Origin of the sequence: Desulfuribacillus stibiiarsenatis (assembly GCF_001742305.1) — a bacterium.
Taxonomy (GTDB): Bacteria; Bacillota; Bacilli; order Desulfuribacillales; family Desulfuribacillaceae; genus Desulfuribacillus_A; species Desulfuribacillus_A stibiiarsenatis.
Genome location: NZ_MJAT01000040.1, coordinates 1 through 57,671 on the forward strand (window position 1 = coordinate 1; position 57,671 = coordinate 57,671).

At 38.7% G+C, this 57,671-nt stretch carries 52 protein-coding genes, 4 tRNA genes and 3 pseudogenes; 49 read left to right on the top strand and 10 right to left on the bottom strand.

Annotated elements, in window-relative coordinates; translation table 11 throughout:
* The first annotated feature begins 43 nt into the window (after positions 1-43).
* The 10 genes from BHU72_RS16580 to BHU72_RS14700 all read left to right on the top strand — a co-directional run bounded on the left by BHU72_RS16580 (position 44) and on the right by BHU72_RS14700 (position 6,185).
* Positions 44-169 carry a spore coat associated protein CotJA gene (locus BHU72_RS16580; RefSeq protein ID WP_367114485.1) on the top strand — a complete coding sequence of 42 codons (126 nt, stop codon included), beginning with the start codon at positions 44-46 and terminating at the stop codon, positions 167-169.
* 699 nt (positions 170-868) lie between these two features.
* Entirely contained in the window at positions 869-1,618 is a 750-nt protein-coding gene (locus BHU72_RS14655; RefSeq protein ID WP_069703376.1) for an NERD domain-containing protein, read from the top strand.
* Between the two features lie 290 nt (positions 1,619-1,908).
* Positions 1,909-2,445: a YfiT family bacillithiol transferase gene (locus BHU72_RS14660; RefSeq protein WP_069703377.1), complete on the top strand. Its 537-nt coding sequence runs from the start codon at positions 1,909-1,911 to the stop codon at positions 2,443-2,445.
* A gap of 338 nt (positions 2,446-2,783) precedes the next feature.
* A complete protein-coding gene (locus BHU72_RS14665; protein WP_069703378.1) occupies positions 2,784-2,981 on the top strand; it encodes a hypothetical protein in 198 nt (65 codons plus the stop codon).
* 172 nt (positions 2,982-3,153) lie between these two features.
* A complete protein-coding gene (locus BHU72_RS14670; RefSeq protein ID WP_069703379.1) occupies positions 3,154-3,621 on the top strand; it encodes a hypothetical protein in 468 nt (155 codons plus the stop codon).
* Positions 3,622-3,773: 152 nt separating this feature from the next.
* Positions 3,774-4,241, top strand: a complete 468-nt coding sequence (locus BHU72_RS14675) for a hypothetical protein (protein ID WP_141709338.1) — start codon at positions 3,774-3,776, stop codon at positions 4,239-4,241.
* 227 nt (positions 4,242-4,468) lie between these two features.
* Positions 4,469-4,804, top strand: coding sequence for a hypothetical protein (locus BHU72_RS14680; protein WP_141709339.1), 336 nt, complete (start codon positions 4,469-4,471; stop codon positions 4,802-4,804).
* A 217-nt stretch (positions 4,805-5,021) separates the two neighbouring features.
* Positions 5,022-5,216, top strand: coding sequence for a PspC domain-containing protein (locus tag BHU72_RS16585; protein ID WP_069703382.1), 195 nt, complete (start codon positions 5,022-5,024; stop codon positions 5,214-5,216).
* Positions 5,217-5,246: 30 nt separating this feature from the next.
* The gene (locus tag BHU72_RS14690) at positions 5,247-5,489 is read left to right on the top strand and encodes a hypothetical protein (protein WP_069703383.1); all 243 of its coding nucleotides are present in this window, start codon (positions 5,247-5,249) and stop codon (positions 5,487-5,489) included.
* Positions 5,490-5,957: 468 nt separating this feature from the next.
* On the top strand, positions 5,958-6,185 hold the full coding sequence (locus tag BHU72_RS14700) for a hypothetical protein (protein WP_069703385.1): 228 nt from the start codon (positions 5,958-5,960) through the stop codon (positions 6,183-6,185).
* A gap of 180 nt (positions 6,186-6,365) precedes the next feature.
* Here BHU72_RS14700 and BHU72_RS16590 read toward each other — a convergent pair.
* Positions 6,366-6,772 (bottom strand): annotated as a pseudogene (locus BHU72_RS16590) (IS1634 family transposase); the annotation flags it as partial.
* 352 nt (positions 6,773-7,124) lie between these two features.
* On the opposite strand from BHU72_RS16590, the gene BHU72_RS14705 reads away from it, so the two are divergent.
* From BHU72_RS14705 to BHU72_RS14755, 14 genes and pseudogenes are all read left to right on the top strand, one after another.
* Positions 7,125-10,190, top strand: coding sequence for a hybrid sensor histidine kinase/response regulator (locus tag BHU72_RS14705; protein WP_069703386.1), 3,066 nt, complete (start codon positions 7,125-7,127; stop codon positions 10,188-10,190).
* Positions 10,187-11,323 carry a response regulator gene (locus BHU72_RS14710; protein ID WP_069703387.1) on the top strand — a complete coding sequence of 379 codons (1,137 nt, stop codon included), beginning with the start codon at positions 10,187-10,189 and terminating at the stop codon, positions 11,321-11,323. The genes BHU72_RS14705 and BHU72_RS14710 overlap by 4 nt, the downstream gene beginning before the upstream one ends.
* Positions 11,324-11,548: 225 nt before the next feature.
* The gene (locus BHU72_RS14715; RefSeq protein ID WP_069703388.1) at positions 11,549-18,982 is read left to right on the top strand and encodes a leucine-rich repeat protein; all 7,434 of its coding nucleotides are present in this window, start codon (positions 11,549-11,551) and stop codon (positions 18,980-18,982) included.
* 436 nt (positions 18,983-19,418) lie between these two features.
* A pseudogene (locus BHU72_RS16595) lies at positions 19,419-19,505 on the top strand (helix-turn-helix transcriptional regulator); the annotation flags it as partial.
* 366 nt (positions 19,506-19,871) lie between these two features.
* Positions 19,872-21,032 carry an HD domain-containing phosphohydrolase gene (locus BHU72_RS16225; RefSeq protein WP_069703389.1) on the top strand — a complete coding sequence of 387 codons (1,161 nt, stop codon included), beginning with the start codon at positions 19,872-19,874 and terminating at the stop codon, positions 21,030-21,032.
* 22 nt (positions 21,033-21,054) lie between these two features.
* Complete coding sequence (locus tag BHU72_RS14725) at positions 21,055-21,915, top strand: HDOD domain-containing protein (RefSeq protein ID WP_069703390.1); 861 nt, start codon at positions 21,055-21,057, stop codon at positions 21,913-21,915.
* Between the two features lie 975 nt (positions 21,916-22,890).
* Positions 22,891-23,328 carry a hypothetical protein gene (locus tag BHU72_RS14730; RefSeq protein WP_069703391.1) on the top strand — a complete coding sequence of 146 codons (438 nt, stop codon included), beginning with the start codon at positions 22,891-22,893 and terminating at the stop codon, positions 23,326-23,328.
* 211 nt (positions 23,329-23,539) lie between these two features.
* Complete coding sequence (locus BHU72_RS15965) at positions 23,540-23,737, top strand: hypothetical protein (RefSeq protein ID WP_176720509.1); 198 nt, start codon at positions 23,540-23,542, stop codon at positions 23,735-23,737.
* A gap of 361 nt (positions 23,738-24,098) precedes the next feature.
* Positions 24,099-24,221 (top strand): hypothetical protein, encoded by a 123-nt coding sequence (locus BHU72_RS16435; protein WP_301553552.1) that lies wholly within the window; start codon positions 24,099-24,101, stop codon positions 24,219-24,221.
* 128 nt (positions 24,222-24,349) lie between these two features.
* The gene (locus BHU72_RS14735) at positions 24,350-25,924 is read left to right on the top strand and encodes an FAD-dependent oxidoreductase (protein ID WP_069703392.1); all 1,575 of its coding nucleotides are present in this window, start codon (positions 24,350-24,352) and stop codon (positions 25,922-25,924) included.
* 396 nt (positions 25,925-26,320) lie between these two features.
* On the top strand, positions 26,321-26,758 hold the full coding sequence (locus tag BHU72_RS14740) for a LytTR family DNA-binding domain-containing protein (RefSeq protein ID WP_069703393.1): 438 nt from the start codon (positions 26,321-26,323) through the stop codon (positions 26,756-26,758).
* Between the two features lie 11 nt (positions 26,759-26,769).
* Positions 26,770-27,189: a hypothetical protein gene (locus BHU72_RS14745; protein WP_069703394.1), complete on the top strand. Its 420-nt coding sequence runs from the start codon at positions 26,770-26,772 to the stop codon at positions 27,187-27,189.
* On the top strand, positions 27,182-28,096 hold the full coding sequence (locus BHU72_RS14750; RefSeq protein WP_069703395.1) for an ABC transporter ATP-binding protein: 915 nt from the start codon (positions 27,182-27,184) through the stop codon (positions 28,094-28,096). Before BHU72_RS14745 ends, BHU72_RS14750 begins: the two co-directional genes overlap by 8 nt.
* Positions 28,096-28,947: an ABC transporter permease gene (locus BHU72_RS14755; RefSeq protein WP_069703396.1), complete on the top strand. Its 852-nt coding sequence runs from the start codon at positions 28,096-28,098 to the stop codon at positions 28,945-28,947. The genes BHU72_RS14750 and BHU72_RS14755 overlap by 1 nt, the downstream gene beginning before the upstream one ends.
* Here BHU72_RS14755 and BHU72_RS14760 read toward each other — a convergent pair.
* From BHU72_RS14760 to BHU72_RS14770, 3 genes are read right to left on the bottom strand one after another with little or no spacing between them, the layout of a single operon-like run.
* Positions 28,944-29,636 (bottom strand): TIGR04282 family arsenosugar biosynthesis glycosyltransferase, encoded by a 693-nt coding sequence (locus BHU72_RS14760; RefSeq protein WP_069703397.1) that lies wholly within the window; start codon positions 29,634-29,636, stop codon positions 28,944-28,946. The two genes, BHU72_RS14755 and BHU72_RS14760, sit on opposite strands and share 4 nt — an antisense overlap.
* A 22-nt stretch (positions 29,637-29,658) precedes the next feature.
* The gene (locus tag BHU72_RS14765; RefSeq protein WP_176720510.1) at positions 29,659-30,336 is read right to left on the bottom strand and encodes a TIGR04283 family arsenosugar biosynthesis glycosyltransferase; all 678 of its coding nucleotides are present in this window, start codon (positions 30,334-30,336) and stop codon (positions 29,659-29,661) included.
* The gene (locus BHU72_RS14770) at positions 30,326-31,195 is read right to left on the bottom strand and encodes a radical SAM protein (RefSeq protein WP_069703399.1); all 870 of its coding nucleotides are present in this window, start codon (positions 31,193-31,195) and stop codon (positions 30,326-30,328) included. The genes BHU72_RS14765 and BHU72_RS14770 overlap by 11 nt, the downstream gene beginning before the upstream one ends.
* A 208-nt stretch (positions 31,196-31,403) precedes the next feature.
* Here BHU72_RS14770 and BHU72_RS14775 point away from each other — a divergent pair, with 208 nt between their 5' ends.
* The 3 genes from BHU72_RS14775 (at position 31,404) to BHU72_RS14785 (ending at position 32,942) form a co-directional block, all read left to right on the top strand.
* Positions 31,404-31,766, top strand: coding sequence for a YccF domain-containing protein (locus tag BHU72_RS14775; protein WP_069703400.1), 363 nt, complete (start codon positions 31,404-31,406; stop codon positions 31,764-31,766).
* A gap of 124 nt (positions 31,767-31,890) precedes the next feature.
* Positions 31,891-32,313, top strand: coding sequence for an ATP-binding protein (locus BHU72_RS14780; RefSeq protein ID WP_069703401.1), 423 nt, complete (start codon positions 31,891-31,893; stop codon positions 32,311-32,313).
* A gap of 119 nt (positions 32,314-32,432) precedes the next feature.
* Positions 32,433-32,942 (top strand): hypothetical protein, encoded by a 510-nt coding sequence (locus tag BHU72_RS14785; RefSeq protein WP_069703402.1) that lies wholly within the window; start codon positions 32,433-32,435, stop codon positions 32,940-32,942.
* Positions 32,943-32,950: 8 nt separating this feature from the next.
* On the opposite strand, the gene BHU72_RS14790 is transcribed toward BHU72_RS14785, so the two are convergent.
* The 3 genes from BHU72_RS14790 to BHU72_RS14800 all read right to left on the bottom strand — a co-directional run bounded on the left by BHU72_RS14790 (position 32,951) and on the right by BHU72_RS14800 (position 35,056).
* Positions 32,951-33,940, bottom strand: a complete 990-nt coding sequence (locus tag BHU72_RS14790) for a patatin-like phospholipase family protein (RefSeq protein ID WP_069703403.1) — start codon at positions 33,938-33,940, stop codon at positions 32,951-32,953.
* Between the two features lie 34 nt (positions 33,941-33,974).
* Positions 33,975-34,454, bottom strand: coding sequence for a DUF6194 family protein (locus BHU72_RS14795; protein ID WP_069703404.1), 480 nt, complete (start codon positions 34,452-34,454; stop codon positions 33,975-33,977).
* Between the two features lie 182 nt (positions 34,455-34,636).
* Positions 34,637-35,056: a VOC family protein gene (locus BHU72_RS14800; protein ID WP_069703405.1), complete on the bottom strand. Its 420-nt coding sequence runs from the start codon at positions 35,054-35,056 to the stop codon at positions 34,637-34,639.
* Positions 35,057-35,200: 144 nt separating this feature from the next.
* On the opposite strand from BHU72_RS14800, the gene BHU72_RS14805 reads away from it, so the two are divergent.
* The 21 genes and pseudogenes from BHU72_RS14805 to BHU72_RS14900 all read left to right on the top strand — a co-directional run bounded on the left by BHU72_RS14805 (position 35,201) and on the right by BHU72_RS14900 (position 53,608).
* Positions 35,201-35,518 (top strand): putative heavy metal-binding protein, encoded by a 318-nt coding sequence (locus BHU72_RS14805; RefSeq protein WP_069703406.1) that lies wholly within the window; start codon positions 35,201-35,203, stop codon positions 35,516-35,518.
* A gap of 256 nt (positions 35,519-35,774) precedes the next feature.
* Entirely contained in the window at positions 35,775-36,302 is a 528-nt protein-coding gene (locus tag BHU72_RS14810) for a DUF2179 domain-containing protein (RefSeq protein ID WP_069703407.1), read from the top strand.
* 100 nt (positions 36,303-36,402) lie between these two features.
* On the top strand, positions 36,403-37,218 hold the full coding sequence (gene racE, locus BHU72_RS14815; protein ID WP_069703408.1) for a glutamate racemase: 816 nt from the start codon (positions 36,403-36,405) through the stop codon (positions 37,216-37,218).
* Position 37,219: 1 nt separating this feature from the next.
* Positions 37,220-38,191: pseudogene (locus BHU72_RS16600) on the top strand (2-hydroxyacyl-CoA dehydratase family protein); the annotation flags it as partial.
* A 126-nt stretch (positions 38,192-38,317) separates the two neighbouring features.
* On the top strand, positions 38,318-39,094 hold the full coding sequence (locus BHU72_RS16605; protein WP_254006246.1) for an acyl-CoA dehydratase activase: 777 nt from the start codon (positions 38,318-38,320) through the stop codon (positions 39,092-39,094).
* A gap of 137 nt (positions 39,095-39,231) precedes the next feature.
* Positions 39,232-40,299 (top strand): GerMN domain-containing protein, encoded by a 1,068-nt coding sequence (locus BHU72_RS14825; RefSeq protein WP_069703410.1) that lies wholly within the window; start codon positions 39,232-39,234, stop codon positions 40,297-40,299.
* Between the two features lie 229 nt (positions 40,300-40,528).
* The gene (gene rph / locus BHU72_RS14830) at positions 40,529-41,323 is read left to right on the top strand and encodes a ribonuclease PH (RefSeq protein ID WP_069703411.1); all 795 of its coding nucleotides are present in this window, start codon (positions 40,529-40,531) and stop codon (positions 41,321-41,323) included.
* Between the two features lie 91 nt (positions 41,324-41,414).
* Positions 41,415-42,005, top strand: coding sequence for an XTP/dITP diphosphatase (locus BHU72_RS14835; RefSeq protein WP_069703412.1), 591 nt, complete (start codon positions 41,415-41,417; stop codon positions 42,003-42,005).
* 42 nt (positions 42,006-42,047) lie between these two features.
* Positions 42,048-42,124: transfer RNA gene (locus tag BHU72_RS14840), tRNA-Pro, on the top strand.
* A gap of 20 nt (positions 42,125-42,144) precedes the next feature.
* A tRNA-Gly gene (locus tag BHU72_RS14845) sits at positions 42,145-42,218 on the top strand.
* Between the two features lie 6 nt (positions 42,219-42,224).
* A tRNA-Arg gene (locus tag BHU72_RS14850) sits at positions 42,225-42,301 on the top strand.
* A gap of 5 nt (positions 42,302-42,306) precedes the next feature.
* Positions 42,307-42,382: transfer RNA gene (locus BHU72_RS14855), tRNA-His, on the top strand.
* Positions 42,383-42,545: 163 nt separating this feature from the next.
* Complete coding sequence (locus tag BHU72_RS14860; RefSeq protein WP_069703413.1) at positions 42,546-43,877, top strand: CAP domain-containing protein; 1,332 nt, start codon at positions 42,546-42,548, stop codon at positions 43,875-43,877.
* Between the two features lie 182 nt (positions 43,878-44,059).
* The gene (tig, locus tag BHU72_RS14865) at positions 44,060-45,358 is read left to right on the top strand and encodes a trigger factor (RefSeq protein ID WP_069703414.1); all 1,299 of its coding nucleotides are present in this window, start codon (positions 44,060-44,062) and stop codon (positions 45,356-45,358) included.
* A 70-nt stretch (positions 45,359-45,428) separates the two neighbouring features.
* Positions 45,429-46,019, top strand: a complete 591-nt coding sequence (clpP, locus tag BHU72_RS14870; RefSeq protein ID WP_069703415.1) for an ATP-dependent Clp endopeptidase proteolytic subunit ClpP — start codon at positions 45,429-45,431, stop codon at positions 46,017-46,019.
* A gap of 15 nt (positions 46,020-46,034) precedes the next feature.
* Positions 46,035-47,300, top strand: a complete 1,266-nt coding sequence (clpX, locus tag BHU72_RS14875) for an ATP-dependent protease ATP-binding subunit ClpX (protein ID WP_069703416.1) — start codon at positions 46,035-46,037, stop codon at positions 47,298-47,300.
* 179 nt (positions 47,301-47,479) lie between these two features.
* The gene (locus BHU72_RS14880; protein ID WP_069703417.1) at positions 47,480-47,671 is read left to right on the top strand and encodes a ferritin-like domain-containing protein; all 192 of its coding nucleotides are present in this window, start codon (positions 47,480-47,482) and stop codon (positions 47,669-47,671) included.
* Positions 47,672-47,887: 216 nt separating this feature from the next.
* Positions 47,888-49,567, top strand: coding sequence for an ATP-dependent protease LonB (gene lonB, locus BHU72_RS14885; RefSeq protein ID WP_301553553.1), 1,680 nt, complete (start codon positions 47,888-47,890; stop codon positions 49,565-49,567).
* Between the two features lie 144 nt (positions 49,568-49,711).
* A complete protein-coding gene (gene lon, locus BHU72_RS14890; protein ID WP_069703419.1) occupies positions 49,712-52,063 on the top strand; it encodes an endopeptidase La in 2,352 nt (783 codons plus the stop codon).
* 1 nt (position 52,064) lies between these two features.
* Positions 52,065-52,670 (top strand): ribosome biogenesis GTP-binding protein YihA/YsxC, encoded by a 606-nt coding sequence (yihA, locus tag BHU72_RS14895; RefSeq protein ID WP_069703420.1) that lies wholly within the window; start codon positions 52,065-52,067, stop codon positions 52,668-52,670.
* A 164-nt stretch (positions 52,671-52,834) separates the two neighbouring features.
* Positions 52,835-53,608: an ABC transporter ATP-binding protein gene (locus tag BHU72_RS14900; protein ID WP_069703421.1), complete on the top strand. Its 774-nt coding sequence runs from the start codon at positions 52,835-52,837 to the stop codon at positions 53,606-53,608.
* A gap of 100 nt (positions 53,609-53,708) precedes the next feature.
* Here BHU72_RS14900 and BHU72_RS14905 read toward each other — a convergent pair whose 3' ends face one another.
* The 3 genes from BHU72_RS14905 to BHU72_RS14915 are packed head-to-tail and all read right to left on the bottom strand — an operon-like array spanning position 53,709 to position 55,745.
* Entirely contained in the window at positions 53,709-54,359 is a 651-nt protein-coding gene (locus tag BHU72_RS14905; protein WP_176720511.1) for an LrgB family protein, read from the bottom strand.
* 13 nt (positions 54,360-54,372) lie between these two features.
* A complete protein-coding gene (locus tag BHU72_RS14910) occupies positions 54,373-54,801 on the bottom strand; it encodes a CidA/LrgA family protein (protein ID WP_069703423.1) in 429 nt (142 codons plus the stop codon).
* 2 nt (positions 54,802-54,803) lie between these two features.
* The gene (locus BHU72_RS14915; RefSeq protein WP_069703424.1) at positions 54,804-55,745 is read right to left on the bottom strand and encodes a DMT family transporter; all 942 of its coding nucleotides are present in this window, start codon (positions 55,743-55,745) and stop codon (positions 54,804-54,806) included.
* 201 nt (positions 55,746-55,946) lie between these two features.
* On the opposite strand from BHU72_RS14915, the gene acsA reads away from it, so the two are divergent.
* The gene (acsA, locus tag BHU72_RS14920; protein WP_069703425.1) at positions 55,947-57,665 is read left to right on the top strand and encodes an acetate--CoA ligase; all 1,719 of its coding nucleotides are present in this window, start codon (positions 55,947-55,949) and stop codon (positions 57,663-57,665) included.
* Positions 57,666-57,671 lie beyond the last annotated feature (6 nt).

Below are 57,671 nucleotides of genomic sequence, written 5' to 3' on the forward strand. Positions count from 1 at the left end.
ACAGCAAGTCACACCTGTAATGCCAATCTATCCTGTTCTACCAATGCCATTTGATCCTTTCTGCCCACAATTCTCTCCTCAAGAAGCATTGGAAAAAGGAACATTATTTAAATGGTTATACGATCCATATGTACCTACAATGCCTAGAAGAAGAGGTTTGTTCGGGTAATATTCAATGAACTAAACAAATTATTTTTCATGAGGCTGTTGCTCAACGAATTAAAATTTCGATGAGTAACAGCCTTTTTGCTATTTTTATTTGTCGAATATTGACATCTTATGTCGTCAAGGAAGGATTTTCCACTATTGTTGTCGAAAGGTTTGGAAAATCAATTGCATATTCAGTGTTCATGGCATAAATGATTAAAACTCAAAGCGTAGAAATGTCTATTATGCAAACTAACATAGAAATGTAGTTAGGTGAATTTAAGGGTACAAAGTTCAGTCTCTGGCTCTGGGAGCCATCCACCGATAATAGAGTGCTATTGCTCGGACACCAAAAAATATTTTACATTGCCAGGAGAATGTATTGAATTAACTGCAGAACGAATAAACAAAAAATTCAAAATCTAAAAGGATTTTATATCATTTATGAATCATGGGGATTGCTATATTGCTATTAGTAATAAGAATCTTCATATTGAAATTAAGAGTTAGTAACATAGAAAATATAAAAACAAGAATCGTACAAAAACGTACAAGCTTGCCCACAATGTGGTGTGAAGTTAGTTCGAAAGAGTGCCAAATACAGCGCTTTCATGGGTAATAAAAGCCCATAACGTCTGACGAATAACGGACCAACAAGACTTTCCAACCAGGTTTTCATATCATGTACGCCATACAAATACAACTGAAAGGAAGACGAAGTATGATTTTTAAAATGTTTACAGAGTTATGGTATTTATGGGCTCTTGTTATAATTGTATTTTTTTATTCATTATTTAAACCGAAGATCAAAGGATATTTAGGAGAAAAAGCTATTGCAGTTATATTATCTAGGCTTGATTCCGAAAAGTATAAAATTATTAATGACATCATGATTGAAGTAAATGGCAAGACTTCTCAAATCGATCATGTTATTGTATCGAATTATGGAATTTTCGTTATTGAAACAAAGAATTATAAAGGATGGATTTTAGGAGAAGAAAGAAGTGAGTATTGGACACAGGTTATTTATAAACGTAAAGAGAGGCTATATAATCCCATTAGGCAAAACTATGGACACATTCAAGCTTTGAAAGGTATTTTAGAGGCATACTCCAATGTGGTATTTATCCCAATAGTAGTGTTTTCTGTGAATTCAAATTTAAAAATAAAAACTACGTCAGAAGTGGTATATAGTGTAAATCTCTTAAAAACAATTAAAAAGTATAATCAAGAGATTATATCAAATAAGGAGAAAGATGAGATATTCTCTAAAATAGTTGCACTTAATATAGTGGATAAAGATTCAAAGAAAAAGCACATATCGGATATTCGCCAAAATATAATAGAAAAAAATGTACAGGTAAGTCATGATGTTTGTCCAAGGTGTAATGGTCAGTTATTGAAAAGAAAAGGAAAAAACGGAGAATTTAAAGGGTGTTCCAATTTTCCTAAATGTAGATTCACTGCATAAAGAAACCACTTCGATCCCAATTTAAAGCCCATCGCTGTTGAATATAACAGTCGTAGGTTTTTTGTGTTGATAGAAGCATATATGCCATAAGAAGGAAATATTAGAATTAGGGAGAATATAATAACAGAAATTATTGGAAGTATTTGTATTGATAATGCAAGAAATGGAGTTAGGTGTTTTCAAGAGATTAATGTCGTTGAGATCCTAATAAGAGTGTTTATATGAACCAGTGTCAAGGATGTAGTAGTTATACGTAATGACTCAAAACCATTAAGATAGGAGTGTTTCTAATGTTTAATTGTTGCTCGTCATCTAGTCAAAGGTACCCGATAGGAGTTTTTGAACCAGCCGAAGAGATCACAAAAAGTCTTCTTACGAAATACATCAATGATCTTAACTCAATTCCAAGCAATTTGAAGGAAAGTATTGATAAATTAAATGAGGAGCAATTGAATTACTCATATAGGCTAGATGGATGGACTGTTACACAAGTAGTCCATCATTTAGCTGATACACACATGAATGCATACATTAGATTTAAACTAGCACTCACAGAATCCAACCCACTTGTCAAAACTTATGATGAGGTACAATGGGCCGAATTATTTGATGGCGTTAGCGCTCCAATTGATACATCAGTAGCCATAATTACTGGTTTACATAAAAGGTGGGGCATATTAATCGATTCTTTAACAGAGCAACAACTAAAACGAAACTTTAATCATCCAGTGTCAGGGAGTTCGCCAATTGAAAGGCTTATAGAATTTTACTCGTGGCATGGAAACCACCACATAGCCCATATTAATTTGATTGTTGAGAAAAAATGAAGCCTACAGTAACAGTCTAGGTTTTTTTTATGCGCAAAAAACTAACTGGGGCAGGAAATAAGCAAAACAGTATAGAATATAATATATAATCATTGGAAGTTTTTGTATAGAAAGATAAAGTATGGTATTCCATGCAATTCGACACAGTAATATTCCTTTCAGTTTAACACCAATTGTAATTAAGTAATCCTAAAAAGCTACACAACGATTATAGCAAGCAGTAAAGTTCATTACTCTTTCTACGGTGACTTTCACAGACTCTGAAAATATCACTCGTCATGCGTAGCTTAAGAAAGAGTTGTATTTAATACAATAGTTGGTAAATGGGGGTATAGACAATGCTTGATGGTAGTAGACTAGTTACTTTTTTTGCATTTTTGCCTATAGGTTTGCATGTAGCGTTTATTATCTTTGTCATATATTTTGTGATTAAAATAATAAAGTTTATGGATGCTAAAACAAAATTAGATCAAGAAAGAAATGAAAAGCTTGATGAAATACTGAAGTTTGTTAACTATGAATATAGCCGAAAATAACTTCTATATATTATAGAATAAATACGATTTTAAGTGCGCAAATCCTATTCCAATGGGAAATGTCTTTCTCCACTACCAACTCAATTGGGTTACAAACACGCTTTGAATATGATACCAGTGGAGGTCTTGTAAGAACTGTTCAACCAGGGAACAAAATAAGGGGGTCGAGAGTTTGGAAAAGAAGATTTTTTTTATAATAGCACTTCTAATCTCTTTTATATTGGTATCGGGATGCGATTCTCAGTATAGAACTATTCCTGAAGATCTAAAAAATGTAACTTTTAACCAACAACTATCTGTGATATATGAGGATCAGGATAAATACATTGTGGAAATAAAATTTGAAAACAAAACGAATTATGATTTTTCACCTACAGTTGTTTCAGTACGACCTCAAATTCGATATGTAAAAGACGGGGTCGATTATGGCGAACCAAACCCAATAAATTTACTCGGGGAACAAGTGGATTATGGACCTCGAAAATATAAATATAAAATAGAAATACCTAAAAAGATTTTTGATGTTTATGATCATATGAGTAAAGATAGAGTAACTGTGACTGTGGAAGGAATGTTTACAAAAGGAAATAAAATAATTTTTGGAGTATCATATGGAGAAGATCTGGAATTGATAAAATAACAGTTTTACATTGTCTCTTATGGAAATGAAGAATGATGAGATTAATGTTCATTTTCGTGATGATTATTTTACATCAAATGAGCCTGTTGACATAACTATTGACATTTATTTTAATTCTATCTACGTTATTGAATTTTAGTCTAGTAATACAAATGACTTACCATGAGAGTAGAAAGGAAAATGTAGCGTATAATCTGTATTCTAACTTTTTTTCAACCTTGTATCATTATGGTAATAGCTTAGATGATTATAGTAACAATATAGAAAAAAGTAATGATGATAATATTAGAAACTTACAAGTTTTATCTACGTATAGCTTTAACTTAATAGAATACTCAAGAGCTCACGCACAACTAATTGAAGATGATGACAAGGTAGCTAACTTACTATGGGATCTAGCTGTAAACATACAAGAGTTTACAAATAATCTTTATGATACTAACAAAATAATAGACAAAAGAATTAAAATCACCGAATTTTCAGCAATTATAAATGAAATAGTAACAGCGGAAAATCAAGCAAGAATGAGTCAAAAGAACATAGGATTTGAAAAGGAGAAAGAAGAAGTGTATTCGCTCATCAGTCCGAAAATTACTCAAGCTATCGAAGTATTAGAATGATAGTTGGTACATCTCAAAAACGCTCATAACGACACGTTGTTAAGAATCGGCAAATCCTTCTATCTAAAAGGAGCATCAATGAAAAATATAAAACTGATATTAATCGCAATACTTATAACTGCATTAGTAATTATCAACTACAAAAGGACACAGTCTCGGAAGATATAAAGGACATAATGGGTTTTCAATTAATTTCAAACAGTATTATTCAACTTGAAGGGACGGTCATGTTTCAAATTGATAATAACTGGTTTAATCCTAATAGTGTAATCGAGAAAGTAGAGGATGTAGTCGAGAGTATCTATATTACCCAAGAAGTCACTGGAAAACTACATGCGTTATCGAGTGAAGATGAAGAAGTACTACACAAACTAGCTGATTATTTTGGTAGATACCCTAAGTACTCGGGATTTCCAAACAATAGTATTGATGAGAATGATATTGAAATGTTTGTAGAGCTAAGAAAGAATCTAAGGGCAATTGGATGGGGAATGAATCTAAATTATTCTAGTGACTGGAATGAATTGACAGAGAAGGCAAATAATCTAATAAATAGTAGGTAACTAAAAGAAAGCTCTAAGGAGAACACTAAAGCAGTATTAATACTTTGCACAGCCAAGCTTTAATACCAACTTAGAAGTAGAGATTCAAAAGTCAAATCATTATTAAAGGAAATTTCAAAATTTTGGACAGTCATGGAACGAATTTTAATCATTTTTTTAGGTTCCTATTAGATGGATACTTATAAACATTGGATTTGGTGTTCTAGGAGGGAACCATTTGATAAAATTAAAAAGATCATCAACAGACAAGTCTTTTTATGGTGTATGTGGAGGTATAGCAAATTATTTTAATATCCCATCTTTATTGGTTAGGTTGGTATTTTTATTTACTACTCCTTTATCGGTATGGGTATATTTGTTATTCGTTGCATATGTAGAAGAAAAACCATCATTCGTAAAACTCCGAAACTAAGGAATCAATTATAGAAATACGAGGACAAAAATGAAAATAGGATTAATGACAGGGGTAAAGAGTGATGAAGAAATTGACCGTTTTATTGGTTGCCACTGTATATATTCATGCTTTCCAAAAGACTTCTTATCTACTTCCATGACGATAACAATGATATCTGCTGTAATGCTAATCATTAGAGGAATATTGCTATACTTACAAATGAGAAATAGTTCACCTAACGTTGATCGTTCTAAAGTATATATAGAAGAAAATACTGATCTTAGTGACTGAAAATATATTGATTTTAGAAAGTCAATTCTATTCTTGTTTTGGAATCAATGATACTAAAATAGCTTTTTCAATCTACATTTCAGATTCAACTTATCATGATTGCTAGAATAGTAATTCCGTTTGTTTTAGGTTTGTTTCTCGCTATTCCCAAGGTTATATGTGAATGGAGAAAGGAAGGGAAATGGCAATATGACTGGGTAAAATTATTGGCAATAGGAGTACCTATTCTATATATTGTATTCATGCCTATAATCTCATATATATGGCCACAATACTTTTCTTCTGAATTGAACATTATCGCTAGTATACCTTTATTCTTACATCTAATGCCGCACGCTATTGCTGGTATTGCAACAGGATATTTCTTAATTGCGTGCATCTATAAAACTCCTAATCAAAATGAGCCCACACTGAGCAAGAAGAAAAACTAGAGTCAAGTGGGGATGGGCAGATATGTTAAAGTAGCTGATGACTGTGTTATTATCGCTGTTCCTTACAGGTTGCGGTTCGAGTACGACTCATTTAAATCAGTATGGTGTAATAAACTCGCCTACAATCGGATCATGTAGTCCTGATTTTAATAAAGATAGTATTATTAAAATGAAATTTGAATGGAATGGAGTAATAGAAGAATTAGAAGCAACGTTAGATGAAAGTAAGATTCCTTTCAGTTTAATATTATCCAATCATAATTAAGTAATACTACAAAGCTACACGACGATTTCTGATCTTATGTAAAACGACAAAATCGCTTTTGGAGCTAATAACTACTTATCAACCGAAAACATATCACTGTACACTATAACAGTCGGTAGGTTTCTTTTTTATACGAAAAATTACCAGGGGCAGGAAAAAAGTAGAATAATATAGAAAGTCAAAGCCGGGGACCTGAAAGTCGGCGAGTAGATTCTTGACAGTACTGACATCAGGGATGTTACCTGCTAGCTTTCGGTAGTAAAAAGGAAGACCCGATTTTTGACCAAATACCAGAGCGAGGTTGATTTGGGGTAACTCGTATCATTTTCCATATTCCTTCCATATTGGACTTGTCGAAGAGTTTGGGAACAGCTAGACACAAAGGTCGTATCATAAGCCCAATTCTCATCTTCCTGACGGCGTTTCTCCTGTAGTTTAAAGAAGTGATTTCTTTCTTCTTCTGAGATACTAGCAAACAGTTCACTGCTTCGCTGAGATGCTATATTCTTGCCGTATGGATGACGATGAAGCATGCTCCATTTTTCAAAGCGAAAAAGCGGTGAATCGCTTTCCGGAATCAGACGATAAAAAAGAAGAAAAGTGCGTGAAATCAACTGTTTAGAGCTATTTCATAGTCACATCATAGTTATGAGTGGCGGGAATTCAGGATATAGAAACTTATAATAAAAATAAACTTGCTGAAGCAAGTCAATGAACAGTTGATATCTCTTGATAATGATACTATTTTTTTAAATATTTTGCTCATGTCATTTCAAAGATCAACGTTTTTATAGATCGTATTGAAATACTTTACACAATCAAGGATATCGGTTGTACTGATAAGAAGGTTAAAGAATAGCCCAAAACCATACACTGTTTAGAACTGGTTTAGAACTGTATGGTATAATGTATTCTAATTGCCATAAGGAAGGAGACAAAATGAATAATAAAATTATTAGGATTGCATCCCTCATTTTCATTATGTGCGGTATCTCTTTTTTGATTGTGACATCCTATATAGATTTAAGCAATTCAAAAGCGCCAGAACATTTTGTCTCCGCGGGTTTAATTGATTTGTCTAAAATTGAGGACTTTAATCACCTTGTAAAATTAGATGGGGAATGGAAATTTTATGAGAATGAATTAATTCATGACGCTCAATCCATCGAGGAATCGAAAAAAATATTCGTTACAGTACCAGGGAAATGGAATCGATATGAGACTGGAAGAAAAGAACCCAAGTCCTTTGGCTACGGCACCTTTCACTTGAGGATTCAATTAAGTGAGACCCAAATTAATCAAATGGTTGGATTAAAGATACAAAATATAGGCATGTCGAACAAAGTCATTATTAATGATCAAGTGATTTCAATGAGCGGCAAGCCAGGTATTGATCGAAACAGCTATGAGATGGGCAATGTGCCGAAGTATGTGTTCTATTATCCGGAAAAAACTGAATTAGATGTTTTGATACAAGTAACAAATTTTGACTACAGTCCTTATAGTGGCATTGTCAGCTCAATCTTGTTTGGTCCTCAAGAGGTCCTAGAGAATACCAGAATAACAGCTTATGGATATGAGTTGGTTTTTTTGGGAGCAAGTTTAGCGGTTGGTTTTGTGTTCTTTATGGTCTTCTTATTTCGTATCAAGAGAACCTATTTGCTGTATTTTTCAATGTATATTATATCCAGCGGCTTATATGTCTTAACCCATGGCGAAAAAATATGGTTTCATCTTTTTCCAACTTTTGACTATCTTATATTTGCAAAAATTCAGTATTTTTCAGCAGCTCTAGCTATTAGCTTTTTTATAGGGTATTTATACACTTCATTTCCTGAAGTTTTTAAGAACAGAATGACAAAAGCTTTATTACTCGTTTCTTTTGCCTTTTATCCTGCGGTGTTATTCCCTTTAAGTATTCAGTCGAATATTTCGAGTATTCAAATCGCATTTTACATAGCAGTCATGTTGTATTCGGTGTATGGGAGTGTTAAAAGCATACTACATGAACATACCTATTCTGTCTATTTTGTCGGGATTATTCTTTCGACAGCATTCATGGGCAGAGAAGGCATCTATTTGGTTCTGGGAAAAGGAAAAGTCGGGCTGTGGATGCTTCTTGCTCAATTTACTTGGATCTTAATCCACGCGTCTTTAATTGCGGGGAGGTTGAGCAAGACCTTTGATCTGGTGGAGGAACAATCCAAGGAACTCATACGAATGGATCAATTGAAAGACGAATTTTTAGCGAAGTTGTCCTACGCATTAAGAGCACCACTGATGGGTATTTCCAATGTGACAAAACTTTATATAGAGCAAGAGGAAGACACACTATCCTATTCCCGAGGTGTAAAACTCTCTCAAATCCAAGACTTTTCAAGAAGATTAACGCGGCTTGTCAACGATATGACGGATATCTCCAAAATAAAAGAAGGCAAACTCACTTTGGAGTTGAGCGTCATCCAAATGAATAGATTTTTACGTAAAGTAGCAACATCCATGGCAGTTGCTTATAAAGATGACGGTGCAAGAATCGTCTTTGATATTGAGGACAGCATCCCCATGATAAGAGCGGATCAAGATCGCATGAAGCAGATTATTTTTTGTCTAATGGATCATGCTGTGCTCAACAGTAAAAATAATCCTATCACATTAAGTGGACGCGGAAACACTGAGAGCGTTGAAATATCTGTAAGATATCCAGAGGAAAGTTCTCAAAGCAATAAGCATAACGAGCTGTTTGAGCCATTTTCTCAACAGAATGACTTGGGTATGGAGTCGGGGCTGGGGTTATCTATTGCCAAGCAACTTACAGAACTGATGGGCGGAATAATTGAAGTTAAGCACATTGAAAGTGGAGAAATCAGCATCACTGTCATTTTCCCTGCTTATAAAAGTAGGGTAGAAGTGGATGAAATAGCGGTTACTGAGATACAGTCATCCCAGGGAGAGACTTTTAACGATATTGAGGAACAGACACTCGCTACACCATATAGCATTAAAACAGCGGGCCAAAGTACGGTGATCGTAGCCGATGAAAGTCCTACAAACCTTAAGTTGATTGTTGACATGTTAGTGCATCACAATTATTCGGTGATTGCCGTCGATAATGGGCACGATGTCATGAAGCAACTACAGCTTAATCCCAGCACGGATTTGGTCGTTATTGATTATTGGATGCAAGATCCTTCGGGGTTAGAAATTTGTCGCAAATTAAGAGAAGTCTATAGTCGTGATGACCTACCCATACTGATGCTTACGACAACAATCGATCCAAGTGTTGTGGAAAGGGCGTTACTCTCTGGGGCAAATGATTTTCTCTATAAGCCCTATCAAGCGAATGAGTTAATTGCTAGAGTGCATTCCCTTGTTCAAGTGAAAAAAACATTGGCCCTGACGACGAGCTATGAGCTGGCGTTTCTTCACGCTCAGATTAAACCACACTTTCTCTATAATGCTTTAAACACAATTGCTGAGTACTGCGAAACTGAGCCCCATGAGGCAGGAAGACTAATCATTTCACTTTCGAAATATTTAAGGGGCACCCTTGATTTTGAGAATATCAGCAGCTTTGTGACGGTTGAAAAAGAGTTGTCACTGGTCAAAGCATATCTCAATATAGAAATGGCACGCTTTGATAAGCTTGAAGTGGCATTTGATGTGGATGACAACATCACTGTTTCTTTACCCTCATTAACCTTACAAACCCTAGTTGAAAATGCAGTGAAGCACGGAGTGACGAAAATAGTAGCAGGAGGTAAGGTCACCATATCCATTAAGCAGTTAGATGACGGTGTGATTTTTACCGTTGAGGATAATGGTGTGGGCATGGATTTAGAGAAACTGGACATATCCAATAAGACATCAGAGAAACGAAACAGTATTGGCTTATATAATATTAACACGAGACTACTCAAGATTTACGGAAAAGAGTTAATCATCGAGAGTACACCGGGATTAGGGACCAAAGCAAGTTTTGTCATACCCAATGGAGGTAGTCTATGAAGACAGTAGATAAAGTAGATCACTATAGAATAGTTGTGATGGATGATGAAAGGAAAGCCTTAGAACGCTTTAAACGCCTCATAGCAGAGGAGGAAAATCTCACACTAGTGGCAAGTTTTACAAACCCCCATGAGGCAATCCACTATATTGAAAATCACAACGTGGATGTTGTCTTTGCTGATATAGAAATGCCTGAAATCAGTGGGACAGAAGTTGCAGATCTCATCGCAGCAATCAATCCGAGTATTGACGTGGTCTTTGTAACGGCTTACAGTCAATATGCACTACAAGCTTTTCAAGTCCATGCGGTAGGGTATTTACTGAAACCCATAGAGGTTGAAGACATCAGAAAGCAGATGAACCAGATTATTAAAAGAAGAGAAATGCGAAGGATTGGTCCTAAAAATGAAAAATGTATTATTCAATGTCTGGGACAGTTTCTTTGTTATCGCAACGACCAAGAATTTGTCAAGTGGCGAACAGCTAAAGCGGAAGAACTTTTAGGATTTTTGCTCCATTATCGGGGGAAGCCAGTATCAAAAGAAAAAATTATAGATACACTCTGGCCAGATATGGAACCTAAAAAAGCCTCACAAAACCTACATTCAAATCTTCATTTTGTTCGTGAAGTGATGAAAAGTATTGGATTAGAAAACGTTATAGAAAGAAATAGAGAGAATTATCGGTTGAATACGGATTATATCGATTGTGACATGCTTCACTTTATGGCGCTAATTGAGGAAATCTCAAGGGTGGATCATCATGTAGACATTAATACACTGGAGAAGGCGGATACATTTTATCGTGGCACATATTTTGAAGATAAAACCTATAAGTGGGCAGAGAGTCTAAGTCATTGGCTTCAAAACCAATTTGTTAGCATGAAGTTAAAGCAAGGGGCTTTCTATAAAAAAAGCGGTGTGAATGCCAAGGCGATCAGCGCTTATAAGACGATCATTCATCTGAGTCCAATCGAAGAGGACGCCTATATAGAACTTGCGGAAATATATTTGGAGCAAGGAGATAGGGCATCGGCTTTACAATGTTATAAGAACTGTGTAAAGGTTCTAGAAGAAGAGCTAGATGTAAAACCATCTGCGCGATTTAAAGCTTTAATGTCAAAAGTAAAGTGAATAGAGGATATAGCTGAGGAAGTGCTTTAAGAGCGCTTCTTTTTTTGATGCTTCGCTTCGTGTTTAGAAATGGTTTAGAAGTGATTTAGAAATGGTTTAGAGCACTGTGGTTAAATAATTGCATAGATTCTAGAGGTTGGTGATGTAAAGATAGGAATGGTATTGGTCAAGATGTCATAGAACAAGCTTTTAGAAAAATATGGGATTCAAGAGAGGTGGAGAAAAATGTCTAAAAAGATTAAGAAAATAATTTCAGTGATGCTGGTTTTGTTATTGGTGTTTGGGATGGTTCCAGGTTCAATGACGGGTAGTGGGGTTGTTTATGCGTCAGCTCCAGAAACTATAACCGTTACAGGTGCTGGCTGGGGAGCAGCTAATGGAACTTATACCATTGAAGGTACGTATGGAGGTAAGCCAATATATAGAAATGATACTATTGAGATAAGATGGGATTCAACAATGGGTGACGTTTGGGCTATTAAGTTCACTAGCGGTTTAGTTTTATATTTTGCTCAAGAGGATGTTGCCAGTCCAGATTTGGTTGTAGCGTGGAGTACCCATGATCCTTTTTTTGCACCTGTACCTACAACTGGACCTGCTACTTCGTCAGATGCGACGGTGTCAGTTATCAATCCAATGACTTATATTGTAAATAACGACACAAATACAATTTCTAATAATATTACACAGATTACTACAAATGTTCCAGTCAGTTCGTTCCTCTCCTATTTGCAGAAACATCCTGCAGCAGACTGGAAGGTGGTTACAACAGGGACAACGATCACAAATGCTGCAACGTTCGACAGTGCAACCGGAAAAGCTGTTGACACTTATTTGGCAGTTGGTGATAAGCTAGCAGTTAAAGCAGAAGACGGTACGGTGAAGGTGTACGACATAACAGTGATTGAAGAAGGTGCTTCTTCTGATACAGATCTCGTAAGCGATAGCAGCAGTGTTACAATCGACATAAATGCTGGTACAATTACTGTATTGCGGTTACATGAAGATTATGAGATGCAAGATTTATACTTTGGAATTGAATGGCCTGAAGATTCGAGTTTTAAGTTCACTGCAGCGGGTATTGCTGATGATGCTGTTTTCTCTGGGATTGTTGGGAAAGATTGGCAAGATCAGATTGTAACAGGTGATAAGGTATTCGTGCAAGCGCAAAACGGTACAGTGAAGGTATACACAATCACTTTAGCGTTCACACGTATTGCATCTAAAGAAGATGCAAATGATGACTATTTTTATAATGTTAATATACGCAATGGAACGATTACTGAGGATGCCTCAGAGATTACTACTGCTGTGACAGTATCTGCATTCTTAGATAACCTAATAAAGCATGCTAATACAGTGTGGAAGGTTGTTGCAACTGGTACAACGATCACAGACGCTGCTACGTTTGACGGTGCATCAGAAAAAGCTAGTGGAGCTACTTTAGCAGTTGGCGATTTGTTAGCTGTTAAAGATGCAGCTGGTGCGGTGAAGGTGTATGCGATTACGGTAACGGATGCTAGCTCCAGCAATACACCTGAACAATACTTTATCTTCGATCCTGACACTGGAACGATTACAGGTTACAGTAGTGAGGGTCCTAAGGATGTAGTAATACCAAGCACCATAGACGGTGTGGCTGTTGTGAGTATAGGCGACTGGGCCTTCGGGATGCAGACGTTAACAACGGTGACGATTCCTGCAAGTGTGATGAGTATAGGTGTAAGTGCCTTCTTTTCTAGCTCGTTGACATCTGTAACGATTCCGGAAGGTGTGACGAGTATAGGTGACTTTGCCTTCGAAAGTAACCAGTTGACAACGGTGACGATTCCTGCAAGTGTGACGAGTATAGGTGAAGGTACCTTCAAAGATAACCCGTTGACCGAAGTAACCATTGGAAGTGGAGTTGTTATAACTCACGATGACTCAATGGGAACTCATGGCGCGTCATTCAAAAGAGATTATGAAGCAAACGGCAGTCTAGCTGGGACGTACACCTATGACTCTGGAACAGCTAGTTGGATTTTTTCTTCAGGAACGATGTCAAGCGATGCTGAAGTATCCATTATCGACAGCAATAACTCTTATGTAGTCGATAATTCGGAAAATACGATTGTGGCGGACCAGACACCGATTACAACTGATATGAAAGTCGGTGCTTTTCTTGCTAATTTAGAGAAGCATGCTGCCGCAAGCTGGAAGGTCGTTACAACGGCTACGACAATCACAAATGCTGAAACGTTTGACAGTGCAACAGAAAAAGCTGGTGGCGATAACTTAGCAGTAGGCGATTTGTTAGCAGTCAAAGCGGAAGACGGTACGGTGAAGGTGTATGCGATTACGGTAACGGGAGATTCGTCCGGAGAGCCACAGCCACTCCAGCCTGAAGGAACGGGTACAGAGCAGGATCCATATCTAGTTGCTACAATTGAGAATTTGATCTGGTTACAAGAGCAGAGCCAAACAAACAATTTCTCAGGAAAGCATTTTAGACAAACAGCCGATATAGATCTATCTGTTATCGCAAATTGGGGTGGAATAGGTAAAGCTGATTTGGGTGTTTCCTTTCAGGGCACTTACGATGGTTATGGGTATACAATCAATAACATGACGATTACCAGAGATGATGCTACAATTGGTTTTTTTAATGCAATTAACAACAGTACAATAAAAAGACTAGCGATTACAAACGCAAATGTGACTAGGACTCATAACACATCGAGTGAAGCCGTGAGTATTTTAGTTGGATATGCAAATGCAACAGTAGTTATTCAGGATTGCTATACAACGGGAACTGTTATAGATGAACAAGCAACTAATAACTATACAGGAAGTGCTGCAGGAATTGTAGCGGAGGTAAACGGTGCTGGTACAATAATTAGAAGCTATTCACTTGCATCAATTTCTAGAACTGCAGCAGTAGGTAGTTTCACAGGGGGGTTAAGTGGTCGGATCTCAGCAAATTCTGAAATAACGGACTCTTTCTTTGCAGGAACTATCACTGGGAGTAATTGGTTCAGAGGTTATATTGTAGGTGCTAGCATGGCCACTGTCGATAAATTCACTAATACTTTCGCAGCAGCTTCAAGCACTGATCGAATGATTGGCGTTTTGCTTACCGATTATAGTAATGTTCAACTGGACGGAAATGCGAAAGATGCATCGTTTTTCAAAGATGTTAATAATTACGGAGCGTCAACATATTCAACGGCATGGGATTTCGTGAATACATGGCAAATTGATCCTGCTGTTAACAATGGGTATCCAACTTTGCGGTCTCAAGGAACATCGGGTGAAGTACCTTCTGCTTCGTCAGATGCGACAGTATCAACCATCGGCAGCAACTATACTTATGTTGTAATCAATACACCAGCTACGATTGAAGCAGACATGACACCGATTACAACGGATATGAAAGTCGGTGCATTTCTTGCTAATTTAGAGAAGCATGCTGAAGCCGCTTGGAAGGTTGTTACAGCTGGCACGACAATCACAGATGCTGCAGAGTTTGACAGTGCGACAGAAAAAGCTAGTGGCGATAACTTAGCAGTTGGTGATTTGTTAGCTGTTAAAGCAGAAAATGGTACGGTGAAGGTGTATGCGATTACGGTAACACCGAATGATAATTCAGGAGACTTTATATTTGATATTCCTACCCAAACCATAACTGGGTACACTGGAAGCAATCCGAATGTTGTAATACCAGCAAGCATAGGCGGTGTTCAGGTAGTTGGTATAGGTGCATCTGCTTTTAGAAATATGACTTTGTCATCTATTATCATCCCTGAAGGGGTTACAAGTATAGGTGCCCATGCTTTTAGAAATAGCACATTGACTTCGGTGAGTATACCTGAAAGTATATTAAACATCGGGACATATGCTTTTGCAGACAACCTATTGACAAGTTTGACCATCCTTACAGGTGGAATAACTATGGCAGACGGTGTTTTCTTTAACAACAAACTGGATACGTTGAACTTACCAGAAACAATGACAAGCATAGCTGATGGAATGTTTACTCAAAATCTTTTGACCTCTGTAGTGATACCTGGATCGGTAACACATATAGGGCAAGCCTTTAACGCAAATGCTTTGACGAGGGTATCTATAGGAAATAATGTAACCATTGTTGCAAATGTTAACGCAATGGGCATTCATAGTATGACGTTTATAAGGGATTATACTGCTAACTCAAGTGCGGCAGGAACATACATTTATGACTCTGGATCAGATAGTTGGAGCATAGAAGTGCTAAAAACCTACGAAGAATTATTGGCGTTGATTGCGGAGTCTAAACAGAGACGTACTGAGACTGAAGAATCGGAAGATGGGGAATATGTTACTCCTGGAGCCTATTGGGCTACATCTGAGGTTTGGAATGCATTCAGTGACACGATTGATGAAATTGACAATAATAAGTGGTCGGGTAAAGCTGCTGAGGTTATTCATAATGAGTATTTATCATTAGACGCAGCTCGAACCTTATTCATGGAAGCTAGACAATATTTGATAGACAAATTTGACTTAGACATAGCTATTGAAGATGCGGAAACTAAAAAAATGGGAGTAGTCATTTCAGAAACAGGCGAAGGGATATTTGTAGGGACATACTGGGTTACGCAGGCGATGCAGGACACTTTTTCAGCTGCTATTGATTCAGCAAAAGGCGTTTACAACGATGCTGATGCTACTCAGGAAGAAGTAACAACGGCAATAGCCGCGCTCGTAGCTGCTACAAATAGCTACACACCTGTACAAGGAACAAATGTAGCTTCTTCTGATACAGATCTCGTAAGTGAGCGAGACTATATTACAGTCGATATAGATGCTGCTACAATCACTGCAGTACTTTTGTGGGACGAATTCATAAAGATGGATCTAGACCTTGCAATTGTTTATCCTGATGATTCGAGTTACAAGATTGCTGGTGCAGAGGTTGCTAATGATGCAGAATTTTCTGGGATTGTTGGAAAAACATCATTCTCAGCCGATCTTATAACGGGTGACAAGGTATTCGTACAAGCGCAAGACGGTACAGTGAAGGTATACACAATCACTTTAGCGTTGACACGTATTGCATCTAAAGACGATGAAAATGATGACTATTTTTATAATGTCAATATAGGTGCTGGAACAATTACGGATGATGCGTCAGAGATTACAACGGCTGTGACGGTATCTGAATTCTTGGCCAATTTAAGAAAGAATGAGGATGCAAACTGGAAGGTCGTAGCAATGGGAACGACCATAACAGACGCTGCAACATTCATTAGTGCAACAGGGAAAGCTGATGACGCTACTTTAGCAGTTGGTGATTTGTTAGCAGTTAAAGATGCAGACGGTAGGGTGAAGGTGTATACGATTACTGTAACACCGAATGATGATTCAGGTTACTTTACATTTAATGCAGAGACAGGAACTATCACAGGCTATTCAAATGATGGTCCGAAGGATGTAGTAATACCATCTACTATTAATGGTGTGTCTGTAACGAGCATAGGTAGTGCTGCATTCCTAATGATGAGTGTAACAAGCGTCACTATTCCAGACAGTGTAACTTCAATAGGGGCTAATGCATTCGCATTGAACTCTATAACAAGTGTCACTATTCCAGACAGTGTAACTTTAATAGATGCTAGTGCATTCTTTTCAAACTCAATAACGAGTATCACAATCGGTGCTAATGTAACTGTTTTTGATAACATTTCATTAGGATTAAACGGAGCGTCATTCAAGACTTTATATGATTCAAATAAACTAGCAGGAACATACACATACGTAGATGGTGCTTGGATAGGTCCTTCGGAAGGAGATGATTCAGATAACATGCTTTCCGACGACGCAACACTATCAGATCTCGCTATCAGCGTAGGTACGTTAAGTCCAGAATTTTCAAAACCAGAAAGAACGTTTACAGTCAGTGTTGCAAACGGAGTCACCAGCATGACTGTTACACCAACTGTTAATGACGAAGAGAATGGCACAGTAACGGTAAATGGTGTGACTGCTACCACTGGACAACCTTCAAATGCCATCACTCTGAATGTAGGTAGCAATCCTATAACTATTATAGTGACAGCAGAAGATGGCGTAACTACAGAAACCTACACCATCACAGTGACAAGAGCAGCAGGAAGTAATAATTCAGGAGAAAGTTCTAGTGGCGATGGCGATTCAGGCGGTGGAGGTGGCGATACACCAGCACCAGCACCAACACCTGCACCAACGCCAACACCAACACCAACGCCAACACCAGTGCCAGCACCAGTCGCAGCGAATCAAATAGCACAATCTGTTGAAAAAGAAACAACAACAGGCAAAGAAACAACCATCACCACCACAGACGGCAAAAACATCGCCGTAGTACAAATAACAAACGACAAAATGACAGATAAAATAACCCAACTAATAAATCAACGCCCAGTACCGCCTACGACACCAGCCGAGCAACCAGCACAGCCCGTAACACAATTGACTCGCAGTGAACAACGCACACAAAACGACCAGAACACGATCCAGATAGTAGTAGAAACACAGAACACAGACACAGTCAGTGCCCAACTCACAGGTGATATCGTTAAAAATATGGAAACGGGTGGAATCACACTATCAGTTAAAACTAACAACATAGACTACATCATCCCAGCAAAAGAAATAGCGATCGAACGAGTAGCCCAGAACTTAGGCATCGCAGCAGCTAACCTAGCATCAATCGTAGTCGAAGTCAAAATAGACAAAGCAACAACAGAAAAATCAGAGCAAATGCAACAAAGAGCTAGCGAGCGCAATGCAGAAATCGTTGTAGCGCCAATAAGCTTCCAAGTAATCGCACACACAACAACGAGCTCAGGCGAAACAAGTAGTCAGATAATATCTAACTTCTCACAATACGTAGAACGCGTCATGGAACTACCTGAAGGTATGGACCCTAGTAAAATAACAACAGGCATAATCTATGATGACAAGGGTACATTCGACCACGTGCCGACAGAAGTATTCCAAGCAGGCGGTAAATGGTTCGCTAGATTGAACTCGCTCACTAACTCAGACTACACCATAATCTACAACCCAATCACAGTTAAGTCAGTAGAAGGTCACTGGTCAAAAGACATTGTCAACGATATGGCGTCACGCATAGTCATAGCAGAGCACCAAACATTCACACCTGACACGGCCATTACCAGAGGAGAATTCGCCGACTACATCGTCAGAGCACTAGGCCTATATCGCGTAGGAAACTATGACAGACAACGCTTCACAGATGTAACGAGAAGTCACAAACAAGCCGATTCTATAACCATAGCTAACCAATACGGCATCATTAACGGCTATCCAGACGGAACATTCCGAGCAGAAGCAACCATTACTCGACAAGAAGCCATGACCATGTACGCTAGAGCAATGGACATCGTCAAGATAATCGAGCAAGAAATCAAACTAGAAGCCATCTATACCGATGTAGCAGACATAACCGGCTGGGCACACGCCTACGTCAAGAAAACAGTCAGTGCCGGCATATTTAAGGGTAGAACAGACACAACCATCAACCCATTAGAAACCTTTACCCGAGCCGAAGCAGCTACAGCGATCCGCAACATGCTAGTAAAGGCCGAGCTAATTAACGACAAGCTAGACTCCGTTGCAACCGTAACGAAATAAAGCAATACAAAAATTAGAACGAATCATTTCACTTTCAAAATATTTAAAGGGTACACTTGATTTTGAGAATATCAGTAGCTTTGTGACGATGGTATAGTTACTGGGTATCCAGATGGAACCTCAGACTGGAACAGTAGATTACAAGAGAAGAAGCCATGACCATGTACTCGAGAGCAATGAAGTTTACGAAGCTTAAATCAAGAATTTGTTGGTGGAATCCAATTTAATTAACAAGTGAACTCCGTCTTGATAGGCTAAAGCGAGTCATGGAGACGTATGGGTAAACCAAACAGCGCTCCATACTCGACAAGTTATTGAAACACCCCACAAGAACACTCTAGGATCAGTTGACGCTTAAGGTTTTTTGTATGAAATTCCAAGTCAGTATCATAGAATATTAAATATTTCACAACCCAACTGCTAGCTAATGGTATGGATGAGTAATGTCATTCAAAAACTAGGAGTCAAAGGACGCTCGCAAGCAGTCGTTGAATTAGTACGATTAGGGGAGCTAACTATATAGTATCCCCTCTTCGCACCCCACCAAAGCCTATCGCTGTTAATACTAACGGTGGTGGGTTTATTTTTTTGCGTGGGAAAAACACTTTTACCAGCAGTGGGAAAATGTAAAAATATGTAGAATATTTAGAATTGTAGGAAGTTAATGTATGGGAGATAGTGTAGGATTTATATTGTATTTTCCCGAAACGAGGCTCATCTAAAATGCTAATGAAGGAACATTATACGAACTCACTGGCGGGAAAGAATTGCTTATGTGAAATCAGCTAAAAGCCAGTTTAAATAATCTATTAGTTATCAGATAGTTATAAGAAGGAAAATGATGTTATAATAATTTCATATAGTAGTATCGTATATTGGGGGAGATTAAATGGATAGCATATACTATAAACTTACAGGTTTATATGAATTACTTAATAAAAGGGTTTCAATTGAGGATACATTGGAACATCTTCATAAAACTTTCAATGAACATATTCCATTTGATCGCCTATGTATTGCACTTTTGGATAAGGATGGAAATATCTATTCTCAAAATGTATACACCAACTATGAACCTACATTGAAAAAAGGATATTTAATCAGCTTGAATAACACTTCTCTTAATAAAGTCATAACTCAAATGAAAGAAAGGGTTATCCATAATTATGATGAATATAGTATTGGGAATTCTAACTCAGAATCGAACAAACTGATTTTAGAAGAAAATATAAAATCAAGCATAGCCTGTCCCCTAATCACAAATGACACATCCTTTGGGGCATTAATTTTCTCTAGTAAAATGAAAAATATATATAATGAAAAGCACCTTGAAATAGCAAAAACAATTTCAAATCATATGGCTATAATGATTGAGAAGAACCTACTTATGGATGATTTAATTCTTTCAGCAGTTACTGGATTTGCTAGACTGGTAGAGGCTAAAGATTGTGACACAGGGTTTCATTTAAATAGAATGCAGAATTATTCTAAAATTATTGCCACAGAGCTTCAAAAAAATTACAAGTATAAAGATGTAATAGATGTAGATTTTATTGAAGATATATTAAGATACAGCCCACTTCATGATATAGGCAAGGTTGGTATAGCAGATGGAATACTTCTTAAACCAGGTAAACTTACACCTGAAGAATTCGAGGTAATAAAGAGGCATACAATAATTGGTAGTGAAGTTTTGAAAAATGCAAGTAATCATTTATTAAGAAGGGGAAAGCATTTTTTTGATATGGGAATTGAAATTGCATTATACCATCATGAGAAATACAACGGTAAAGGATACCCTTTTGGATTAAAAGCAGAAGAAATTCCCTTATCGGCACGAATAGTAATGGTTGCGGATGTATTTGATGCACTAACATCAAGAAGAGTATATAAAGATGCCTCATCTTTTGAAGATTCGTTAAATATAATCATTGATGAAAGCGGAATTAGTTTTGATCCTGATATTGTACAAGCCTTAATAAGTTGCAAATGTAAAATAATTGAAGTTTATCAGATGTATAATGAGCAATTTGATATTGATAGGAGATAATATGCTGTAGAGGGAGAAGAGTATGGATAAACATAGAGTACTTGAATTTTTGGAACAATCAGAAGACATACCTATATTACCCAAAAACATAAGTGAGATTCTTGAAATGCTAAAGGACCCGTGTGGGTTCGAGATTGACCATTTAGTTCAGAAGGTTACTCAATCGGTTGAACTGAATGATATTATGCTGAAAAATTTAAATTCGGGTTACTTCCAACTTAATAAAAAAATAAAAACAATTAAAGAGGCAGTAGTTTATCTGGGGATGCAAACAGTACAAAATCTAATAATTTTCTATATTTCTCGACTTCTTTTCCCGAACATAACGGATAGAAGAAAACGTTCATTTGATATCTATAAATATTGGAATCATGTACTAGGAACTTCTGTTGCTGCTAGTATTCTAGCATCTCGAATAAATTGTAGTGACAAATACAAATTATTTTCATATGGATTAATTCATGATATAGGGATTCCTGTTTTAGACACATGTTTACCAGAGTTTATAGATGAAGTTTCCTTGAAAGTACATAAGGGTATGCATCAAATAGTAGCAGAAAGATCGGTACTTGGCGGTCTAACCCATTCTGATATAGGTGCTTGGTTATGTGAAAAATGGAATTTGCGTGAAGACATTATAAATATTGTTAAATTTCATCACACCCCCTTTGTACCGAAAATAAACATAAAGGAAGTTCAACTTTTACATATAGCTGACGTGATAAGCACTGAATACTATGAAAAATTATTAGGACTTAACTTAAATAGTAACGTAAGCAAATCAATAATGAAGACATTAGGTATTACAGAAGATGATTATATATATGTTGCAGAGATTCTGCCAGAAGAAGTTGACAAACTGAATAGCTACTTGTTAGTTTAAAATACTTTAATATCATCAGTATCAAACTGAAATTACATTATTAGAATTGCCAAACGGCAGTTATATTTCAAACTTGCAAGGTATGTAGTGTTGAGATAGTTAGAGAAAGATGGAACTTAAAGAAAATATGGTGATAACAACTTTCCGAATGAATGGAATGTGTTTTGTAAAATTATCAAAAAGATCTGCGGAAAAAATTTTAGTTGAATAGAATATATGAGTATCCAACACATTGATATGTACATAAACAACCAACGACAGCGGTTTAAGTTGTTATTGCAAAAACTAGTTTTTGAACAATTTTACTCTAAAATATTCAAAATTCCTCCGTAACTACCCATATTACACTCAGAGTTGAAATTAATATGTGTATATATATGTAATGAAATTCCACTAAATAGATTACAAACAAATAAATTCATCAGTTTCCTATAACACGAGTCTTTAAGATGTACAAAGGGGCTCTATTAGAAATAATTAGAAAGCTAGAAAGTAGATGAATAAATTAAATTTTAGGGCTGTCAAAATAGCAGCTCTTATTTGTCGTAATTTGACAAGTTTTGTCGAAAGGAAGGAATTGAAAGTTATTGAGTCGAATGGTGTCTGAAATGAATCGCATAGTGCAATTTAACTTAGTTTCAAATTTCTAGATTATATTTAGCACTTCTAATACTATAGTGAATTTTAAAAAAAATGAAAGGCGGTAGTCAAAATGAAGCAATCTGATTATGAATTACAAGCCATTAAACATAATAATCCAGAACAAGCAAAGCGCGATCAAATGAAAGATGGAATTTTAGCGAAATAAGGTATATCTATCATTAGGTTCAGGACTAACGAAAGCCAAGAAGAAGTAAGAATTGAAAATAAACTCCAACAATGCTTAGCAAACAAAGATAATAATACTTAGCAAATAAACCGAAAGCCTATTGCTTTTAACAATTACAGTCGATAGGTTTAAAGAAAGAGACAACTATGAATAAAATTAAAATCTTAATTATTTGTATAATCATCATATTTTCTGCAGGGTGTACTCAAAACTATCCAGTAAAAGAATTCATTTTATCAGGAGAAAGTGAGGATTGGTCTAGCGAATTAAAGGTAATTGGGTCGGAATTAGAATTAAAATTGAAATATAAGAATGGTATACAGAAGCTAGACTCAAATGAGCTGATTGAAGTCCAACTTCATTTACTCGAAAATGAGGGACACAATGGGTTGAATGCCGCTAATAATAAGCCAACATTAGTAAATAAAATGCTAGGAACAAGTTTTACATTGTCTCTTATGGAAATTAAGAATGATGAGATTACTGTTCATTTTCGTGATGATTATTTTACATCAAATGAGCCTGTTGATATAAAACTAGTTATTATCTGGAATCAAGTAGAACAAACCTTATTGTTGCAATAATGAGACAGTCTTAAGAATACAGTAGTAGAACCAATGAACTTTTGGGGTGGTTAGGTGGGATAGTTGCAAACTATGAAAAATGAAAAGAGATATAAGAGGATTGAAGATGAAATAGAGCAATAAGAGTTACGTCCATAGCATTATGGGTTAAATCATTGGCAATAGGAGTACCTATTCTATATATTGTACTCATGCCTATAATCTCATATATATGGCCACAATACTTTCTCCTGTATTGAACTTTATCGCTAGTATACCTTTATTTTTACATCTAATTCCGCACTCTATTGCTGGTATTGCAACAGGATATTTCTTAATTACGTGCATCTATAAAATTCCTAATCAAAATGAGCCCACACTGAGTATTGATGAAAAACTAGAGTCAAGTGGAGATGGGCAGGCATGTTAAAGAAACTGATGATTGTGTTATTATCACTGTTCCTTACGGGCTGCAGTATCGATGACATAGAGTATTCAACATTCACTTTTTCAGGTAAAAGTGATCACTGGAGCGTAATTATAACAAACGAACTATATAGATGAAAGGAATATTCCTTGGAGTTTAATCTTGTCCAATAATATTTAGCCAACAAAGATAATACCACTTAGCCTTCAATTTCAGCTAAGTGGTATTTTTTTATCTACAGCTATTTCTACCCATTACTAGAATCCATAGAGTAAACGTGGAATTAGACAAACATTGGACGATTGTAAATTGCGCAATTGATGCTAGAACGTACTATATAGTGAGGGAGAAAGGGGGTATATATATGATTAGACCTGTAGGCACAGGTTTTGCTGGTGGTGGTAGTTCGTTTCTTTGGATTATCATAATTGTTGCGCTTCTGTTCTGGCTGTTTGGCGGTATCGGCGGGTTCGGAGTTGGATTTTAAGTCGAAACGAACGGTATTCTTCGGGATATCGTTCGTTTCTTTTTCTACTGAGGTAATGGATATAATCCCGTAACATGGCAAACAATTACTTTAAAGGATTTAAATGATACCATTTACGGAGGGATATAATGAACACGCAATCATCAGGGAAGTTACCGGAAGCTCCAGAGCCATATTGGTGCAAAGATATGGATATACCGAATTTCTCGGTATTAGTAGAAGATCATGAGACAGACGTTGTAATCGTAGGCGGTGGAATTACAGGAATCACAACTGCCTATCTGCTTGCAAAAGAAGGAGTTAAAGTAACGTTACTCGAAGCAGACAGGCTGTTAAACGGTACAACGGGACATACTACAGCCAAGCTGACAGCGCAGCACGATTTAATCTATGATGAGTATATGAATCACTTCGGAAGGACGAAAGCAAGGCTCTACTACGAAGCTAACAAGGATGCCATTCAGTTTGTCAAAGATATAATTAATGAACAGAAAATTGACTGTGATTTCAGCGAACAAGATGCATACTTGTACGCTACAACGGATCAATATGCAGAGAATATCGAGAAGGAATGGAAAGCATATCAGCAACTACATATTCAAGGTGAGCTTGTAAAAGAAATACCTTTCGCAATCAATGTGAAAAATGCCCTGATTATGAAGGGACAAGCTCAATTTCATCCACTTAAGTATTTATCGCACTTTGTCCGACAGCTTGCAAACGACAATAATGTACGGATATTCGAAGGTACGACGGCTGAAGATATATTGAATCTAGGAAATAAGCTTCAAGTTGTATCGAGAGATGGTAAGAAAGTGACGGCTAACAAAGTATTATGCTGTTCACATTTCCCATTTTACGAGGGTACAGGGCTGTATTTTTCACGGATGTATGCAGATCGATCCTATGTCTTAGCGGTCAAGGCAAAAAAAGATTTCCCAGGCGGAATGTATTTAAGCGTTGATCAACCGTCCCGTTCATTACGCAGTACTCCATGGAATGGCGAAAACCTTGTGTTGGTTGGCGGTGAAAGCCATAAAACGGGGCAAGGGAAGAATACCTTAGAGCATTACCAGGCATTAGAAACATTTGCTGATGAAGTACTTGGAATTGAAAAAATCCTATACCGTTGGTCTGCACAAGATCTTATCACAATCGACAAATTGCCGTATATCGGTGCAATCACAGAAGACCAACCGAATATCTTGACTGCAACGGGGTATCGCAAGTGGGGAATGACAAACAGTACCGTAGCGGCTTTAATGCTACGTGATCTGGTCCTAGATAAGAATAATCCTTACCATGAACTTTACTCCCCGTCTAGATTCTATGCGGACCCGAGTTTAAAGCATTTTTTCAAAGAAAATCTCGATGTTGCTAAGCATTTTATTAAAGGAAAGCTTGAGTTTCCCAACACGGAAATTAATGATTTGAAGAATGATGAAGGTGCAGTTATTCGAATGAACGGTCAGCGCAAAGGGGTATATAAAGACAAGGAAGGACAGTTGCACATTGTAGATACCACCTGCCCACACTTAGGTTGTGAGGTAAACTGGAATCAAGGAGATCGCACGTGGGATTGCCCGTGTCATGGATCGAGGTTTGCTTATACTGGCGAGGTCATTGAAGGACCATCAGAAAAGCCACTACAAAAAGAGGACTATGGAGTATTAGATGTACTTCTTAAAGACTCAGGATATTAAAGTTAATCCGTAGAAACTTTAGACCTAAACTACTAGCTCGTCGTCAGTAGTTTAGGTTTTTTGTTTTACAAAAAAGGAACTTGTACAAACAGGTGTGTGATGCTTCTAGGAGGGGTATTGATTCTCTTGGGAGTATATATTGGGACAGCAAAAAACAAAGCCAACTGATTCTCGTCATCCTTCACGGTTGCTATGCCCCATACGGTTGCATCGGCAAATTGTTTTCTTCTACTTTGTTTACATTAGAAGTAACACTTTGGTCTGTAAAAACAGACTAAGTGCTATTTTTTGCATTTCACCCCCCTTTTTCTGCACCTTACTGGAAAGTAAATGAAATCAGTGCAATAATTTGCTAGACTGTTTACAGAAACAGGTAAATCGAGAGGAGATGCTAGATTGAAGCTTACTATCAATCAATCTTCAGAGTATAAGGATGTAGAGATTATAATACAGTGTGGGATTATCGATGAACGGCTTGATAAGCTCATTTCATTGATACGGCTATATTCTTTTTCCATTATTGGGAAGAGGGGTCAACGGACTTATAATATTCCCCTTGAAGATATCTACTATTTTGAATCCCTTGAAGATCGGACGTTTATATACATAAAGGATGACGTATTGGAGACGGATTTGAAGTTATACGAGCTAGAGAATCAGCTAGTCGATACAAGATTCCTTCGTATTAGCAAATCTAGTATTCTCAATTTAGAGAAGCTCTCCAGTGTGCGGGCATTATTAAATGGAAAATATGAAGCGCAGTTAACGAATCAAGAAAAAGTCATCATTAGTAGACACTATGTGACGGCCTTCAAAGAAAAATTCGGGGTGTAGGGGTGAAGGATATGTTTGAACTAAAAAAGAGAATCATCGAGACTTGTATTTCTTTTACGTCTGTGTTGTTAATCTACTCTTTGCTTGGAGAAATTGGGATTACTTTAAAAGTGCAGAATTACACAGTCTTCCAATTGTTTGGCATTAGTGCGGTGATTGCGATGGTGATGTTTTTTACAGATCAAATTCCGTTTAAAACGGTGTATACATGGATTGCGGTGAGTATTGCTGATATCTTTGTCGTGGTGTTTGTCCTTGGAGGTCTAATCTTTCAAATGTTTCCTTTTACACCGTTTATTCTTCTTGTCGTTAGTATGATGATAATTGTAGTGTACTTTGTTGTGTTTGGAGTTATGGTGATTAAAAACCAGGTAGATGCCCATTCAATTAACAAAAAGCTTCTGGCGATGAGGGGGGAAGGAAATGAATAATATCATTGAAGTATCGTCTTTGAAAAAATCCTACGGAGATGTGCAGGCAGTAAAAGGGATTGATTTCAGTGTCCAGCAAGGAACGTTGTTCGCTTTCTTGGGAGAGAACGGCGCGGGGAAATCAACGACGATCGATATGCTATGCACTCTTCTAAAACCTGATGGCGGGAATGTAACAATTGATGGTTTCACCCTTGGTGCAGATGATGAAAAAATACGCAACACGATAGGAATTGTGTTCCAAGATAGTCTGCTAGATCCGCTACTGACGGTACATGAGAATCTGATAGTCCGAGAAAGCTTCTATGGAAAATCAAGGGCTGAGTTAAAGCAAGCTGTAGAGAGGGCTGCTGCGATAGTGGATGCAACGGAATTTCTTCATCGAGCTTATGGGATGCTTTCTGGAGGGCAGAGAAGAAGAGCCGATATTGCAAGGGCACTGGTGCATACACCGAAAATTCTGTTTCTGGATGAGCCTACGACTGGACTTGACCCTTACAGCCGGCGAAAGGTTTGGGAGACGATTAAGAATTTACAGACGGAGACAGGTTTGACAGTATTTCTGACCACCCATTACATGGAGGAAGCAAGTCAAGCAGATTATATTACGATTATGGGGAAAGGTGAAATTCTAGCAAAAGGAACTTCCATAGATCTCAAGCAAAAGTATAGTAGTGATTTATTGAAAATTAAGCCCAAAGAGAAAGAATTGTTACGTGCCCAATTCAAGCAGAATCAAATTATGTTTCAAGACAAGGGAGAAACGTTCCATATTCCTCTTACATCCACGGTGGAGGCAATACCCCTACTTAAGTTATATGAAGATTATATTGCAAATGTTGAAGTGGTAAATGGCACGATGGATGATGTGTTTATCCATGTCACGGGCACGGAGGTGCAAGTATAATGTGGATAATGGCAATGAGGAATATTAAGATATTTTTCCGAGATCGAAGTGCTGTGTTCTTTTCCTTATTAGCTGTTTTCATCATTATAGGTTTATATGTTGTATTCTTGGGAGATACGATTACGAAGGGCTACGAGGGTGTAGATGGAGCAAGCTTTCTCATTAACAGTTGGGTGATGGCGGGCATCTTAGCTGTTACTTCCATTACGACAACAATGGGGGCCTTCGGTATCATGGTCAATGATCGCGACACAAAGATACTGAAGGATTTCTATTCCTCTCCTATGAAAAGAAGAGACATTGCCGGAGGATATATTATCAGTGCCTGTGTAGTAGGGATACTCATGAGCCTCGTTACGTTTATTATTGCTGAGGTCTATATTGTAGGTTCTGGTGGGGAGTTGATATCGCTCGTAGGCGCAATCGAGCTTATCAGCTTGATAGTTCTTGCTGTACTTGCGAGTAGCTCGATGGTGTTCTTTATTGTAACATTCTTTAAAAGTCAGAAAGCCTTTGCAACAGTCAGTACGATTATAGGAACGCTTATCGGATTTCTTACGGGAGTCTATATTCCGATTGGTGTGTTACCCGACGCGGTGCAATGGATCATTAAGATATTTCCCGTTTCCCATGCCGGTGCTTTAATGCGGCAAGTCCTATTGGAGAAACCAATGGCTATATCGTTTGCAAATGCGCCGATTGAGATTATTGATAGCTTTGAAAAGAATATGGGCGTTGTCTTTGAAATAGGTGGTACAACACTTGACGTCTCAGTTAGTATTATGGTTTTAATGGCGACAGCAGTCTTATTCTATGGGTTATCAGTTATTAAAATTTCGAGGAGCATTTAGATTATCGATAAGGGTTCGAAAAAATCTAGCATTCTTTTATATTTTGGATCAGAAGAAGCCATGTTATTGAGAAACTTGCTAGTTAGTAACTTGTCGATGTCCTCAACTGTATCGATATCAATTTCTTCAGCTAGCAAATGCACGTTTAGACCTTTTTGACGTATGACGTCTAAAGTGGTTTGTAAGACTGACTGAGTTCCCCATTGATGCTTGATAAACAGTTCAGGATGAAGCGCTTTTAGACCGATTAAATAATAACCACCATCATCATTAGGACCTAACACTACATCATGGCTGTCTAAAGCAGCAAACGCCTCTTGAAAATGATCGTGAGTGAGCAAAGGAATATCGCTACCAATCATTAACACTTTTTTGGCTTGATTAGAAGATTGTAGAATATGTTGGAAAGCAAAAGACATTCGCTCACCAAGGGTATCTCCTAATTGCTGCTGGAAAGTAAAAGCAGACGAGTTTACACGTTCATTAAAATCAGTAACTTGGCCCCCGGTATAAAACAAATAATGATGACCAGGAAATTCAGCAACATGGTCTGATATATGCTTCAAAATAAACTCGTGAACTTGGCAAGCTTGTTCTGGGGTCAATGGTGGAGTTAATCGAGTTTTGGTAGCACCTGGTTTCGGTGCACGACTCATAATGACAATGGAGTTCAATGGTGATTTATGCAACAGTTACACCTCTTTTCTTTCATTAAGAATAGAGCTTTTTTAACGTCGTGGGGGATACACCCAAAAAATAAAGAAATTTTATCCATTGCATGGTCAAAATCGTTCGCATAACGCCGTATTTTAAAAAGCGACGTGAGCTAGAAACGATTGGCTTGTCCAATAGTACCGTTTTTCCATGACGACGTAAAATTTTGCTGAATGCAACGTCTTCCATTAATACAAGCAATGGGAATTTGCCAAGCTGATGAAACACATCGTTCCTTACAAAAATTCCTTGATCTCCATAATAGCTTTGCAAGTAAGTTCCTCTGATGTTAGAACCCCAAGCAATCATTTTTAAGCCAATGGATTCAGGGAAAAAGGTAATCTTATGAGCACCACCGATAAACCCTGATTGAATAACTGTAATAATAGATTGTTTAAAATTGCTTGGCAATTGACTATCGGCATGGAGGAATAGTAGAACCTCTGAAGTTGCTTTCGAAGCACCTTGATTCATTTGCAAGGCTCTTCCAGGTTCACTTATAGTAACAATACATCCCATCTCAATTGCTATATCAACAGTTTTATCACTGCTCCCTCCATCAGCTACAATCACTTCAATCGAAGGATCAGAGGTTAGGAAAGAAAGCAAGGCTGGGAGAGATTTTTGTTCGTTTAATGTAGGGATAATGACAGATAGCTGCTTGTTATTGGCCACAGGTTGTACCACTTGTCAAACAGTTTTCACAACAGCTGTGATTGAGATTGATGGGATTCCCAATTAAATCCTGCAAATCTCCTTGGTGAAGAACATCCTTATTATCTACTAAGATTGGACAAGGAGCAATTCCTTCTGCACAAACGGTCAATCCGTAGCCACATTGCAATCCGGATACATTCGGATTCATTTCGAATGGACTCGAAGTGAAAGAGGATGAATGATTGGCAGATACAGCAAAACGCCCTTTTGAATAAGCAGATATAATTTTTAGACCAGCGATGCGAATGGAGTGTTGTTCTGATAACGTGTTCTTAAAAGCTGTCTCCAATTCTTTGTTACAACAGCTAGCACTATTGGACTTGTCCGTAAAAGCAATCCACGGGTAGATCCCGTAAGAATTTAACGTTCGAATAGCGGATGTGGTCTTGATAAAGCTACCTTGTCCACGGACAGCATCATTATTTTCTTTTAGATAACATTCAAGACTTATACGCAATTGCAGACCTTGCTTATGGAATTTTGCTAGGAAAGCTGCCTTACTGTCGTCAATCAGAGTACCATTTGTTAAAATTGTAAGTGGAGCACGTGGGATTTTGTAATACCAAGTTAAGAAAGATTCCAATTTACTCCACATAAAAGGCTCACCGCCTGTAATGTAAAGTTTTTCGATACCGATTGAAAGGGCATTTTCGACGTGGGAAATAGCTGCATCCAAAGAAAGTTCGTTTGCTTCTGAGGTAGGGGAACAACTAAACAGACAGTGGGTACATGTTAAGTTGCATTGGTATGTAACATGTAACCATAACTCTTTTAACGAATTCAATTGAGTTGTATATAATGTATTTTTAACCTGCATATAAATTCTCCTTATACAATAATGATTTTATATTATCACGTAAAAATTTAAGTGACAATTATAAAATAGCATTTTCGTAAATTGCAATATTAATGGAGTGCTAAAGCGAACGTATTAGGCTTTTGAATTAAGACTTACTCAAGAAGGAACTTGTACAAACAGGTAGAATATAATGATAGAGAAAGACTCACTCATTGGGGGAAGGATTATGAACTTAATCGGCAATATTATATGGTTAATATTCGGAGGCTTACTTGGTTTTATCCTATGGTCTATTGCAGGCTTGATTTTATGTGTAACAATCATAGGGATACCATTTGGCATGCAATGTTTTAAAATAGCTATACTTGTCCTATGGCCGTTTGGGAAGGAAGTTGAGCTTGGAAACTTCGGCGCAGGGGGATTATTACTAAACATTCTGTGGTTAATCTTGTTAGGGTGGGAGCTTGCTATCACTCACTTAATCATTGGGGCATTTCTGTGTGTTACAATCATCGGTATTCCTTTTGGAATACAGCACTTTAAATTTGCGCAGCTATCTTTACTTCCATTTGGTGCTAGAATTCGTTAAAACGTTGAAGTTTTTATAATCATTCTTATTTTCATGTCGAAAAACCACTTTTTTTGTCGAATGCATTGTATTTATATCATTTGTTGCTATATTGGTTATAGTTTACAAACGAGGTGGTTAGGGATTGTTAGGGTTAGAAAAGAAAATTAAGAAGAATCAATATGTAATGGAATTCAATAGTGAATTTAAATTAATGGATTTTTATATAGTTAAAATTCTTGGCATATTACAAAGAGAATTTGACGAATATTTAAGATTTGTAATATGTGAAATGATTTCGAATGCTATTGAACATGGCAATAAAATGAATTTTGATAAGAAGATAAAAGTTATGGTTGAAGATAATAAACTTTTCTATAGAATCGTTGTAGCTGACCAAGGAGAAGGGTTTGATTGGGCTACACTTGTAAATGAAGACATTAACCTGGAAGGACATTCAGATCGAGGTCGTGGTATTATTATGACTAAAATGATGTGTGATAATATATCTTATAATTCTATAGGAAATGAAGTAACTCTTATCGTAATGAAGAATCGTATGTGTTAAAAAGACCTAAATTGCTAATCAATTAGCAATTTGGGCTTTTTTTTGCATAATGCTAGTTTAATAAATAGCGTAACATTTCATATTGTTTTCTCGTCTAGTGTTAAGGAGGTGTAAATGCAATGAATAGATTATTTGTTGTGATTCTAATGGTTGTCAGTTTGGTCTTCGGAATCGTTGGTTGTGGAGAAAGTAATGATGGTCAACCTAAATTAATTGAAGATCCTAAAGTAATTGATAACCCTGAAGTTGTTGAAGAATCTAAGCAAGTGGGAGAGTTTGAAGTAACAATTCAAGTGAAGAAAGATAAACAGCTTGCAGTTATGGCTACAGTTACTTACGTAGGAGATAAGAATGAAATTGATATTTACCATGGAGGAAGTATATTTTTCTTCAATATATATCAGAAAGATGGAGATTTTGAATATATAGGTGCGATGAATCAACCATTAATAACAACCACACTAATAAGAAATGAGCCGCACACGGTTGCATATACTGGTCCGGAACTTGAGAGGTTAAAACCAGGGACATATGAATTCGAAGCGGTTGCCAACTTTGCTACTAATATAGAGAATATAATCGATTCTAATTTCAACGTCCCTGTTTCCACAATTGTTAAAATAGACTAATGAAACGCTTACTTTTTGCGTGAATCAAAATACTGCTCGCTTGCCTTAATCCCTTGCTGATATAAGAAGTTATAGGTTTCGTCATTGGGGGTCACATTGAAATTCACTGGTGAAATAGAACCAGTATCTATATCTATGGTTCTGCTTATATCCTGTGGGCTGTGATTGTAAGCGTTTTGCTGAATATCCATGTAAGCAGCGTTTAGGTTTTTGATGAAATCTAGTAGATTATTCGTCTTGCTATACTTGATTTGCGATTTGAAATGAGCCCCGACGGTTTGCTGGTTGGGGCTTTTCCCTGTGTCAAAAAGCTGAATCGGATAGTTGGCCATGACTCCGCCATCGACAAAAAGATTCGGGACGTCATCGTGAGTTATATTAGAATCAGTTGTACTGATAGATTCGAAGAATAGTGGGATTGACATAGAAATCCGTACGGCTAAAGCAACTTCTACATCGGGAGTCGTTTCGTAGGAGAATAGTTTGGATATTTTGTAAGAGAGATTCGTGCCCATAATGTACAGGTCTTTAAAAGGGCGTTTATCTTTGTGAATGGCAGCGTTCTTAAAATCTGCAAAGGTATATGGTGGAGCTTTCTTAGTAGAGTCAAATTGATCAGCAATGGTTTGTTGAAGCCATTGGTAGAAGTAATTGCTTGAATACCATCCATAACGATTAAGCAAGCGGTATACACAGTCAATGTTGCCCACAATCTTGTTCATTTCTCGTTTCAATGCGGGAGGCAGGTACTTTAGTTCTGGAACATCGCCTACTTCTGGGATTTTCCGATAATCTAGTGAATCGGCAATTCTTTTCATATCTTGAAATGGAAGGTTGAAGCTACTCACACAGGCAGTAATTGCCCCGGCTGAAGTGCCAGCGACATTTTTAATACTGGAATACATTCCTTTCTGGCATAAGTAATCTAACACGCCCAAATATGCAATTCCTAAAACTCCACCACCTTCAAACACAAAGTTGTTAATTTTATGATTCATGGCACACCCCAATCTAAAATGCATTCATTGAAGTTTATTCGCTTGGAGTTTGTAACATGACTTTCTTAATACTGCGTTTATACTTCTCCAATGCATAATGATAGGATTCTTCCATGAATGGCTTTAATCGTTCGAAGGTTGCGGCTGATGGATTGATTACACAAATCCAACTCATCCATGCATAAATCGGGTGAGGCATAATGGTATCAAGTCCGGTGAAATCATAGGGCATATCGACAATATTTCCGGCACTAGGGCGAGCGGGAACGTGACCGAACAAGCGAATGAACGTCTCTTTTCTTATACCAATGTTTAAGCGGTAGACATTCTCTCTTGATAGATTGGACGAACGATCATTGGCGCCGTCCTTATCTTTGAATGTCAAAAGATAGATTCCGCGTTTCAGGGCACCATCAGGGTTATAGAAGATTCCCTCCTCGCCCCAATTCATCGCTCGTTTCGTACCAGGGAAATTCTCTAAACAGTAATTCATAATTTCATTCGGTTTAACCATTTGAGATAGCTCCTCTCCTGTAATATCTAGCGAAACAATCTGGTTTTAAAAACATAGTTGATAACGAATCAAGTTTAAATAAACTAAGCCGAAAGTACTCCAATTTAATACCTCTTGTAAAAATTAAAAGAGTATCGGTACTACATAAGCAGTTCCGATACCCATAAGAAGTATGATTAGGTTTAAGGTTTAGTTGCAACCTGCCAAGTGATACCGAACTTATCGATGCATCTGCCGTACAGCGGGCTGAAAAATGTCGGTTCTAGCTCCATATCAACACTTCCACCGGCTGCTAAGCCTGCAAAAACAGTCTTCGTTTCTTCTTGATTCGCACATTCAATCGAAAATGAGATAGCATTACCTAATGTACTCGGCGCGTGTGGTAGTGTATCTGAAAAACGTATGATATGGCCGTTTTTGCGTAATTCTGCATGCATGACCAAATTCTTCATATCCTCAGGAACTGGTGGGAATTTAGGGTTAGGAGGCACATCTCCAAAACGCAAAATTTGGCTTTCACCACCTAGAATGCTCTGATAAAATTTTACTGCTTCTGCACAATTGCCGTTAAAACTAATGTAAGGGATTATCCAATTACTCATACGACGCCTCTTTTCTTATGTATAATAAATATTCACGATTGGCCTTTTAAAATATTTGCCATCATAGAGATAATATAACACTTTCGGTTATAATAGAAAAGAAAATGAGTATACGTTACATATTAAGTTTTAGGAGGTTGGAAGATGATAATTACAACAACACAAAGTGTTGAAGGAAAGAAAATCACTGCGTATAAAGGGATTGTGTTCGGTGAAGTGATTACAGGTGTGAATTTCATTAAGGACTTCGCTGCAGGGCTTACGAACTTCTTCGGAGGTAGATCAGGATCTTACGAGGGAGAATTAGTACGCGCCAGGGAAGAAGCACTTGCTGAATTACAGAAGCGGGCTCAAGCGTTAGGCTGCAACGCGGTAGTTGGTATTGACATTGATTACGAAGTGCTAGGTCAAGGGAATATGTTAATGGTAACAGCATCAGGGACTGCGGTTGTCGTAGAGTAAAGGGGTCGCTATTTTGACTATATTCAATGAAGTCATAGAGGAAGAGAATCAACTCCCCATAGTATTACTATCAAGATGCTAGAAGACAATCTAGCATCTTTTTTCATACTTACATCTGTTTAGCTTCTGCATATGTTTAGCATTTTCAACTGTTTAGCATCTACATGGAAAAAATTATACAAAAAAGTTACAATGTACATAATATAAAAGTAACTATAAGAACGTTCGACTAAAATGTTTTACAAGGAGTGAGGCAATGAGTTTAATATTTGGGTATCTTTTCATATTTTTCGCAAGGGTTCTTGACGTTTCGATGGGTACAATCCGTGTCTTAATGCTAATGCGCGGGCAGAAATATTATGCTGCAGTCATTGGTTTCTTCGAGGTAATGATTTTCGTAGTGGTGCTAGGGAAGGTTGTTAATAGCTTAGATAATCCGATTAATATGATTATGTACGGACTCGGATTTGCCACAGGCAACATTGTTGGGGGAATCATTGAAGAGAAGCTAGCAGTTGGATTCGTGAATGTCCAAATCATTTCTAAAAGTTATAGTAAAGTCCTTACAGAGGTATTGCGCGGAGCGGGATATGGTGTTACTGTTATTGAGTCGCAAGGATGGGAAGGGGAGAGAGATATCTTAAACCTTCAGATTAAACGTAAGGATTTCCCAGAAGTAGAACGACTGATTATGGGGTCGGACCCGGAAGCTTTTGTAACAATTTTCGATGTACGGAGCGGCTTTGGTGGATATTTCAAACCTTCCATGCGCAAGAGAAAATAGGTAAAAAATGACCGCAAATCGATTATAACTAGAAGATATAACATGAGAATAAACAATAAATAGCACATTTCGTATGTAGGTATAGAAGGGATATGGGAGAATGAGTACTAAGCCAATCGGAGTATTGGATTCAGGGGTTGGAGGACTAACGGTAGTTAAGGAATTGATGCGTCAGCTCCCGCGTGAAAGCATTGTATATTATGGGGATACGGCCCATTGTCCTTATGGCATTCGAGATTTGGCGCAGGTTCGGGAATTTACGTTTCGTATTATCGAGTACTTAATCGAACAGGATGTCAAGATGATTGTAATCGCATGCAATACAGCAACGGCAGCGAGTATGAGTGAAGCTCGTCAGCGCTTTAATATCCCGATTATTGGTGTCATTCAGCCGGGTGTTCGTGCTGCAATCTCGGCGACGCGTAACAATCGCATTGGCGTCATCGGCACAGAAGGTACGATTAACAGTAATATCTATCAGAATATGTTGTTGAAAATCAACCCGAGTATGTTCGTGGCAAGTCAAGCGTGTCAGCCGTTCGTATCCTTAGTAGAGCAAAATCTAGTATATACCAAGGATGCTCGAAGACTGATAGCAGAATATATGGAGCCAATTAAGGTGCAACATGTCGATACGTTGATTCTAGGCTGTACTCACTATCCATTGATGGCGAATGCGATTAGCATGGTCATGGGGCCGGAGGTAGAGCTAATCAGCTCGGCAGAGGAAACGGCACGAGAAACAATCGCAGTATTATATCAGCATCATTTATTAAACTGGTCGGACGATCCAGCTACCCATATACCGACACATAAGTTCTATGTCAGTGGGCATACAAGGCCGTTCTCAGAAATGGGATCGCGTTGGCTGAACCGTACGATTTTAGCAGAACAAGTGACTTTAGGAGTTCGATAATATTATGAAGATTGGTTTAACAACCACAGTTCCAGTGGAAATTATATTAGCCAGCGGGAATATAGCTGTTGATGTCAATAATTTATTCGTGACAGCAGATAACCCGATGAAGTGTATTGAACATGCAGAAAAAACCGGCTATCCACGCACTTCCTGTAGCTGGATTAAGGGTTTATATGGAGCGATTCTTGAGCACCAGATTCAAAAGGTTATTGGAGTCATGGTCGGAGATTGCAGTTATACACATTCATTGATGGAGACATTAAAGACCCATGGAGTGGAAGCTATTCCTTTCGCCTATCCCTATGATCGTGATCAACAGGCGCTACGTCACGAAATGGACAAGCTTATGGGTGCTCTGGGGACGAACTGGGATGTAGTGATGAAAGTGAAAGAAGAACTCGACCGGCTGAGAAGGAAGGTTGTGGAGCTTGACCGACTGACATGGGAAGAAGGGAAAGTCACTGGCTTTGAGAATCATCTCTGGCAGGTATGCTGTAGCGATTTCCTATCAGACCCACAAGCGTTTGAAAAGCAACTGGATGAGTTATTAGAAGAGGTAAGGTCAAGGGTGCCCTTCAAGCAGGCGCTACGCATTGGCTATATTGGCGTGCCGCCAATCTTATCGGACTTATATGAATATCTTGAGGCAAACGGTGCATTCGTAGTGTTTAATGAAGTGCAACGGCAATTTGTCATGCCTTATTTCGTGGAAGACTTAGTGGAGCAGTATTCGCAATACACATACCCTTATGATGTGCATTTCCGCCTACAAGATATTAAGAAAGAGATTGAAAGGCGGAACCTAGATGGAATTGTGCATTACACGCAATCGTTCTGTCACCGTCAAATTGATGACATCGTATTTAAGAAATATATCGATCTTCCGATTTTGACCCTTGAGGCAGACCGTCCTGGTGCTGTAGATGCAAGGACGAAGATTCGCATTGATTCCTTTGTTGATATGCTAAAGCAAAAGAAAAAGCAAAGCAACGAGGTAATGGCGAATAGCTTTGGTCAAGGTGAGAATCTCACTAGAAATCTCACTAGAAATATCAGTAGAAGTCTCAACCACACCGGGAATCCAACGATTAGCACAATGACCACAACGCAAAAGCGCTTTTGTGGTATTGATTTGGGGAGTCGCAGTGTAAAGGTAGTGATTCTTTCCGAGCAGGGTGTAGAGGATGTCACTATGTACAATACAATAGATTTTTATCGTCAATTCGGCCGTAAGGTCAATGACGAGTTTAAAGTTGACTTCACGAAATTACAGCTACAAAATGTCGAAGGTATTACATCGACGGGATATGGAAGAAATACATTAAAACTAGCTGGTGCTAGTCAAATCGCAGAGCTTGAGGCACACCTTTTAGGGGCGATTTATCAGGTGGGATTGAAGGATTTCACATTGCTAGATTTAGGTGGACAGGATAGTAAGGTGATTCAGGTGCGAGATCATAAGATGGTTGATTTTATCACCAACGATAAATGTGCTGCAAGTTCAGGAAGATTTCTGGAAAATATGGCTACGGTACTTGGAATTCCTTTAGAAGATCTAGCGGAGCATTATGAGCATCCCGTCGAATTGAATGCCACTTGTGCGGTGTTCGGGGAGTCAGAGTTAATTGGGAAAATCTCCGAAGGCTATTCGAAAGAGGAATTAGCAGCAGGAATTAATGATACGATTGTCAAACGAGTCGAACCGCTATTATTAAAGCTACACAGTGATACGATTATTTTCACAGGTGGTGTGGCGAAGAATCAAGGAATCTACCAATTGTTAAAACAGCGCATGAACGCAGAGATTATTATTCCAGAATACCCTGAATTTAATGGAGCAATTGGCGCTGCATATAAGCAGTTTCATGATTAATAGGGCTAGTTTTTAAAATGAACAAGGTTTGCAAAAACTTTTAAAAGAATTTGTCTCACTTATTTTCAAAAATAAGAATAAAATCCATAAAGGCTCGTATACATGTTATGAGAACTGATGTGGAGGAGGCAAATAATATGAGAAATAGAAAATTGTGGTTATTATTGATGGCTACTGTCTTGACCTTTTCTTTAGTAGGGTGTGGTCTCTTTGGTCCAGAAAAGGAAGCAGGGAACTCAATTGATCCGCCACCGGATTTATCTATGATTCCAATTTTAGAACAAGGCGATTTAGTTACCAATGAAGGTGGTACATTTACTGTATCGGATATCATAGAATTAAGTGTTTACTTCGTCGACGGAAATGAAATGGTAGTGCCAATGGCAATCCAAATTCCTAAGGCGGAAGGAATTGCAAAAGAGACACTAAAGTATATGACTAAGGGCGGACCTGCATTAACTCAAATTGCAGGAACGAATCTAGTACCAGTGTTACCAGCGGGTACGCAAGTGTTAGGAATGGCAATTAACGAAGGTGTAGCAAGAGTAAATTTCAGCAAAGAATTCTTGAATTATGATACAAAAGCAGAAGAACGTAAAATGATAGAGGCAGTTGTTTGGACACTGACTGAGTTCCCGACAATTGATAGCGTACAATTTATGGTTGAGGGACAATTCCTAGAGGCAATGCCAGTTGGTGGAACGCCATTAACTGAGCCTGTGACTCGCTCGATGGGGATTAATGTTGAAGTATCAGGGCAGGCGAATATCAGTAGCCCAGCCCTGACTTCTCAGGTTACACTATATTTCCAAGCGGTAGATAGCATTGGTGAAATGTACTTCGTGCCTGTTACACGTGTTATTCCAAGAAATAGTAACCCATTAGAAGCAGTCGTACAAGAGACGTTAAAAGGTCCAATTCACGACTTCTTATTCTCAGCAACTGTTCCTACAACAAAGATTAACAAGTTAGATAAAAAGGGCACAACGTTACACATCGACTTCGATGATAAGTTAACTACATATGGTCCAGGGTCGCAAGGTGAGTTAAGTGTCATGCAATCACTGCTTCTTGGTTTAACAGAGGGGAAGGACATTGAGCAAGTGAAGATTACAATCAATGGCCAGGTACCTGTGTTAGCAGATAGCCCAGAAGCACAGCCGACTATGACGAGACCACAATTGATTAACAAAGTAGGTCTTTAGAATATACTCAAACTTTATAAGAAAACTATAATTAGTATTTACTATAAGTATATGGCTATTAGCATTCCCAAGGGGATGCTTTTCTTGCTTTATTAGGTAAACGCATGCTCTTCGCGAAAGCATGGCGAAAGACAGTTTACTTATTCCGTTATACAAACATTAAATATTTTATGGAATATTATTGATATTTGGGGTAGAGTAAATAGGGAGCAAACTTAGGAGGGCGAACATGGAAAAGGAACGTAACGATGGAAGAGATATATGTGAAATACGGCCTGTAAAAATTACGCGAAATTATATCAAACATGCGGAAGGTTCCGTGTTAATAGAAATTGGAGATACGAAGGTCATATGTACAGCAACGGTGGAAGAGAAAGTTCCTCCTTTCCTACGTGGACAAGGAAAAGGATGGATTTCTGCGGAGTACTCGATGCTGCCAAGGGCGACACAAGTGCGCACAATTCGTGAAGCAGCTAAAGGGAAGCTTGGCGGAAGAACAATGGAAATCCAACGTTTAATTGGTCGTGCCCTACGTTCTGTAGTTGTGCTTGAGCAACTAGGAGAGCGGACGATTTGGATTGATTGTGATGTCATTCAAGCAGATGGCGGAACACGTACAGCGTCGATTACTGGCGCGTATGTTGCATTGATTGATGCACTATATAGCATCTATAAGAAAGGGTTGCTATCTTTTATTCCTGTGACGGACTTCCTATCGGCTACAAGTGTAGGAATCATTAATAACGTTCCTGTGTTAGACTTATGCTATATAGAAGATTCTGCGGCACAAGTCGATATGAATGTGGTAATGACAGGACAAGGTAAATACGTAGAAGTACAAGGGACTGGCGAAGAACATCCTTTTTCAGCGAGTGAGTTAGCGGTCTTATTAGATTCTGCGCAAAAGGGTTGTAAAATCCTTAATGATATTCAACGTGCAGCACTTGATCCAGAAGCAGTGGAGCTTATCGATAAAGTAGTGAGCGGAGAGATTAACTTTGCACCAAAAGCCACAGAATCTTAAAGAAAGCTTAGTTCGGAGCTTGGCAGTACAAAAATCCCGCTTGTAAGAGTGGTGAGACTACATAACTATATTCAATTAGGGAGAACTAGATATGAAGGTTGTCTTAGCAACGAAAAACAAAGGCAAAGTAAAAGAATTCAATCATTATCTTGGACACTTAGGATGGACTGTTGTCAGCATGGATGAATATCCAGAAATCCCTGAAATTATCGAAGATGGTTTGACGTTTGAAGCGAACGCAGTGAAAAAGGCAGTGACGGTCATGCAAGCGACTGGACTCCCTACTTTAGCAGATGATTCGGGGATTACTGTTGACGTGTTAGATGGAAGGCCGGGGGTTTACTCTGCTAGATTCGCTGGTCATAACGCGCAAGATGAAGAGAATAACCAGACGTTATTACGGGAGCTAAGTGATGTCCCTGATGAGCAACGGACAGCTAGTTTTGTATGCTGTATTGCTTACATCGCGCCTGATATGGACGAGGCACTTACGTTTCAAGGAGAATGTAAGGGTGTAGTGCTGAAAGCTCCGCAAGGGGGTCAAGGCTTTGGATATGATCCGTTATTCTTCGTACCAACGGAAGGGAAAACGATGGCGGAACTAGGTGTAGAACGCAAGAATGAAATAAGTCATCGAGCAATGGCATTATTAGAAATGAAAAATTTCTTTCAAAAACATTGACAAGTAATGTCGTGCGTGATACAATGAATCTTGTCGCTGTTACGGGGTATAGCTCAGTTTGGTAGAGTGCTTGGCTTGGGACCAAGAGGCCGGGGGTTCAAATCCCTCTGCCCCGACCATGCAAGATTAGATATAAGTTGCGGGTGTAGTTCAATGGTAGAACACTAGCCTTCCAAGCTAGATGCGTGGGTTCGATTCCCATCACCCGCTCCATAATATGTGTCAGTAGCTCAGCTGGATAGAGCAACGGCCTTCTAAGCCGTAGGTCGGGGGTTCGAATCCCTCCTGACACGCCATCGTGGTGGTTGTGGCGAAGTGGTCAACGCACCGGATTGTGGCTCCGGCACTCGGGGGTTCAAGTCCCCTCAATCACCCCACTAAATAATGCTTACTATTTTATAATAGTAAGCATTATTTTTTTTGTTTGCAGGAAAATTTACGTAATTCATAGAACAATAGGAGTGAATATTTTAGATTGGAATATATATAGTAGAAGTTTTCACAAGTAGGCTTTCATTAAATAGCCAAAGGAGAGATGAGATGGGAGCTTGTCCTAATTGTCATCAAATTTTAACGATTAAATTGGAGAAATGTCCATTTTGTGATTATCCTTTATCTCGAGCACAAGTTGCAAATCAGCACATAAACTCCATGGAAGAGCGGCTACAATCTACGGAAGAAGATCGTCATAATATATTAGATGAAACAGCCGTAGTTGAAGCTGTCATAGATGAGACGGTCATTGAAAATGCTATGCCTACAGAGGAAATTCGCTATAAGAAAACCAAGTTATTGATAGGGACTCTGTGGTTATTAGGATTATTATGGGCTACTTATTGGATCACAATGCAAAGACAAGAAGCTCAAAAAATAGCTGTCATAGCAATAGAGCAATTGAATGTAGAAACAAGGGCTGCTTTTCGAGAAGAGCAGGAGCAAGTAATCCAGAAAATCCCTCTGAAATTCTACATGGAGGGCATTGATAGGGGAATCGTTATTGGCGAGTCGGTCGATAATCTTATTGCTATATTAGGTGAGCCAAACCGCAAAGATTTAAGTCCATACGGTTATACGTGGTGGATTTACAACCAAGATTATACCCGCTATTTTCAAGTGGGAGTGCAAAACGATAAAGTGGTTAGTGTATACAGTAATGCCGATGGATGGAGCTTTCACTCGCTCAAAATTGGATTAACGATGGATGAAATTCAAGCGATTTACCCTCTAAAGGATGCAGTATCGTTTGATCATAGGGACTCGAACTTCTACTTGAGGGTCAAAGAATCTACTGAAGGCATGAAGTATCTCGTGATTGACGGAGATTTAGCTATTGAAATATATCTCGATATTCATAATGAAAATCGATTGACGAGTATCCGTTTGAGTGATCATGCGACACTTCTAGCTACTGGCGGGTATACAATGGAATGGACGTACCTTAGAAACACTGCCCCAGAGATTAAACCACCGACACCAACGACAGAAGAACAAGAGATGGCGAATAAGGCTCAAGAGCTTCAAATTTTAGATCTTACGAATAGCATTCGCGTACGACATCAACTACAGCCATTAGTGATGAATGCAAAAGTATCGGATGTTGCTCGCGGTCACGCACGGGATATGATACAAAATAATTTTTTTGCTCATGAATCGCCAAAGAATGGGAAGTTATTGAATCGTTTTGAAAAAGCGAACATTCCTTTTTCTATGATTGCCGAGAACATAGCGGCTGGGCAGCAGGATGCGATTGAGGCGGTAGAAGCATGGATGAATAGCGAAGGTCATCGTATCAATGTACTCAATGGGGATTATGTGGAACTTGGGGTCGGAGTCATTGAAAGGCACTATGCACAGAATTTCTTGCAACCATAATTTTTCCAACTGAATACCACTATAAAAGTTTGGCTACAATGATTGCTATAATGAATTGTGAGGGAATATACACAATCATTTGAAAAAGAAATTGGTTATGTTATAATATAATGGTTATATTTGAAAACAGAATCTGATTACATATACGATGTAGGCAGTAATTTAAGGAGGATTTTATTGTAATGAGTGTAAAATGGGAGAAAGTTGATACAAACAAGGTTAAGTTAGAAATCGAAGCAAGTGCAGAAGTGGTTAACAAAGGTTTAGATTTTGCATTTAAAAAAGTAGTAGGAAAAGTAAACGTTCCAGGTTTTAGAAAGGGTAAAGTACCTCGTGGAATTTTCGAGCAAAAGTTCGGAGTAGAATCATTATACAATGATGCTCTTGATCATATTTTACCAGAAGTTTATGAAAATGCTGTAAAAGAGTCAGGGATTGTTCCTGTTGGAAAGCCAGACATCGAAATCGAAGACATGGCGAAAGACCAACCACTTCGTCTGACAATTGAAGTATTCGTAAAGCCTGAAGCTCAACTTGGCGCATACAAAGGCCAAGAGTTAAAGGAAGAAGTAAAGTTTGAAGTGACAGAAGAAGAAATCAATAAAGAGTTAGATACATACAGAGAGCGTAATGCACAGCTAGAAGTTGTTGAAGATGGCGAAGTACAAGATGGCGATCATACGAAAATTGACTTTGAAGGTTTCAAAGATGAGGTACCTTTCTCAGGTGGTAAGGGTTCTGATTACCCTCTAGAAATTGGATCTGGTAGCTTTATCCCAGGTTTTGAAGAGCAGTTAATTGGCATGAAGTTAAATGAGGAGAAAGACATTAGCGTTAATTTCCCAGAAGAGTATCATGCTGCTGAACTTGCTGGAGCACCTGTAGTATTCAAGGTGAAAATTAACGAAATTAAGCGCAAGAATGTTCCTGCACTAGATGACGAATTAGCTAAAGACGTAAGCGAATTTGAAACTCTTGCTGAATTAAAGCAAGATATTGAGAATAAGCTAAAGGTTAAGAAAGAAGCAGAAGAGAAGGACTACAAGCGTGACTTAGCAGTGAATAAGGCTGTTGAAAATGCTACGGTAGAAATTCCTGAGCCGATGATCGAGTCAGAGACGCAAATGATGGTAGAAGACTTTGAGCGCCGTTTACAATACCAAGGCATGAATTTAGAACTTTATAGCCGTTACACTGGCCAAACGAAGGAAGACTTGGAAAAGCAATTTACAGCTGATGCTGAAAAGCGCGTTCGTACACAATTAGTTCTAGATGCAATCTCTAAAGCGGAGAACGTGGAAGTATCGGAAGCTGAAATCGAAGAAGAAGTTGCTAAGATTGCTGAAATGTACAAGAAGGAAGTTGCTGAAGTAAAATCAGTACTTGAAAAGCAAGGGAACCTTGATTCATTGAAGGATGAGATTGCGATTCGCAAAACTGTGGAGTTCTTAGTAGAGAATAACACATATATTAAAGAGTAATTTCTGTTAATGGTGTAAAATACACATACAGGGATAGAATATAAAAACGCGTTAATAGGAGGGCTCAGATATGAATTTAGTTCCTATGGTCGTAGAACAGACGGGTCGTGGCGAAAGAGCTTACGATATTTATTCACGATTATTAAAAGATCGTATAATATTTCTAGGAAGTGCTATCGATGATAACGTGGCGAACTCCATTGTTGCACAGTTATTATTCCTTGCAGCCGAGGACCCAGATAAAGACATTAGTCTATATATCAACAGTCCAGGTGGTTCGGTTTCAGCAGGCCTAGCGATCTATGACACAATGCAGTATATTAAACCACATGTGTCTACTATATGCATTGGCATAGCTGCTAGTATGGGAGCATTTCTATTGGCAGCCGGTCAAAAAGGTAAGCGTTTCGCGTTACCAAATAGCGAAATCCTAATTCACCAACCACTTGGTGGAGTGAAGGGTCAAGCATCTGATATTAAGATCCACGCAGAGCATATTCTTAAGACTAGAGATCGTCTAAACAAAATATTAGCGGAAAGAACAGGTCAAACCCTTGAGAAAATCGAGAAGGACACTGATCGCGATAATATTATGGATGCGGTTGAAGGAAAAGAGTACGGTTTAGTGGACGAGGTGATTTTCCCTAAAGAAGCAAAGTAAAGGAGTGAATTCTCGATGTTAAAATTTAATGACGAAAAGGGACAGTTAAAGTGTTCTTTTTGTGGCAAAACCCAAGAACAAGTCCGCAAATTAGTTGCAGGCCCTGGGGTTTATATATGTGATGAATGCATCGAGTTATGCACTGAAATAGTAGAAGAGGAGCTAGGTAGTGAAGAGGAATTTCAACTAAAAGAAGTTCCGAAGCCTACGGAAATCCGCGATGTTTTAGATCAATATGTCATTGGTCAAGAAAATGCAAAGAAAACTTTGGCAGTTGCTGTCTATAACCACTACAAGAGAATCAACTCAGTGCAAAAAAATGATGATGTGGAACTACAAAAGAGTAACATCTTATTGGTAGGTCCTACGGGAAGCGGGAAAACATTATTAGCGCAAACAATGGCTAAGATTCTCGACGTACCGTTCGCAATCGCAGACGCTACTAGTTTAACGGAAGCGGGTTACGTTGGGGAAGACGTGGAGAACATTCTTCTGAAACTAATCCAAGCGGCAGACTATGATGTAGAGAAAGCAGAACGCGGCATTATATATATCGATGAGATTGATAAGATTGCTCGTAAGTCTGAGAATCCTTCGATTACTCGTGATGTATCTGGTGAGGGTGTACAACAAGCAATTCTGAAAATCCTTGAAGGTACAACTGCTAGTGTTCCACCACAAGGTGGGCGCAAGCATCCACATCAGGAATTCATCCAAATCGACACAACGAATATCCTGTTTATATGTGGCGGAGCGTTTGATGGCTTAGAGTCCATTATTAAGCGCCGTATGGGTAAAAAGGCAATTGGTTTTGGTGCAGAAGTGAAGACCGTTGTAGAGGACAAGAAGGAGAACATGCTTAAGAATGTTTTACCTGAGGATCTATTGAAATTCGGTTTAATTCCGGAATTCATTGGACGATTACCAGTCATCTCAACTCTTGAAAACCTTGATGAAGATGCATTGATTCGTATTTTAACAGAGCCTAAGAATGCCCTTGTGAAGCAATATAAGAGACTACTTGAATTAGACGGAGTAGAATTGGAATTCGCGCAGGATGCATTGGTGGAGGTAGCGAAGCAGGCAATCCAACGTAAGACGGGTGCCCGTGGTTTACGCTCTATCTTAGAAGGTATTATGCTTGATGTGATGTACGAAGTTCCTTCTCGTGAAGATGTTGGGAAGTGCTTAATCAACAAGGATGTAGTTACAGGCGGGCAAAAGCCTGAACTGGTTGCACCAACAACTAAGAAGAAAAAGAAAAAGGAAGAGACTGCGTAAGCAAATCTCTCCTACATGATAAGAGAAAGCACTGTATTCGTACAGTGCTTTTTTTATTTGCACAGAATTTAGATATTTAATCTGAAATGCATATGCTACATATGTCGTTACATAAAAAATGAAGTCGCAATATACAATATACATGACGTTCTGATTATCTACACATAAGGGGGATTAAAATGTCTAAAATGGAAAATATGCTAAAAGATGCATTGCAAATGGAGCAGGAACATATCACTCGTTATCATACATTTGCACAAAACGCAGATGATGCTGGTGACACGGGGCTGGCAAGATTTTTTCAAAACTTAGCGACAGCTAGGGAAAAGCATATGACAGAAATCCGCAAACAGTTAGAAATTTATAGTTAGCACAGTCAATAATAATGGAGAGAGCTATGTCAATGACGCATAACTTTCTCTTTTTTTTATCTAAAAACTTCTATACATGAGACCTAATGATACATTGGAAAAAGAATGCAATGAAAATAGAATTTATTGTTTATCTATGAAGGATTAGGAAATAATACATATAGGATTTACCAATTCGGTAAACGATGACAAAAGCATCTAGGAGGATTTATGAATATGACACTGATTTCAATTATTGGTTTTGTCCAGGCGTTTTTTGCAATCGTCATTGGATTGTACTTTTGGAACTTGTTGAGGTCACAACGATCCAATCGAAGTGCCGTTGAGAGAGAATCGAAGAAAGAATTAGAGAAATTACAAAACTTACGATCCATTTCTTTATCTGAACCATTATCTGAAAAAACAAGACCAACAAAATTCTCGGAAATTATTGGACAAACGGATGGTCTACGCTCCCTTCGCGCTGCGTTATGCGGACCAAATCCTCAGCACGTCATTATCTATGGTCCACCAGGGGTAGGGAAAACTGCTGCTGCCAGACTTGTACTTGAAGAAGCAAAAATGAACGCAGAATCTCCGTTCTTAGAAACTGCAAAATTTACTGAAGTGGATGCCACTACTGCGCGCTTCGATGAAAGAGGAATCGCTGATCCATTGATTGGTTCTGTCCACGACCCGATTTATCAAGGGGCAGGAGCGATGGGTATGGCGGGTATCCCGCAGCCAAAGTATGGTGCCGTTACTAAGGCCCATGGAGGCGTACTATTTATTGATGAAATTGGAGAATTACATCCAATCCAAATGAATAAGTTATTGAAGGTACTTGAAGATCGTAAGGTATTTCTTGAAAGTGCTTATTATAGTTCGGAGAATACGAATATCCCGAGTCACGTTCATGATATTTTCCAAAATGGCTTGCCAGCGGATTTCCGTATGGTGGGTGCAACTACAAGAACTGCGGATGAGATTCCCCCGGCGATTCGTTCACGTTGCTTGGAAATTTTCTTCCGTTCATTATTGCCGCATGAAATTGCACTGATAGCGAGAAATGCAGTAGACAAAATAGAATTTACGATTGATGAAAAAGGAATCGAAGTCGTATCTCAATATGCTACCAATGGTCGTGAAGCTGTAAACATTATTCAAATTTCGGCTGGACTTGCGATTGCAGATGCGCGTAAGCATATTAAAGCTGCAGATGTCGAGTGGGTCGTGCATAACAGCCAGATTTCACCACGACAAGAAAAGCGCATTCAGAACAAGCCACAGGTTGGGTATGTCAACGGACTAGCCGTGTATGGTCCTAATATGGGTACGATTCTTGAGGTAGAAGTATCTGCAATTCCTGTAATTAGTGGTCGCAAAGGTGAAATTACAGTTACGGGTTTAATTGAAGAGGAATCGATTGGTGGCGGAAAGCGCACGGTGACTCGTAAGAGTATGGCGAAAGGATCCGTTGAAAACGTAATGACGGTGCTTCGCAAATACCTTCACGTGGATGCGAGTCAATTTGATATCCATGTCAATTTTCCTGGGGGAATTCCAATCGATGGACCTTCTGCTGGTGTAACAATCGCTACGGGTATTTATTCAGCTATTAAAAATCTTCCGATTGCAAATACTATTGCAATGACTGGAGAAATCAGCATTCATGGCAAAGTTATGCCTGTTGGTGGCGTAATTTCTAAAGTGGAAGCGGCTAAACTTGCTGGTGTGAAAAAGGTATTTATACCGAAAGAGAACTGGCAAGAAATTTTTGCAGATGTTAAGGGCATCGAAGTAATTCCTGTAGAACGTTTAGTGGATGTATTAGATCAAGTTTTCGAACAGACCCAGGACGAGCCGATTGGAATCCCAGTTCCTACAGGAGAAATATTAACTGCATCAACAATCTAATAAGTGTAATTCCATCGGAAGTTAGTTTTCTTTAAAATCGCTTTAATATTAGACAAAGCATATTTTTTCAGTTAAAATGTTAAACAGACCTTGAAACAATTTTTACTAGTTCTATAGCATAAGGTTTGGAAAGAGGGGAGAATTATGGCATTAGAGAATAAAAATAAAACCCTACCGGTTATGCCACTTCGCGGCCTCATCGTCTACCCAAGTATGGTGTTACATCTCGACGTAGGTCGTGAAAAATCAATTCGAGCGTTAGAAAAAGCAATGGTTGAGGACAGTCTGATTCTACTTGTTTCTCAAAAAGATGTTCAGATAGATGAACCTGAAATAGAAGAAATTTTCCATATGGGAACGATTGCGAAAGTTCGCCAAATGCTAAAGCTTCCTAATGATACGATTCGCGTACTAGTGGAAGGATTAGACCGCGCGCGTATTGTGGAATTCGTGGATAATGATGAATATTTTGAAGCTAATTATGAAGTAATGGAAGATAGTAATGACGATAAGTTAGAGACAGAAGCGTTAATGCGCTTAGTACTTGCTCAATTCGAGCAATACATAAAAATGTCAAAGAAGATTAGTCAAGAGACCCTATCGACCATTAGTGACATCGAAGAACCAGGAAGATTAGCGGATTTAATTGGTTCTCATTTGAGTTTGAAATTAAAGGACAAACAAGAGCTTTTAGAGACTCCAGATGTAGTACAACGCTTAGAGAAAATTCATGAAATCCTGAATAATGAGCGTGAAGTTCTTGAACTTGAAAAGAAAATCAGTCAACGCGTCAAGAAACAAATGGAGAAAACGCAAAAAGAGTATTATTTGCGTGAACAAATGAAAGCGATTCAGAAAGAGCTTGGGGAAAAGGAAAGCCGTGTTCAAGAAGGTATGGAACTGCGTGAGAAATTAGCAGCGAAAAATCTTCCTGAAAACATTAAAGAAAAGGTTATTAAGGAAATTGAACGTTTAGAAAAAATGCCACAAAGTTCAGCAGAAGGTACAGTTGCGCGTAATTACGTGGAATGGCTATTAGATGTACCTTGGTCAGAAGAAACAGAAGGTACTATTGAAATCAAAGAATGTGAGAAAATCCTGAACGAAGACCACTATGGACTCGATAAAGTCAAGGAGAGAATCCTTGAGTATCTTGCTGTCCAACAGATGGTGGGTAAGCTGAAAGGGCCGATTATATGCTTTGTAGGACCGCCAGGGGTAGGTAAGACTTCCTTTGCGAAGTCCATTGCACGTTCTATTAACCGCAAGTTCGTACGTATATCCTTAGGTGGAGTACGTGATGAAGCAGAAATTCGCGGTCATCGTAGAACGTATATAGGCTCTATGCCAGGACGTATCATGCAAGGCATGAAAACTGCTGGCACTATCAATCCAGTGTTCTTACTCGATGAAATCGATAAAATGAGCATGGATTTCCGTGGCGACCCATCTGCTGCATTGTTAGAAGTACTAGATCCAGAGCAAAATAACACGTTTAGTGACCATTATATTGAAATACCATACGACTTATCGAAGGTTATGTTTATCACCACTGCGAACAGCATTAGTGGAATTCCTAGACCATTATTAGACCGTATGGAGTTAGTGCAAATTCCTGGTTATACGGAACTTGAGAAGAAGAAAATTGCTGAGGGGTATTTACTTCCTAAACAATTGAGAGAGCACGGTTTAACCAAAGACCAAGTGCGCATTAACGAAGAAGTTGTGGAGAAGGTCATTCGTGAGTATACTCGCGAAGCAGGTGTACGTAACTTAGAAAGACAATTAGCAAACCTGTGTAGAAAAGCTGCAAAAATTCTTGTTTCTCGCGAGAAGAAGAGAGTGCAGTATACCGCTGCCAACTTAAGTAAGTATCTTGGTGCATCACGATTCCGTTTTGGTCTTGCTGAGAAGGAAGACCAGGTTGGTGTAGCAACAGGACTAGCATGGACGGAGATGGGTGGAGATATTCTATCTATCGAAGTCGCTATTACGAAGGGCAAAGGCAAGCTAACATTAACGGGTAAGCTTGGTTCTGTCATGCAAGAATCAGCCCAGGCAGCCTTCAGCTATATTCGCTCTCGTAGCGATGCGTTGAAGATTGAATCGGATTTCTATGAAAAGTACGATGTGCATATTCACGTTCCAGAAGGGGCCACTCCGAAAGATGGACCTTCTGCGGGTATCTCAATGGCAACAGCGATGGTTTCTGCTTTTACAGGGATTCCAATTGCTAAAGAAGTTGCTATGACTGGTGAAATCACACTTAGAGGTAGGGTGTTACCAATCGGTGGAGTAAAGGAAAAGATCCTAAGTGCCCATCGCTCTGGTATTACAACAGTACTGCTTCCGAAAGAGAATGAAAAGGATTTAGAGGATGTTCCAGAAAGTGTACGTAAGACAATAAAAGTACATTTAGTTGAGCATTTGGATGAAGTCTTAAAGCTGGCACTACGTCCAGGAAAAGATGCTAGTACGACAATTGAGGTGAAATAGTATGAAAGTAACAAAAGCTGAAATTGTTATTTCTGCTGTCCAGCCTGAACAATATCCGACACTACAAGTTCCAGAAGTCGCGTTAATCGGTCGCTCGAATGTGGGCAAATCGTCGTTTATCAACACATTGATCCATCGGAAGAATCTTGCGAGAACAAGTTCTCAGCCAGGAAAGACGCAAACGTTGAACTTCTATTTAATCAATGAAATGATGCATTTTGTAGATTTACCAGGCTATGGGTATGCAAAGGTATCGAAGAGTAAGCGCGAAGAATGGGGCAACATGATTGAAACCTACTTAACAACGCGTGAACAACTAAGAACTGTATTCCATGTCATCGACTTGCGCCATCCACCATCGAAGAATGATATATTAATGTATGAGTGGTTATGCCACTTTGATATTCCACATGAAGTCATCGCAACCAAGCAAGACAAATTGCCGAAGACTCATGTTCCTCGACATGCGAAAGTCATTCGTGAAGAATTAGGCATGCCGAAAGGGAAACATCCAATCCTTTTTTCCAGTGAGACTGGGCTTGGCAAAGAAGAAGTATGGAAGGTCATCTATAGCGCCTGCGATATACGACCGAATTTAGATGTATAGCAATCATCTACTGTACAATTAAACACGCATGATGATTAAAGAAGCAAGACGTACAACTTTTATATGGTTGTACGTTTTTTCATTGGTTGATAGAATAAAGAAGACTATAGGATGCATTTATTAAACTTATAAATTGAAACTTATAAACGTGGATGGTGACAACGATGATGATTAAAATGGAGCATGTAAACTGGATTCGTGAGAAGAAGTATCTATTAAAAGATATAAACTGGGAAGTCAAAGACGGAGAACATTGGGCGATTGTAGGGCTCAATGGTTCAGGGAAGACGACGTTATTAAATATGGTCAACGGCTATATCTGGCCAACGAAGGGACAAGTATCTGTACTCGGCCAACTTTTCGGAACGGTTGATCTTAGGGTGCTAAGAAAGTCGATTGGTTGGGTTAGCACATCCCTACAAGAGAAACTATACAAAAGCGAAACATCTTTAGAAATCGTACTCAGTGGAAAGTATGCATCGATAGGGTTATTCGATATACCAGAAGAGGAAGATATAGTAAAGGCCAATCAGCTAATCAATGAATTAGGATGCTCACATTTAGCTCTACGCAGTTATCAGACACTATCCCAAGGGGAGCGTCAGCGAATTCTTATCGCCCGGGCATTGATGAGCTCACCGAAGCTGTTGATTCTGGATGAACCATGTACGGGGCTAGATGTATTTGCCCGCGAACACCTGTTAAGCACGATTGATCAACTGGCAAAAAAAGAAGATGCGCCGACATTACTCTATGTGACACATCATGTGGAAGAGATATTGCCGGTATTCTCGCATACCTTATTACTTCGTGAGGGGGAAATCTATCAAGCGGGTAAGTCGCGAGATGTGCTGGCAACGGAAAGTATGACAGAGTTTTTCAATGTGCCTGTAGAAGTAGAGTGGAAAAACAATAGACCTTGGCTAACGATAAGCTAGCACTAGGTCTGTAGGGATTAGTAGACTTCTTCGGATAATCAATTTTGCTTGAGTTGGTTGTTTCAATTGTTCTAGAGGAAGAGAGATTATCACTTATAGGTTACGGCAGGAGGAAAGGAAGTAATATAGGGGCGATAAACGCTGTAAATATAGCCGCTACCCCCATAGCGACCCCTGCCATAGCACCTTGAAGTTCACCTTCGCGCATTGCGGCAGCTGTTCCTTGCCCGTGGGCAATCGTTCCCATGGCAACACCGCGAGCCATCGGGTCAGAAATTTTCAATACATCCATCAGCCATGGACCTAACATTGTTCCAGCAGTCCCTGTAGCTACTACAAACGCTGCAGCCAGTGCTGGATCGCCCTGGAAGATATGAGTAATCTCTAGAGCAATAGGGACGGTAACGCCTTTCGTAATCATTGCTAGAGTCATATCGCGATTGAAATGAAATACATAGCTTAAGCTAGCGGCACAGAGGATTGCAATGATTGTTCCATATACAACTCCTGTGAGTGCTGGTAGCCAGTGCTTCTTAAGGGCTGCGAAACGCTTATATAATGGAATTGCCAGTGCAACTGTTGCAGGACCTAAGAAGAACGTAATGATTTCACGGGCCGGCTTATATGTCTCGTAAGTCAGACCTAATAAGAGAAACGTACTAATAATCATAGCAGTTCCTAAGAATACAGGGGTGGTGAAAGGGTTTGGATAGCGGGAACCGATGCGTAAGCTTAGTATATAAGCAAGCACTGTCAACGAAATGCTAAAGAGAGTGAGTATGCTGATCATCGTTCACCATATCCTTTCGTTTTTTATCCTTGAAATATTGCTTGAGGAACTGTGTGACCGCACCCGTGACATATATCCCTACAGCAGTGCTGATAAGCACTGTGACTAACATAGAAAACCAATGAGTGAGAAATAGCTGCCCGAAAGGCATAAGACCTACGGCAACTGCTATAAACATAAAGGGTAAGTTGTTCAATAAGAGATTCCCACCCGATTCCACCCATTTCATAGGTACTATACCAGACAGTAGTAACCCGAACAAAACAATCATACCAATTACACCCGCGGGAAGTGGCCAATGTAAAAAGTCTATTATTTTACCACACAAGAAATAGATCGTGTATAAAAATGTAATCTGTATCGCAGTGACGACTGACTTTTTTAGTAGTGGTAACTGATTCATGGCTATAACTCGCTTTCTATCTCATTTTGCTGTTTTATTAGTACCCTTGCTTTCTTTTCAGAAGAGCTTGGTAGCTCAGCGACAATCATTCCGAACAGAATTAAGGCACATCCAATCCACTCGCGCATCACTAACACTTCGCCCGCTAGCCAGAACGCAGTCACAGCAGCGAAAACTGGTTCAGTAGAGAAGATTAAAGCTGTCTTCGTCGGTGTTGTGAACTTTTGCGCACTGGTTTGCACTAAGAAGGCTAGTGCAGTAGCAAAGATTGCAGTAATCAGTAGCGCCCAGTATACGTCTGGTGCCATGAGGGTTTGCATCTGAAATGTCTGGCCTAGATCTTCAAATAGAAAAGCAGCAATGAAATTCAATAAGCTAACAACAGATATTTGGATAAGGGCTAAGGAAAACACGTTATGAGTTGGTGCGTACTTCCCGACAGTGATAATATGAAGTGCATACGCGATAGCGCACAGAAACACTAGAAAATCGCCATAAGCGATATTCCAATTGCTATTTACAGATAGTAGAAACAATCCAACCATAGCAAATGAAATTCCAATCACAAACTGACGGCGGATATATTCTTTAAAGAACAATACGGCAAATAGTGGTACCAAGACTACGGATAATCCAGTGATAAAACCAGCTTTCGATGCTGTCGTATATAAAAGTCCAAAGGTTTGGAAAGCATAGCCGGCGAAAAGGAAAACACCGATAAAAAATCCAGCAATCCAAGTACTACCATTCAATTCTTTTAATGGCTTACGGTAAAAAATAAGCATGATTAATAGTAAGAACACAGAAGCAATGAAGAAACGAATCGCATTGAAGGAAAACGGCGGTAGTATATCAATCGCATTCTTAACGATGACAAACGTAGCACCCCATATAAAGGCCACAATAATTAATAGTATATCAGCAATTAAAGTCTTATGTTTCATGCAAAATCCCCCATAGGAAAATCAAAAGAATAGATGTAATTCTTCCATATTCATAAAAAAATGTCAACAGTATTTAAGGAACGCAAAATTGGTATATATTTTTAAGCTAATTATAGTAAAATATAAATAAGTAAATCGTTAGGGATATCTCGTTAGGGAATATGTGTATAATGAAAGATAAGATAGAGGAAGGTGGTCGCAATGAAAAAAAGTACGGAAGTCATAACTAGGACGATTGAAGATGCCAATATGCAACAGTATGATGAGGCAGTGAGCAATTTCCAATGGGAAACAGTGGAAAAGGGTTTCTCATGGTACGGACAAGAAAAGTGCAATATAGTCTATGAAGCAATTGACCGTAAGTGCGAAGAAGGACATGCTGGGGAAATTGCATTATATTTCTGTGATGGAACACGTGACGAGCAATATACATACGAAAAGCTACAAAAACTGTCCTGTCGTTTTGCTCGTGGGCTACAGAATCTCAACGTTGAAAAAGGGGACCGAGTCTTTATTTTCTTGCCAAGAACACCGGAGTATTATGTTGCTTTATTAGGCGCGATTCGGATTGGTGCAATCGGTGGACCGTTATTTGAAGCTTTTATGGAAAAAGCAGTGAAGGACCGCTTAGAAGATAGTGATGCTAAGGTCGTTGTAACTACGAAGGAGCTACTATCGCGTATACCATTGCATGAACTCCCTGAGTTAAAGCATGTTATCTTGGTTGGTGCAGATGAAGCAGATCCTGGAAAAAGGCAAGTTACGTACCAGGAGATTATGAGACAGGATGACTCGCCTTTTGTCGAGCTAGTTAGTAAAGACGACGGAATGATGATTCATTATACATCAGGTTCAACTGGTAAACCTAAGGGCGTATTGCTGAGTCATTATGCGATGGTACATATGTATTTATCGGGGAAATACGCATATGACTTGCGACCAGATGATATATATTGGTGTGTCGCAGATCCAGGATGGATTACAGGGACAAGTGCTGGCATGTGGGCACCTTGGTTAAATAGCACTCCTGTTGTCATGCGCGGAGGTAGATTTAACCCTGAGGAATGGTATGCAACAATCCAGAAATATAAAGTTACCGTTTGGTTTAGTGCACCTACAGCATTTCGTATGCTAATGGCGTCGGGTGCAGAGATTTCCAAATCTTATGATTTATCTTCGCTTCGACATATTTTGTCTGCTGGGGAGCCTTTAAACCCAGAGATAATTAAATGGGGAGTGGATACATTCGATATACCTATCTACGACAACTGGTGGATGACAGAGACAGGATCGACGATTGTAGCGAATTTTCCTGCACTTCCAATTAAATTGGGCTCTATGGGGAAACCACTTCCAGGCATCCATGTCGATATTGTTGACCACATTGGACAGCCGATGGAGCCGAACGAATTAGGTAACCTAGCAATTAAACCAAAGTGGCCTGGAATGATGAGAATGATCTGGAACAATCCGAAGAAATATAATGATTATTTCTTAAATGGATGGTACATCTCAGGAGATTCTGCTTATAAGGACGAGGATGGGTATTTCTGGTTCGAAGGAAGAATTGATGATGTTATCAATACGATGGGCGAACGAGTAGGTCCATTTGAAGTGGAGAGTAAGCTTGTCGAGCATCCAGCAGTCGCGGAAGCAGGGGTTATTGGTGTACCTGACCCAATTCGCGGCGAAGTTGTGAAAGCTTACATTACATTGCGTCAAGGCTTTAAGGAATCTGACGAATTGAAAGAAGATATCATGAATTTCATTCGTGAGAAGTTAGCAGCCCATGCAAGGCCTAGAATCATTGAAGTGCGTGATAAGCTTCCGAAGACACGCAGTGGAAAGATAATGCGCCGAGTATTAAAGGCTAGGGAGTTGAACATGCCGACAGGCGATGTGTCAACGATCGATGATTAGTTGTAA

What these genes read in the sequence shown, in the direction of transcription:
- BHU72_RS14825 (WP_069703410.1), top strand. Translation starts at nt 39,232, where the DNA reads ATGAGAAATAGAAAATTGTGGTTATTATTGATGGCTACTGTCTTGACC.
- BHU72_RS14785 (WP_069703402.1), top strand. Translation starts at nt 32,433, where the DNA reads ATGAATAGATTATTTGTTGTGATTCTAATGGTTGTCAGTTTGGTCTTC.
- BHU72_RS14915 (WP_069703424.1), bottom strand. Translation starts at nt 55,745, where the DNA reads ATGAAACATAAGACTTTAATTGCTGATATACTATTAATTATTGTGGCC.
- BHU72_RS14810 (WP_069703407.1), top strand. Translation starts at nt 35,775, where the DNA reads ATGAGTTTAATATTTGGGTATCTTTTCATATTTTTCGCAAGGGTTCTT.
- lon (WP_069703419.1), top strand. Translation starts at nt 49,712, where the DNA reads ATGGCATTAGAGAATAAAAATAAAACCCTACCGGTTATGCCACTTCGC.
- BHU72_RS14790 (WP_069703403.1), bottom strand. Translation starts at nt 33,940, where the DNA reads ATGAATCATAAAATTAACAACTTTGTGTTTGAAGGTGGTGGAGTTTTA.
- BHU72_RS14655 (WP_069703376.1), top strand. Translation starts at nt 869, where the DNA reads ATGATTTTTAAAATGTTTACAGAGTTATGGTATTTATGGGCTCTTGTT.
- BHU72_RS14700 (WP_069703385.1), top strand. Translation starts at nt 5,958, where the DNA reads ATGACTGTGTTATTATCGCTGTTCCTTACAGGTTGCGGTTCGAGTACG.
- BHU72_RS14705 (WP_069703386.1), top strand. Translation starts at nt 7,125, where the DNA reads ATGAATAATAAAATTATTAGGATTGCATCCCTCATTTTCATTATGTGC.
- BHU72_RS16605 (WP_254006246.1), top strand. Translation starts at nt 38,318, where the DNA reads ATGACCACAACGCAAAAGCGCTTTTGTGGTATTGATTTGGGGAGTCGC.
- BHU72_RS14710 (WP_069703387.1), top strand. Translation starts at nt 10,187, where the DNA reads ATGAAGACAGTAGATAAAGTAGATCACTATAGAATAGTTGTGATGGAT.
- BHU72_RS14755 (WP_069703396.1), top strand. Translation starts at nt 28,096, where the DNA reads ATGTGGATAATGGCAATGAGGAATATTAAGATATTTTTCCGAGATCGA.
- clpP (WP_069703415.1), top strand. Translation starts at nt 45,429, where the DNA reads ATGAATTTAGTTCCTATGGTCGTAGAACAGACGGGTCGTGGCGAAAGA.
- BHU72_RS14900 (WP_069703421.1), top strand. Translation starts at nt 52,835, where the DNA reads ATGATGATTAAAATGGAGCATGTAAACTGGATTCGTGAGAAGAAGTAT.
- BHU72_RS14800 (WP_069703405.1), bottom strand. Translation starts at nt 35,056, where the DNA reads ATGAGTAATTGGATAATCCCTTACATTAGTTTTAACGGCAATTGTGCA.
- BHU72_RS14805 (WP_069703406.1), top strand. Translation starts at nt 35,201, where the DNA reads ATGATAATTACAACAACACAAAGTGTTGAAGGAAAGAAAATCACTGCG.
- BHU72_RS14715 (WP_069703388.1), top strand. Translation starts at nt 11,549, where the DNA reads ATGTCTAAAAAGATTAAGAAAATAATTTCAGTGATGCTGGTTTTGTTA.
- BHU72_RS14730 (WP_069703391.1), top strand. Translation starts at nt 22,891, where the DNA reads ATGAATAAAATTAAAATCTTAATTATTTGTATAATCATCATATTTTCT.
- BHU72_RS14880 (WP_069703417.1), top strand. Translation starts at nt 47,480, where the DNA reads ATGTCTAAAATGGAAAATATGCTAAAAGATGCATTGCAAATGGAGCAG.
- BHU72_RS14665 (WP_069703378.1), top strand. Translation starts at nt 2,784, where the DNA reads ATGCTTGATGGTAGTAGACTAGTTACTTTTTTTGCATTTTTGCCTATA.
- yihA (WP_069703420.1), top strand. Translation starts at nt 52,065, where the DNA reads ATGAAAGTAACAAAAGCTGAAATTGTTATTTCTGCTGTCCAGCCTGAA.
- BHU72_RS14775 (WP_069703400.1), top strand. Translation starts at nt 31,404, where the DNA reads ATGAACTTAATCGGCAATATTATATGGTTAATATTCGGAGGCTTACTT.
- racE (WP_069703408.1), top strand. Translation starts at nt 36,403, where the DNA reads ATGAGTACTAAGCCAATCGGAGTATTGGATTCAGGGGTTGGAGGACTA.
- BHU72_RS14690 (WP_069703383.1), top strand. Translation starts at nt 5,247, where the DNA reads ATGAAAATAGGATTAATGACAGGGGTAAAGAGTGATGAAGAAATTGAC.
- BHU72_RS14735 (WP_069703392.1), top strand. Translation starts at nt 24,350, where the DNA reads ATGAACACGCAATCATCAGGGAAGTTACCGGAAGCTCCAGAGCCATAT.
- clpX (WP_069703416.1), top strand. Translation starts at nt 46,035, where the DNA reads ATGTTAAAATTTAATGACGAAAAGGGACAGTTAAAGTGTTCTTTTTGT.
- BHU72_RS14680 (WP_141709339.1), top strand. Translation starts at nt 4,469, where the DNA reads ATGTTTCAAATTGATAATAACTGGTTTAATCCTAATAGTGTAATCGAG.
- BHU72_RS14745 (WP_069703394.1), top strand. Translation starts at nt 26,770, where the DNA reads ATGTTTGAACTAAAAAAGAGAATCATCGAGACTTGTATTTCTTTTACG.
- BHU72_RS16225 (WP_069703389.1), top strand. Translation starts at nt 19,872, where the DNA reads ATGGATAGCATATACTATAAACTTACAGGTTTATATGAATTACTTAAT.
- BHU72_RS14675 (WP_141709338.1), top strand. Translation starts at nt 3,774, where the DNA reads ATGACTTACCATGAGAGTAGAAAGGAAAATGTAGCGTATAATCTGTAT.
- BHU72_RS14660 (WP_069703377.1), top strand. Translation starts at nt 1,909, where the DNA reads ATGTTTAATTGTTGCTCGTCATCTAGTCAAAGGTACCCGATAGGAGTT.
- BHU72_RS14910 (WP_069703423.1), bottom strand. Translation starts at nt 54,801, where the DNA reads ATGAATCAGTTACCACTACTAAAAAAGTCAGTCGTCACTGCGATACAG.
- BHU72_RS14750 (WP_069703395.1), top strand. Translation starts at nt 27,182, where the DNA reads ATGAATAATATCATTGAAGTATCGTCTTTGAAAAAATCCTACGGAGAT.
- lonB (WP_301553553.1), top strand. Translation starts at nt 47,888, where the DNA reads ATGACACTGATTTCAATTATTGGTTTTGTCCAGGCGTTTTTTGCAATC.
- BHU72_RS14725 (WP_069703390.1), top strand. Translation starts at nt 21,055, where the DNA reads ATGGATAAACATAGAGTACTTGAATTTTTGGAACAATCAGAAGACATA.
- acsA (WP_069703425.1), top strand. Translation starts at nt 55,947, where the DNA reads ATGAAAAAAAGTACGGAAGTCATAACTAGGACGATTGAAGATGCCAAT.
- rph (WP_069703411.1), top strand. Translation starts at nt 40,529, where the DNA reads ATGGAAAAGGAACGTAACGATGGAAGAGATATATGTGAAATACGGCCT.
- BHU72_RS14795 (WP_069703404.1), bottom strand. Translation starts at nt 34,454, where the DNA reads ATGGTTAAACCGAATGAAATTATGAATTACTGTTTAGAGAATTTCCCT.
- BHU72_RS14835 (WP_069703412.1), top strand. Translation starts at nt 41,415, where the DNA reads ATGAAGGTTGTCTTAGCAACGAAAAACAAAGGCAAAGTAAAAGAATTC.
- BHU72_RS16580 (WP_367114485.1), top strand. Translation starts at nt 44, where the DNA reads ATGCCATTTGATCCTTTCTGCCCACAATTCTCTCCTCAAGAAGCATTG.
- BHU72_RS14770 (WP_069703399.1), bottom strand. Translation starts at nt 31,195, where the DNA reads ATGCAGGTTAAAAATACATTATATACAACTCAATTGAATTCGTTAAAA.
- BHU72_RS16435 (WP_301553552.1), top strand. Translation starts at nt 24,099, where the DNA reads ATGATTAGACCTGTAGGCACAGGTTTTGCTGGTGGTGGTAGTTCGTTT.
- BHU72_RS14860 (WP_069703413.1), top strand. Translation starts at nt 42,546, where the DNA reads ATGGGAGCTTGTCCTAATTGTCATCAAATTTTAACGATTAAATTGGAG.
- tig (WP_069703414.1), top strand. Translation starts at nt 44,060, where the DNA reads ATGAGTGTAAAATGGGAGAAAGTTGATACAAACAAGGTTAAGTTAGAA.
- BHU72_RS15965 (WP_176720509.1), top strand. Translation starts at nt 23,540, where the DNA reads ATGGCCACAATACTTTCTCCTGTATTGAACTTTATCGCTAGTATACCT.